51 protein-coding genes (2 of these 51 only partly in view) are annotated in these 57,258 nt (G+C 60.6%); 27 read left to right on the plus strand and 24 right to left on the minus strand.

All coding sequences use genetic code 11. The annotated features are described in order from the left end of the window. Positions 1-19: the end of a DUF1853 family protein gene (locus KKQ10_RS08530; protein WP_127651865.1), read on the plus strand. Its footprint begins 932 nt before the window's first position; the window shows 19 of its 951 coding nt (coding positions 933-951); its start codon lies off the left edge, out of view; its stop codon occupies positions 17-19. Positions 20-130: 111 nt separating this feature from the next. Here the strand turns inward: KKQ10_RS08530 and KKQ10_RS08535 are convergent, their stop codons facing one another. Continuing rightward, positions 131-1,414 carry an arsenic transporter gene (locus KKQ10_RS08535; protein WP_215500817.1) on the minus strand — a complete coding sequence of 428 codons (1,284 nt, stop codon included), beginning with the start codon at positions 1,412-1,414 and terminating at the stop codon, positions 131-133. A 162-nt stretch (positions 1,415-1,576) separates the two neighbouring features. After that, entirely contained in the window at positions 1,577-2,134 is a 558-nt protein-coding gene (locus KKQ10_RS08540) for an NADPH-dependent FMN reductase (RefSeq protein ID WP_127651863.1), read from the minus strand. 183 nt (positions 2,135-2,317) lie between these two features. On the opposite strand from KKQ10_RS08540, the gene KKQ10_RS08545 reads away from it, so the two are divergent. Both KKQ10_RS08545 and KKQ10_RS08550 read left to right on the plus strand, forming a co-directional pair. Continuing rightward, positions 2,318-2,554 carry a hypothetical protein gene (locus KKQ10_RS08545; RefSeq protein WP_127651862.1) on the plus strand — a complete coding sequence of 79 codons (237 nt, stop codon included), beginning with the start codon at positions 2,318-2,320 and terminating at the stop codon, positions 2,552-2,554. 85 nt (positions 2,555-2,639) lie between these two features. Continuing rightward, on the plus strand, positions 2,640-3,533 hold the full coding sequence (locus KKQ10_RS08550; RefSeq protein WP_127651861.1) for a LysR substrate-binding domain-containing protein: 894 nt from the start codon (positions 2,640-2,642) through the stop codon (positions 3,531-3,533). Here KKQ10_RS08550 and KKQ10_RS08555 read toward each other — a convergent pair. From KKQ10_RS08555 to KKQ10_RS08575, 5 genes are all read right to left on the minus strand, one after another. Next, positions 3,499-4,113 carry a GNAT family N-acetyltransferase gene (locus KKQ10_RS08555; protein ID WP_215500818.1) on the minus strand — a complete coding sequence of 205 codons (615 nt, stop codon included), beginning with the start codon at positions 4,111-4,113 and terminating at the stop codon, positions 3,499-3,501. The two genes, KKQ10_RS08550 and KKQ10_RS08555, sit on opposite strands and share 35 nt — an antisense overlap. A 14-nt stretch (positions 4,114-4,127) precedes the next feature. Further along, positions 4,128-6,383: an Orn/Lys/Arg family decarboxylase gene (locus KKQ10_RS08560; RefSeq protein ID WP_215500819.1), complete on the minus strand. Its 2,256-nt coding sequence runs from the start codon at positions 6,381-6,383 to the stop codon at positions 4,128-4,130. Between the two features lie 202 nt (positions 6,384-6,585). Beyond that, positions 6,586-7,344: a DNA polymerase III subunit epsilon gene (dnaQ, locus tag KKQ10_RS08565; RefSeq protein ID WP_215500820.1), complete on the minus strand. Its 759-nt coding sequence runs from the start codon at positions 7,342-7,344 to the stop codon at positions 6,586-6,588. Between the two features lie 220 nt (positions 7,345-7,564). After that, positions 7,565-8,026 carry a ribonuclease HI gene (rnhA, locus tag KKQ10_RS08570; protein WP_003224162.1) on the minus strand — a complete coding sequence of 154 codons (462 nt, stop codon included), beginning with the start codon at positions 8,024-8,026 and terminating at the stop codon, positions 7,565-7,567. 91 nt (positions 8,027-8,117) lie between these two features. After that, positions 8,118-8,876: a methyltransferase domain-containing protein gene (locus KKQ10_RS08575; RefSeq protein ID WP_127651857.1), complete on the minus strand. Its 759-nt coding sequence runs from the start codon at positions 8,874-8,876 to the stop codon at positions 8,118-8,120. Between the two features lie 66 nt (positions 8,877-8,942). On the opposite strand from KKQ10_RS08575, the gene gloB reads away from it, so the two are divergent. The 8 genes from gloB to fabI all read left to right on the plus strand — a co-directional run bounded on the left by gloB (position 8,943) and on the right by fabI (position 19,648). Further along, on the plus strand, positions 8,943-9,710 hold the full coding sequence (gene gloB / locus KKQ10_RS08580; protein ID WP_215500821.1) for a hydroxyacylglutathione hydrolase: 768 nt from the start codon (positions 8,943-8,945) through the stop codon (positions 9,708-9,710). A gap of 99 nt (positions 9,711-9,809) precedes the next feature. After that, positions 9,810-11,276: a LysM peptidoglycan-binding domain-containing protein gene (locus KKQ10_RS08585; RefSeq protein ID WP_127651855.1), complete on the plus strand. Its 1,467-nt coding sequence runs from the start codon at positions 9,810-9,812 to the stop codon at positions 11,274-11,276. Positions 11,277-11,452: 176 nt separating this feature from the next. Next, on the plus strand, positions 11,453-13,285 hold the full coding sequence (locus KKQ10_RS08590) for an extracellular solute-binding protein (protein ID WP_215500822.1): 1,833 nt from the start codon (positions 11,453-11,455) through the stop codon (positions 13,283-13,285). After that, on the plus strand, positions 13,282-15,123 hold the full coding sequence (locus KKQ10_RS08595; protein WP_215500823.1) for an extracellular solute-binding protein: 1,842 nt from the start codon (positions 13,282-13,284) through the stop codon (positions 15,121-15,123). Before KKQ10_RS08590 ends, KKQ10_RS08595 begins: the two co-directional genes overlap by 4 nt. Positions 15,124-15,127: 4 nt before the next feature. After that, the gene (locus tag KKQ10_RS08600; RefSeq protein ID WP_215500824.1) at positions 15,128-16,201 is read left to right on the plus strand and encodes a microcin C ABC transporter permease YejB; all 1,074 of its coding nucleotides are present in this window, start codon (positions 15,128-15,130) and stop codon (positions 16,199-16,201) included. 1 nt (position 16,202) lies between these two features. Continuing rightward, positions 16,203-17,222, plus strand: coding sequence for an ABC transporter permease (locus KKQ10_RS08605; protein WP_127651851.1), 1,020 nt, complete (start codon positions 16,203-16,205; stop codon positions 17,220-17,222). Position 17,223: 1 nt separating this feature from the next. Then, a complete protein-coding gene (locus KKQ10_RS08610; protein WP_127651850.1) occupies positions 17,224-18,834 on the plus strand; it encodes an ABC transporter ATP-binding protein in 1,611 nt (536 codons plus the stop codon). Positions 18,835-18,853: 19 nt separating this feature from the next. Continuing rightward, a complete protein-coding gene (gene fabI / locus KKQ10_RS08615; protein ID WP_003202751.1) occupies positions 18,854-19,648 on the plus strand; it encodes an enoyl-ACP reductase FabI in 795 nt (264 codons plus the stop codon). Positions 19,649-19,799: 151 nt separating this feature from the next. On the opposite strand, the gene KKQ10_RS08620 is transcribed toward fabI, so the two are convergent. After that, positions 19,800-20,654 carry a LysR family transcriptional regulator gene (locus tag KKQ10_RS08620; RefSeq protein ID WP_215500825.1) on the minus strand — a complete coding sequence of 285 codons (855 nt, stop codon included), beginning with the start codon at positions 20,652-20,654 and terminating at the stop codon, positions 19,800-19,802. A gap of 111 nt (positions 20,655-20,765) precedes the next feature. Here KKQ10_RS08620 and KKQ10_RS08625 point away from each other — a divergent pair, with 111 nt between their 5' ends. Then, complete coding sequence (locus KKQ10_RS08625; RefSeq protein WP_215500826.1) at positions 20,766-21,191, plus strand: VOC family protein; 426 nt, start codon at positions 20,766-20,768, stop codon at positions 21,189-21,191. Positions 21,192-21,302: 111 nt separating this feature from the next. On the opposite strand, the gene KKQ10_RS08630 is transcribed toward KKQ10_RS08625, so the two are convergent. Genes KKQ10_RS08630 through KKQ10_RS08640 form a run of 3 tightly spaced genes read right to left on the minus strand, consistent with a single transcriptional unit; the run spans position 21,303 to position 24,515 of the window. Further along, complete coding sequence (locus KKQ10_RS08630; RefSeq protein WP_215500827.1) at positions 21,303-21,881, minus strand: hypothetical protein; 579 nt, start codon at positions 21,879-21,881, stop codon at positions 21,303-21,305. Between the two features lies 1 nt (position 21,882). Further along, entirely contained in the window at positions 21,883-24,045 is a 2,163-nt protein-coding gene (locus tag KKQ10_RS08635; protein ID WP_215500828.1) for a xanthine dehydrogenase family protein molybdopterin-binding subunit, read from the minus strand. A gap of 14 nt (positions 24,046-24,059) precedes the next feature. After that, a complete protein-coding gene (locus tag KKQ10_RS08640; protein ID WP_083366193.1) occupies positions 24,060-24,515 on the minus strand; it encodes a (2Fe-2S)-binding protein in 456 nt (151 codons plus the stop codon). 250 nt (positions 24,516-24,765) lie between these two features. Here KKQ10_RS08640 and KKQ10_RS08645 point away from each other — a divergent pair, with 250 nt between their 5' ends. Next, a complete protein-coding gene (locus KKQ10_RS08645) occupies positions 24,766-25,596 on the plus strand; it encodes an alpha/beta fold hydrolase (RefSeq protein WP_215500829.1) in 831 nt (276 codons plus the stop codon). Between the two features lie 237 nt (positions 25,597-25,833). After that, complete coding sequence (locus KKQ10_RS08650) at positions 25,834-29,595, plus strand: immunoglobulin-like domain-containing protein (RefSeq protein WP_215500830.1); 3,762 nt, start codon at positions 25,834-25,836, stop codon at positions 29,593-29,595. A gap of 310 nt (positions 29,596-29,905) precedes the next feature. Here KKQ10_RS08650 and KKQ10_RS08655 read toward each other — a convergent pair whose 3' ends face one another. Next, complete coding sequence (locus KKQ10_RS08655) at positions 29,906-30,298, minus strand: GFA family protein (RefSeq protein ID WP_215500831.1); 393 nt, start codon at positions 30,296-30,298, stop codon at positions 29,906-29,908. Between the two features lie 405 nt (positions 30,299-30,703). On the opposite strand from KKQ10_RS08655, the gene KKQ10_RS08660 reads away from it, so the two are divergent. The 4 genes from KKQ10_RS08660 (at position 30,704) to KKQ10_RS08675 (ending at position 33,325) form a co-directional block, all read left to right on the plus strand. After that, positions 30,704-31,069, plus strand: coding sequence for a DUF6124 family protein (locus tag KKQ10_RS08660; RefSeq protein ID WP_215500832.1), 366 nt, complete (start codon positions 30,704-30,706; stop codon positions 31,067-31,069). 87 nt (positions 31,070-31,156) lie between these two features. Then, positions 31,157-31,825, plus strand: coding sequence for a class I SAM-dependent methyltransferase (locus KKQ10_RS08665; protein WP_215501094.1), 669 nt, complete (start codon positions 31,157-31,159; stop codon positions 31,823-31,825). A gap of 127 nt (positions 31,826-31,952) precedes the next feature. Further along, positions 31,953-32,456 (plus strand): VOC family protein, encoded by a 504-nt coding sequence (locus KKQ10_RS08670; RefSeq protein WP_215500833.1) that lies wholly within the window; start codon positions 31,953-31,955, stop codon positions 32,454-32,456. A gap of 35 nt (positions 32,457-32,491) precedes the next feature. Further along, positions 32,492-33,325, plus strand: coding sequence for a helix-turn-helix transcriptional regulator (locus KKQ10_RS08675; protein ID WP_215500834.1), 834 nt, complete (start codon positions 32,492-32,494; stop codon positions 33,323-33,325). A 28-nt stretch (positions 33,326-33,353) separates the two neighbouring features. Here the strand turns inward: KKQ10_RS08675 and KKQ10_RS08680 are convergent, their stop codons facing one another. Next, positions 33,354-33,941: a LysE family translocator gene (locus tag KKQ10_RS08680; RefSeq protein ID WP_127651840.1), complete on the minus strand. Its 588-nt coding sequence runs from the start codon at positions 33,939-33,941 to the stop codon at positions 33,354-33,356. Between the two features lie 309 nt (positions 33,942-34,250). On the opposite strand from KKQ10_RS08680, the gene KKQ10_RS08685 reads away from it, so the two are divergent. Beyond that, positions 34,251-37,859, plus strand: coding sequence for a hypothetical protein (locus KKQ10_RS08685; RefSeq protein ID WP_215500835.1), 3,609 nt, complete (start codon positions 34,251-34,253; stop codon positions 37,857-37,859). 58 nt (positions 37,860-37,917) lie between these two features. Here KKQ10_RS08685 and KKQ10_RS08690 read toward each other — a convergent pair whose 3' ends face one another. Together KKQ10_RS08690 and KKQ10_RS08695 are read right to left on the minus strand one after the other, a co-directional pair. Then, the gene (locus tag KKQ10_RS08690; RefSeq protein ID WP_215500836.1) at positions 37,918-40,164 is read right to left on the minus strand and encodes an ATP-binding protein; all 2,247 of its coding nucleotides are present in this window, start codon (positions 40,162-40,164) and stop codon (positions 37,918-37,920) included. Beyond that, entirely contained in the window at positions 40,161-40,775 is a 615-nt protein-coding gene (locus tag KKQ10_RS08695) for a biliverdin-producing heme oxygenase (protein WP_215500837.1), read from the minus strand. The genes KKQ10_RS08690 and KKQ10_RS08695 overlap by 4 nt, the downstream gene beginning before the upstream one ends. A 277-nt stretch (positions 40,776-41,052) precedes the next feature. Here KKQ10_RS08695 and KKQ10_RS08700 point away from each other — a divergent pair, with 277 nt between their 5' ends. Next, complete coding sequence (locus tag KKQ10_RS08700; protein WP_127651836.1) at positions 41,053-41,673, plus strand: LysE family translocator; 621 nt, start codon at positions 41,053-41,055, stop codon at positions 41,671-41,673. Here the strand turns inward: KKQ10_RS08700 and KKQ10_RS08705 are convergent. Then, entirely contained in the window at positions 41,670-42,083 is a 414-nt protein-coding gene (locus KKQ10_RS08705; RefSeq protein ID WP_127651835.1) for a VOC family protein, read from the minus strand. The two genes, KKQ10_RS08700 and KKQ10_RS08705, sit on opposite strands and share 4 nt — an antisense overlap. 179 nt (positions 42,084-42,262) lie before the next feature. Between KKQ10_RS08705 and KKQ10_RS08710 the strand changes: the two genes are divergently transcribed. The 4 genes from KKQ10_RS08710 to KKQ10_RS08725 all read left to right on the plus strand — a co-directional run bounded on the left by KKQ10_RS08710 (position 42,263) and on the right by KKQ10_RS08725 (position 45,414). After that, entirely contained in the window at positions 42,263-43,345 is a 1,083-nt protein-coding gene (locus KKQ10_RS08710; RefSeq protein ID WP_215500838.1) for a bifunctional transcriptional activator/DNA repair enzyme AdaA, read from the plus strand. A gap of 30 nt (positions 43,346-43,375) precedes the next feature. Continuing rightward, a complete protein-coding gene (locus tag KKQ10_RS08715; RefSeq protein WP_215500839.1) occupies positions 43,376-44,173 on the plus strand; it encodes an isocitrate lyase/PEP mutase family protein in 798 nt (265 codons plus the stop codon). 2 nt (positions 44,174-44,175) lie between these two features. Then, on the plus strand, positions 44,176-44,793 hold the full coding sequence (locus KKQ10_RS08720; RefSeq protein WP_127651832.1) for a DNA-3-methyladenine glycosylase family protein: 618 nt from the start codon (positions 44,176-44,178) through the stop codon (positions 44,791-44,793). 132 nt (positions 44,794-44,925) lie between these two features. Next, a complete protein-coding gene (locus KKQ10_RS08725; RefSeq protein ID WP_215500840.1) occupies positions 44,926-45,414 on the plus strand; it encodes a GFA family protein in 489 nt (162 codons plus the stop codon). A gap of 113 nt (positions 45,415-45,527) precedes the next feature. Here KKQ10_RS08725 and KKQ10_RS08730 read toward each other — a convergent pair whose 3' ends face one another. From KKQ10_RS08730 to KKQ10_RS08740, 3 genes are all read right to left on the minus strand, one after another. Further along, positions 45,528-46,814 carry an ATP-binding protein gene (locus tag KKQ10_RS08730; protein WP_215500841.1) on the minus strand — a complete coding sequence of 429 codons (1,287 nt, stop codon included), beginning with the start codon at positions 46,812-46,814 and terminating at the stop codon, positions 45,528-45,530. Next, positions 46,815-47,522: a response regulator gene (locus KKQ10_RS08735; RefSeq protein ID WP_127651829.1), complete on the minus strand. Its 708-nt coding sequence runs from the start codon at positions 47,520-47,522 to the stop codon at positions 46,815-46,817. 227 nt (positions 47,523-47,749) lie between these two features. Continuing rightward, a complete protein-coding gene (locus KKQ10_RS08740) occupies positions 47,750-48,358 on the minus strand; it encodes a MiaE family protein (RefSeq protein ID WP_215500842.1) in 609 nt (202 codons plus the stop codon). Between the two features lie 158 nt (positions 48,359-48,516). Between KKQ10_RS08740 and uspL the strand changes: the two genes are divergently transcribed. Continuing rightward, positions 48,517-49,380, plus strand: a complete 864-nt coding sequence (gene uspL, locus KKQ10_RS08745) for a universal stress protein UspL (RefSeq protein WP_215500843.1) — start codon at positions 48,517-48,519, stop codon at positions 49,378-49,380. Between the two features lie 87 nt (positions 49,381-49,467). On the opposite strand, the gene KKQ10_RS08750 is transcribed toward uspL, so the two are convergent. Next, entirely contained in the window at positions 49,468-49,938 is a 471-nt protein-coding gene (locus tag KKQ10_RS08750; protein WP_041067373.1) for a DUF1289 domain-containing protein, read from the minus strand. 467 nt (positions 49,939-50,405) lie between these two features. Between KKQ10_RS08750 and acnB the strand changes: the two genes are divergently transcribed. Then, positions 50,406-53,015, plus strand: coding sequence for a bifunctional aconitate hydratase 2/2-methylisocitrate dehydratase (acnB, locus tag KKQ10_RS08755; RefSeq protein WP_127651917.1), 2,610 nt, complete (start codon positions 50,406-50,408; stop codon positions 53,013-53,015). 160 nt (positions 53,016-53,175) lie between these two features. On the opposite strand, the gene KKQ10_RS08760 is transcribed toward acnB, so the two are convergent. From KKQ10_RS08760 to KKQ10_RS08775, 4 genes are all read right to left on the minus strand, one after another. Next, a complete protein-coding gene (locus tag KKQ10_RS08760; protein ID WP_215500844.1) occupies positions 53,176-54,822 on the minus strand; it encodes a SulP family inorganic anion transporter in 1,647 nt (548 codons plus the stop codon). A 155-nt stretch (positions 54,823-54,977) separates the two neighbouring features. Further along, positions 54,978-56,258: an HAAAP family serine/threonine permease gene (locus tag KKQ10_RS08765; protein ID WP_127651916.1), complete on the minus strand. Its 1,281-nt coding sequence runs from the start codon at positions 56,256-56,258 to the stop codon at positions 54,978-54,980. 254 nt (positions 56,259-56,512) lie between these two features. Beyond that, positions 56,513-56,683 carry a hypothetical protein gene (locus tag KKQ10_RS08770; protein WP_215500845.1) on the minus strand — a complete coding sequence of 57 codons (171 nt, stop codon included), beginning with the start codon at positions 56,681-56,683 and terminating at the stop codon, positions 56,513-56,515. Between the two features lie 52 nt (positions 56,684-56,735). Beyond that, positions 56,736-56,930 (minus strand): hypothetical protein, encoded by a 195-nt coding sequence (locus KKQ10_RS08775; protein WP_215500846.1) that lies wholly within the window; start codon positions 56,928-56,930, stop codon positions 56,736-56,738. Positions 56,931-57,156: 226 nt separating this feature from the next. Here KKQ10_RS08775 and KKQ10_RS08780 point away from each other — a divergent pair, with 226 nt between their 5' ends. Beyond that, positions 57,157-57,258, plus strand: the beginning of a protein-coding gene (locus KKQ10_RS08780; protein WP_215500847.1) for a tautomerase family protein. The gene runs 282 nt beyond the window's last position; 102 of the gene's 384 nt are visible here — the first part of the coding sequence; the start codon lies at positions 57,157-57,159; its stop codon lies off the right edge, out of view.

Raw genomic sequence — 57,258 nt, forward strand, 5'->3', positions numbered from 1 at the left:
TGTGCCGGGCCAGGCTTAAGGCTTAAGGCTTCTGGCGCCTGAACCGGCCCTATCGCGAGCAGGCTCACTCCTACAGAGAAACGCATTCCAATGTAGGAGTGAGCCTGCTCGCGATAGGGGTTAACACGGTCTAAATGGATAACCGCAGAGCCAATGCCGCCAAGGTAATCAACAGCACCGGCACCGTCAGCACAATCCCCACCTTGAAGTAATACCCCCAGCCAATCCGGATATCCTTGCGCGCCAGCACATGCAGCCAGAGCAAGGTCGCCAGACTGCCGATCGGGGTGATCTTCGGCCCCAGGTCGCTGCCGATCACGTTGGCGTAAATCATCGCTTCCTTGACCACCCCGCTGGCCTGACTGGCGTCGATCGACAGCAGCCCGATCAGCACCGTCGGCAGGTTGTTCATGATCGACGACAACAGCGCCGTCAGCACCCCGGTGCCCAGCGCCGCGCCCCACACGCCATACCCGGCGAACACATCCAGCCAACCGGCCAGATACCCGGTCAGCCCGGCATTGCGCAGGCCATAAACCACCAGGTACATGCCCAGCGAGAAAATCACGATCTGCCACGGCGCTTCTTTCAGCACCTTGCGCGTGGAAATCTTGTGGCCCCGAGCGGCAATCGCCAGCAGCAGCGCGGCACAGACCGCCGAGATCGCGCTGATCGGAATGCCCAGTTGTTCGAGGAAGAAGCAACCGATCAACAGAATCACCAGCACCGCCCAACCGGCGTAGAACGTGGCTTTGTCGTGGATCGCCGTGTGCGGGTTTTCCAGCTGTTCAGGGTCGTAGGACTCGGGAATGTCGCGACGGAAGAACCACATCAACACGCCGAGCGTCGCGGCCACGCTGACGAAGTTGACGGGCACCATCACCGCCGCATAGCGGTTGAAGCCGATATGGAAGAAGTCCGCCGAGACGATGTTGACCAGGTTCGACACCACCAGCGGCAGGCTCGCGGTGTCGGCAATGAAGCCGGCGCCCATGACGAACGCCAGGGTTGCCGCCGGCGAAAAGCGCAATGCCAGCAGCATCGAAATCACAATCGGCGTAAGGATCAACGCCGCGCCGTCATTGGCGAACAGCGCCGACACCAGCGCGCCGAGCAGCACCATGTAGGCAAACAGCTTGCGCCCACTGCCCCGCCCCCAACGCGCCACGTGCAGCGCGGCCCAAGCAAAGAAACCGGCTTCGTCGAGTAGCAGACTGATGATAATCAGTGCCACGAAAGTGCCGGTGGCATTCCAGATGATCTGCCACACCAGCGCAATGTCACTCAGGTGGACCACGCCGAAGATCAATGCCAGCACGGCGCCGAGCGTTGCACTCCAGCCGACTCCGAGGCCTTTGGGTTGCCAGATGACAAGGGTAATGGTCAGCAGGAAGATCAGTGACGCAGCGAGCATTCGCGACAGCCTTAATAAATGGAAAATAAGCCAAACCACAAAACTGTGGGAGCGAGCTTGCTCGCGAAAGCGGACTGTCAGTCACCAAAGGTGTGGCTGATGGCCCTTTCGCGAGCAAGCTCGCTCCCACAGGATCTCTGTTTTACCGCCGATCTGACCAGATTATTTTTTGTGTTGTTCGACAAATTTCCCATACGCATTGATGAAATTTTGCAGGAACGGCTTCACCGACTCGCTCAACTTGCCCGCCTCGTCAAACGCCGAACCCGCGCCCCCCAGATACGCTTCCGGCTGCTGCATGCACGGCACATCGAGAAACACGAACGACTGGCGCAGATGTTGGTTGGCGCCAAAACCGCCAATGGCCCCCGGCGACGCGCTGATCACCGCCCCCGGTTTGCCGCCCCAGACGCTTTTGCCATAAGGTCGGGACCCCACGTCAATCGCATTCTTCAGTGGCGCCGGCACCGAGCGGTTATATTCGGGGGTGACAAACAGCACCGCGTCGGAAGAGCCCACTTGTTGGCGGAAAGTGCTGTAGGCTGCCGGCGGTGAATCGCCGTCGATGTCTTCGTTATAAAGTGGCAGATCGCCAATTTCGACAATCTTCAGCTTGAGGTTCGCCGGTGCCAGCTCGGCCAGCGCCAGTGCGACTTTGCGGTTGATCGATGCTTTGCGCAGGCTGCCGACGACTACAGCGACGTTGTAGACATTGCTCATGGAAGACTCTCGACTGTCCGTGGGAAGAGCCAGTAGTTATAGATGATTCGATGACGGTTTCACCAGTGAGCGAGGGAAATTCCTCCGCGCTGATTATTTTTTTCCTGTAGGAAAACTTACAGGGCTTGATGACGGTCTACCAAGCCGCAAATCAAGCGTTTTATCTCCAGAGGTTCTAAGCAGATGGCAGCAGTACTCGTCGGTCAGTTCCATGCAAGAGATGCGGAAGGCCGCGTTTATTCCGTGCATGAGTTCCAGGAATCCACCCCGTCGGCAGACGGTCTCACCGGCATGGAGCCTGTCACCACCTACAAACTGGCGATTGGCGATCGCGTCAAAAAGCTTAGTGACAATGAGTTTTTGCTGGTTCAGTCGGACATCACCCTGATCCGTGAACCCGAGCCAATCGTCGCTCAATAACCGCGCGTTATGAGCAGAAGTCATATGCGCAGACTTGGGGTAGGATTCAGCCACTGACCCCACCTGCTGAACATGGACTTCACGCATGCGTTTACGTCATATCGAAGTGATTCAGGCGCTCTTGCAGACCGGTCACCTGGGCACCGCCGCCGAATGGCTGCAGTTGCCGGTGACCGAGGTCGAAGAGCGATTGCGCGAAGCCGAGAGTCAGTTGGGGTTCATGTTGTTCGCCAGCGTGCGCGGCCGGCTGCAATCGACGCCTGAAGCGCGGGCGCTGCAAGTCGAGATCGCTCACGTCTATGAAGCGCTGGAGCCGGTGCAACGTCTGGCCAGCAGCCTCAAGCAATACCTCGCCCCGCCCCTGCGCATCATCGGCACCCCGCCGCTGGTGCAACACCTGTTGCCACAAAGCATCGCGCTGCTGCGTCGGCGTTTGCCGGATGCCCCTTGTCGTCTGCTCAGCGCCGCCACGTGCGACATCGTGCGCAGCCTGCTGCTGCGCGAAAGCGATCTGGGCCTGAGCCTGCACGACCCCGAACACCCCGACATCCACGCCCAGCCGCTGGCCCACGGCAAGCTGCAATTGCTCGCGCCCCACGGCTGGCTGCAACCGAAGCAGAAGTATATTTCCCTGCAGGACCTGGCCGGCCAGGCGATGGTCGGCCTCGAAGGTCAGGATCCGCTGAGCCCGGCATTGGAAAACAAGCTCCAGGCACTGCGCCCGGCACCCAGCATCCAGACCCGGGTGCAAACCCACCAGATGATGCGCAGCATGGTCGAGGCCGGTGAAGGCCTGGCCATCGTCGACCCGTTCACCGCCCTTGGCGCACGGGCCGGCGGACTGGATGTCTGCCCGTTGTCACCGGCGGTGCCGATCAGCCTGTATGCACTGACCTATCGACACAGCGCCACGCCGGCGGCGATTCACACCCTGCTGTCGATCGTCACGGAACAAGCCGAGGCGATGCTGGCGAGCTGAGGGGGTTTTCCAGCGGGTTATCGAACAGTCGATACCAGAACAGCGCGATTTCGGCGGTGTTCGGGTCAATGCCGCGATAACGCAGATGGTCGACACCGCCAATCTCGTAACCGCAGCGTTCATACAGACGACAGGCGCCGAGGTTGTTGTTCTGGGTTTCGAGCATGATCCCCGGCAGCTTCTTCTTGCGACTCCAGAATTGCGCCACATCCAGCAACGCCTTGGCCACGCCATGTCGGCGCGCAGGCGCATGCACCGCCAGTTCATCGATGTGCGCGAAGCCGTTCCAGTTGGTGCTGATCACCAGATGACCCACCGCTTCGTCGTCCAGATAAGCCATGAAAATCGCGCTGTCGGCGGCGTCGCGATAGCTGCTGAACTCCTCGGGGTCGATGCCATAGCATTTGCGATACGGCACAATCGGCGTCACCACCCATTGCGCCACCGGCTGGCCGACCACCGCTGCGCCATACGCAGCCACCTCGAAACTGAAGTCACTGCCCCATATGTAAGCCGCAAAACCATCGTCGGCGACGCGCACCGACAGCCCTGGGTATTTCGGATTCATGACCGGTTGCATACTCGGAAAAGTCCTCATTCCTTGACGCAATCGACGGTGTACTGCCGTCCATTGCCTTCATCTTCATGTTGCAGTCCATGCACATCAGCGACAAAACCGGGGAAGCTGCTATCGAACGTGCGGGCAAATTTCAGGTAATCGATGATCGAGCGCGTCGACTCGGTAAAGCGTTCGCCGGGCATGATCAATGGAATGCCCGGCGGATACGGCACCAGCATCACCGCCGCAATCCGCCCCTCCAGCTCATCGATCGGCACCGCCTCGACCTCGCCGCGCACCAGATGATCGTAGGCATGGGCCGGTTTCATGGCGATTTCCGGCAGCACCGTGTACATGCGCTTGAGATGTTTGGCGGTGGCATTGCTGCGGTAACAGGCGTGCAGTTGATCGCACAAATCCCGCAGACCCATGCCGCGATAGCGCGCGGTATCTTGCTGCGCGACACAGGGCAGGCAACTCGCCAGACTGACGTTGGCGTCGTAACTGCGCTTGAATTCGAGTAACTCGGTGAGCAGCGTGCTCCACTTGCCCTTGGTGATGCCCATCGAGAACAGCACCAGAAATGAATACAGCCCGGTTTTCTCCACCACCAGCCCGCGTTCCCAGAGAAACTTGCTGACCACCGCCGCCGGGATGCCCTTCTCGCTCAGCGCGCCACCGGCATTCAAGCCGGGCATGACCAGGGTCACCTTGATCGGATCGAGCAGCACGTAGTCGTCGCTGACCTCGCCGAAGCCGTGCCAGTCGGCGTCCGGCTGCAACAGCCAGTCTTCGGTCTGTACGCGGTCGATGCCTTCGACGCCGGGTGGCTGCCAGATCGAAAACCACCAGTCATCCGCAGCGATGTGCTGGCGCAGATTGGCCAGCGCACGACGGAAACTCAGGGCTTCGTCGAAGGTTTCCTGCAACAGCGATCGTCCGGCCGGGCCTTCCATCATCGCCGAGGCCACGTCCAGCGAGGCGATGATGCTGTATTGCGGCGAGGTCGAGATGTGCATCATGAACGCTTCATTGAAACGGTCACGGTCCAGTTGCCGCGCGCCGCCGTCCTGCACGTGAATCATCGAGGCCTGGCTGAACGCGGCGAGCAGCTTGTGCGTGGAATGGGTGGTGAACACCAGCGGGCTGTCTGCCGTGCGCGAAGTGGCCATGCCATAGCGCCCGGCGAAGAACTCGTGAAACGCCGCGTAGGCATACCACGCTTCATCGAAATGCAGCACTTCGACGCTGTTGCCCAGGCTTTGCTTGATCAGCTCGGCGTTGTAACACAAGCCGTCGTAAGTCGAGTTGGTGACCACCGCCAGTTTGACTTTCGGCGCGCGCCCCTTGGTCAGCGGGCTGGCGTCGATCTTGGCCTGGATCGATTCGCGGCTGAATTCGCTCAGCGGAATCGGGCCGATGATCCCCAGTTCATTACGCTCCGGGCACAGGTACAGCGGGATCGCCCCGGTCATGATGATCGCGTGCAACACCGATTTGTGGCAGTTGCGGTCCACCAGCACCAGGTCATCACGAGCAACCATCGAGTGCCAGACGATCTTGTTGGCGGTCGAGGTGCCATTGATCACGAAGAAGGTGTGATCGGCGCCGAAATTGCGCGCCGCGCGCTCTTCGGCTTCGGCCAACGGGCCGGTGTGATCGAGCAGCGAACCGAGCTCCGGCACCGATACCGACAAATCCGAACGCAGGGTGTTTTCGCCAAAGAACTGATGAAACGCCTGCCCCACCGGGCTCTTGTGATACGCCACGCCACCGCCATGACCGGGGGTGTGCCAGGAATAGTTGGAATCGGCGGTGTGCTGCACCAGCGCCTTGAAAAACGGTGGCAGCAGACCATCCAGATACTTGCGCGCCGCTCGCGCCACTTGCCGCGCCAGGAACGGCACGGTGTCTTCGAACAGATAAAGAATGCCGCGCAGTTGATTAAGCTCGGCCATGGCATCGGCCGGGGCGTTTTCCAGGGTGACCTGTTCGCCCAGGGCAAAGATCGGCAGATCCGGCGCCCGCACCCGGGCCAGACCGATCAGTTCGGCCATGTTCTGCAGCAAGTGCGAGTGGGTGCTGGCGTCTTCGGCAGCGATCAGCATGCACGCCAGACCATGATGGGTCGACGCCACCAACCGCCCTTCGGCGTAGTCGATGGCCGACACGATATTGAAACCTTCCTGCTCCAACTCCCGGGCGATGCCCCGGATCCGGTCACCGGCGACCGTGTCGGCCTTGATGTCGCGGTGGACGATCAACACCGGGAACTTCAAATCTTTGTACATGAGGCTCAGTGTCCTGAGGCGGCGGATCAATGTCTGCCAATGCACTCAGGGTAGAGGGTTGCAGCGAAAGTGGCGAGGGTGGCCAGTTGGCTTCATGCCACCAAAAACAAAAGATCGTCCGAACGCGGCCCGAACCTGCGGCAGCTCCTACAGAAGAATGCGATCCCTGTAGGAGCTGCCGCAGGCTGCGATCTTTTGATCTTCAGGCCTGAGCGTCAGCTTCCGCGATCTGCGTCCACAACGCAGGACCCCCGGCGGATTTGGCGATGATCTCCAGCCGCACCAGGTGCGCCGCCAGTTCCTCTTCCGTCGCCCGAATGATCCGCGCAGGCTGACGATCGGCCGGCAGACGGCGGATTTCGGTGGCGGAGTTGTCCGCGCCGTCTCCCGTGCCATTACCGTCGGAGGCATTGCCGGCCAGCGACAGGCTGGTCTGGCCACCGGTCATGGTCAGGTAGACGTCGGCGAGAATTTCCGAGTCGAGCAAGGCGCCGTGCAGTTCACGGCCGGAGTTGTCGACGCCATAACGTTTGCACAAGGCGTCGAGGCTGTTGCGCTGCCCCGGGTGACGTTCCCGGGCCATCATCAGGGTGTCGAGGATGCTGCAGTGCTGCGTGATGTCAGCGCGATCGTACTGCCCCATCAGGGCGAATTCGTTGTTGATGAAGCCAACGTCGAACGCGGCGTTATGGATGATCAGCTGCGCGCCGTTGATAAACTCGAAAAACTCGTCGGCCACCTCGGCAAAACGCGGCTTGCCGACGAGGAATTCGTTGGTGATGCCGTGAACGCCGATCGCGCCTTCGTCACTTTCGCGATCCGGTTGCAGGTAGACGTGAAAGTGCCGGCCCGTCAGGCGCCGACCGATCAGTTCGACACAGCCGATTTCAATGATCCGGTGACCATCGGTCACCGGCATGCCGGTGGTTTCGGTATCGAGTACAACGGATCTGGTGGCCATCAGTGTTCAATTCTCAACGGGGTCAATCGTGCAAAAGCGGCGATGTTAACACGCTCACTTCCAACCCTGTAGGAGCGGCCGCAGGCTGCGATCTTTTGAGCTTGCTTTTAAAAAGGCAAAGTCAAAAGATCGCTGCCTTCGGCAGCTCCTACAGCGGGAGCATTCCAATTGTAGGAGTGAGCCTGCTCGCGATTGGGCGCACCACGGTGTACCGGCAAAATCAGCTCTGTTTGTAGCCGCGCACTTCATCCACGCCACGGTTAGCCAACTGGTCAGCCCGCTCGTTGCCGTGATGGCCAATGTGCCCGCGCACCCACTTCCAGGTGACCTTGTGCCGGTTGACCTGCTCGTCCAGCTCTTTCCACAGGTCCGCGTTTTTCACTGGCTCTTTCGCTGCGGTTTTCCAGCCGCGCTTTTTCCAGTTGGCCATCCACTCGTTGATGCCCTTCATCACGTATTGCGAGTCGGTGACCAGCAGTACTTCGCACGGGCGCTTCAAGGCTTCGAGGCCGCGGATCGCACCGAGCAGTTCCATGCGGTTGTTGGTGGTGTTGGCTTCGCCGCCCCACAGCTCCTTTTCGACGCCCTTGCACACCAGCAAGGCGCCCCAGCCGCCCGGGCCGGGGTTGCCCTTGCAGGCGCCGTCGGTGAACAGTTCTACGCTATCGACGCTTTCGCTCATGCCACTCTATCCAGAAAAATGCCTGGCCCCGTCAATCGCGGATCGACGATGGCCGCGGCCGGAGCAGGTCCGGCCACTATAAAAAGAAGGTTTACGGTTCGATTCGACGACGGTTGACCTTGGCCATCGGCAGAGGAATCAGCTTGCCCATCGGCTCGCGGCGCTGCTGGCGCACCGGACGCAGGCCGACCACGATCTTGCGCGCGACCAATAAATAGAAGCCACCACCCGACAATTGCCAGTCACCGGCCTTGCGTTCCCAGCCGGCCAGTCGGGCCTGCCACTTGGGCGACGCGAGCGGCGGACGATAGCACCCGAAGCGGCGTTTCTCCAGCGCAAAGCCCAGCAGGTTGAGCCAGTCGGCCACCCGCGACGGCGAGATGCAGCGCGCCTGGCGCAAGGCATCGTGGGCAAAGACGTGACGCAGGCCCCAGGTGCTCCAGGGGTTGATACCGATGATCAGCAGATGCCCGCCGGGGCGCACGCTGCTCGCCGCTTCACGCAGCAAACCGTGGGGCGACAGGCAGAAATCCAGACCATGCTGCAACACCACCACGTCGGCGGCGTGCTCGCTCAGCGGCCAGGCCTGCTCCTCGCAGACGATCTCGACCCCCGGCAACGGCGCACCGAGGCGTACATTACGCTGCACCTGCGGCGCCGACGGCGGGGTCTGGGCCGATGGCCCGTAATGCACCAGATAGCCACCGAAAAAGCGGCCCAACTCGTCTTCGAGCACGCGCCGTTCTTCATCCAGCAGAAATTGCCCGAGCGGGCCGGCCAGCCATTCACGGGCCGCGCCGATCAACGCCAGCCAGTCGGGATCGGCCTGAGCGAATGCTTTATCGGTCATGTCATTCTCCAACGCCGCTAGAAGCTCTAAGATGCGCCAATGTTTTCCGCTTGGCGAATTCCTCCGATGATACAGATCAGTGCCCTGCCCGCGTTCACCGACAACTACATCTGGTTGTTACAGGATCACCGCAGCCATCGCTGCGCCGTGGTCGACCCGGGCGATGCGGCGCCCGTGCAAGCGTGGCTCGACGCCCATCCGGACTGGGTGCTGAGTGACATTCTGATCACCCATCACCACCACGATCATGTCGGCGGCGTCGAACGCCTCAAAGCCGCGACCGGCGCCAAGGTCTACGGCCCGGCCAACGAGAACATTCCGGGGCGCGACGTGGCGCTCAAAGACAACGACACGGTCAGCGTCCTCGGTTGGGATTTCGCTGTCTATGCGGTGCCCGGTCACACCCTGGGCCACATCGCCTATTACCACCACGGCCTGCTGTTTTGTGGTGACACGCTGTTCGCCGCCGGGTGCGGACGTCTGTTCGAAGGCACCCCGGAGCAGATGCACCACTCGCTCAGCCGACTCGCCGCCCTGCCCGAGGATACGCTGGTGTATTGCACCCATGAATACACCCTGAGCAACCTGAAGTTTGCCGCCGCCGTCGAGCCGTCCAACCCGGACATCGCCGCCCGTCTGAAAGAGGTCAGCGAAAAACGCGAGAAAGGCGTGATGACCCTGCCCTCGACCCTGGCCCTGGAAAAGCTCACAAATCCGTTTTTACGCACCTCTGAAACATTAGTTACACAAAAAGTGGACGAACGGGCAGGCGCTCAAAACCGGGCGCCGAGTGAGGTTTTTGCGGCTCTGCGGGCCTGGAAAGATACGTTCTAAGTGACTCACCCCTTGGTACAAAAATTCTGAATGGTTGACCGCAGGGGGTGCGCTTTCTAGAATCCCCCGACATTTTTGCCCGGAACTTACTTCCAGCCAATGTCGTCATCCATACGTAAGTCCGTCAATTCAGACACATTGACCCGCCTGGCCCAAGCCATCGCGGTGGCTGTGTCCGCCACGTTGGCGGGCTGCTCCAGCCATGCTCCGCAGTCTGAAGCGAGCCATACGCCGAACATTGCTGCGCGAGCCAAGCAGAAGCCGATCTGGCTGAGCGAAAAGCCGAGCCCGCAGGTGCCTCAGGACATCTGGGAGCGCATGCGCGGTGGTTTCCAGCTGCAGGACGGTCTGGGCGTGAACCCGCGCATCGAACAACAGCGCCTGTGGTTTGCCAGCAACCCGTCCTTTCTCGAGAACGCCGGCGAACGCGGCAGTCTCTACATTCATTACATCGTCGAGCGTCTTGAAGAGCGCAACATGCCGCTGGAGCTGGCCCTGCTGCCAGTGATCGAGAGCGCCTACAACCCGATGGCCTATTCCCGGTCCGACGCGTCGGGCCTGTGGCAGTTCATCCCGTCCACCGGCCGCTACTACAACCTGCGCCAGACCCGCTTTTATGATGGCCGTCGCGACATCACCGCTTCGACCACCGCCGCGATGGATTACCTGACCCGTCTGCACGACATGTTCAACGGGGACTGGCTGCTGGCCCTGGCGGCCTACAACGCCGGTGAAGGCACCGTCAGCCGCGCCATCGAGCGCAACGAAAAGCTCGGCCTGCCGACCGACTACTGGAACCTGTCGTCGTTGCCGGCGGAAACCCAGGCGTACGTGCCAAAACTGCTAGCGTTGTCACAAGTGGTGCTGGCCCCGGAAGCCTACGGGGTTAACCTCAACCCGATCGCCAACGAACCGTATTTCCAGGTCGTCGAAATCAACCAGCGCATGGACCTGTCCAAGGTCGCGGCGGTGGCCAACATCGACGAAGACGAGTTGTTCCAGCTCAACCCGGCGTTCAAGCAGCGCACCACCGTCGACGGCCCGCAGCATCTGCTGGTGCCGACGTCCAAGGCACAACTGCTGACCGCCAGCCTGCAGACCATGCGGCCTGAAGAGCTGATCAGCCCGCGTTCGCTGAAGCCAGTGTTCGACGGCGCCGACCCGACCGAAGTGGCGCAGCTCAAGCGCGCCTACCGCGTCAAGCGTGGTGACAACCTCGGCTCCATCGCCAAGGCCAACAAGGTCGAAGTGAAGGATCTGCAGCGCTGGAACAAGCTGACCGGCAAAAACCTCAAGGTCGGCCAGACCCTGGTCATGCAGGACACCACCAAGCGCAGCCCGGCACGCAAGTCCGGCCGGGTCAACACGGTGATCGCCGCCAACAGCAAGAGCAAAGGCAAAGCCGACAGCCAGCAGCAGACCCAGTACAAGGTCAAGCGTGGCGACACTCTGTACGTGGTGGCCAAGCGTTTCAACGTCGAGATGCAGCATCTCAAGCGCTGGAATCCGGGTGCCGGCAAGGCCCTCAAGCCTGGGCAGATGCTCACGGTTTATTCGCCGCACTGATTTGAAATCAAAAGATCGCAGCCTCCGGCAGCGCCTACATTGATCCCTGTAGGAGCTGCCGGAGGCTGCGATCTTTTTTGCGCATTAACAGCGCATTAACCCGCTATCTTTTTCCTGTCCAGACAAGCTGTTACTGTACGGCCCACAAAGCCCAAGCCGCCTGGATCGGATCTGACTTGAAGCGTCCCCTCCTCCTGCTCCTGATCAGCCTGGCCTTGAGCTCACCCGCAAGCGCGACGATTACCGAAAGTCACGGTTATGCGCAGTTCGGCACGCTCAAGTACCCGGCCAGATTTACCCACTTCGACTGGGTCAACCCGCAAGCGCCCAAGGGCGGTACGTTGCGGGTGATGGCGTTCGGCACCTTCGATACGGTCAATCCGTACACGTTCAAGGGCACCAGCCCGGTCACTACAGCGAATTTCCTGCAGTACGGCATCAACGAGCTGAACGAGCCGCTGATGGTCGGCACCGGTCAGTATTCGCCGTCCGGTGATGAACCGGCATCGAGCTATGGCCTGATCGCACAATCGGTGGAGTACAGCGAAGATCGCAGCTGGGTGGTGTTCAATCTGCACCCGGAGGCGCGGTTTCACGATGGCACGCCGATCACTGCCTACGACGTGGCGTTCTCCTATCGGTTGCTGCTCAAGGAAGGCCATCCGCTGTACCGCACCGCCCTGCAGGAAGTCTCGCGGGTCGACATCCTCAACCCGCAGCGCATTCGCTTCGTGATGAAGCGCTCGGGCAATCCGCTGCTGATCCTGCGTCTGGGCGAGTTGCCGGTGCTGCCGCAGCATTACTGGAAAGGTCGCGACTTCAAGGCCACCACCTTCGACCCCCCGCTGGGCAGCGGGCCGTACCGCATCACCTCGGTGACGCCGGGGCGGCAACTGATCTTCGAGCGGGTCAAGGATTACTGGGGCAAGGACCTGCCGGTCAATCGCGGCAAGTACAACTTCGATCGCATGGAAGTCGAGTTCTACCGCGACAGCGACGTCGCCTTCGAAGCGTTCAAGGCGGGTGAATTCGACATTTACATCGAACATCAGGCGAAGAACTGGGCCAACGGCTACAACTTCCCGGCCGTACGCCGTGGCGAGGTGATCAAGGCGCAGATCCCGCACCAGATCCCGACACAGAGCCAGGGCCTGTTCATGAACACCCGGCGCGCGACCTTCAGCGACGTCAAGGTCCGCGAAGCGCTGGGCCTGATGTTCGACTTCGAATGGACCAATCGCGCGCTGTTCAGCGATGCCTACAAACGCACGACCAGTTACTACCCCAACAGTGAATTCACCACCTCCGGCCTGCCGGTCGGGCATGAATGGCTGATGCTCAAGCCGTACAAGGAGCAACTGCCGGCCAAGCTGTTCACCGAGCCGTTCACCCTGCCGAAAACCGACGGGCGCGGCATTCCCCGGGAAACCATGCGCAAGGCATTGGCATTGCTCGCCGAAGCCGGCTGGAAGCTCAACGGCCAGCGCCTGCAAAACGCTGACGGCCAACCGCTGCGGTTTGAGCTGCTATTGGTCAATCCGAACCTGGAGCGCCTTTACCAGCCGTACATCGAGAACCTCAACAGCATCGGCATCGACGCGCGCCTGCGCACCGTGGATCGGGCGCAGTACAAACAGCGCCTTGATCAATTTGATTTTGACATGATCTCGATGACGCTCAACCAGACCCTCAGCCCAGGGCTTGAGCAGTGGCAGTACTTCCACTCCAGCCAGGTGAACGTCAAGGGCAGCAAGAACTACGCCGGCATCGCCAACCCGGTGGTCGATCACTTGCTCGAACAATTGCTCGCCGCGCAAACCCGCGATGAACAGGTCGCCGCCGGCAAGGCGCTCGACCGCGTGCTGCTGTGGCAGCACTACAGCATTCCCAACTGGTACCTCAATTATCACCGACTGGCCTACCGCAACCGGCTGGCCTTCGTCACCACGCCGCCCTACACCCTGGGCCTGAGCGCGTGGTGGCTGAAATCTTCGGAGAAAGATCAATGACACCGATCCGCGCCCTGCTCGTGCAGGCCAGCGGTCTGCTGTTCGCCGGGCTGGCCTGCGCCGCCCCGCAACACGCCGTGACCCTGTATAACGAGCCGCCGAAATACCCGGCCGATTTCAAGCAGTTCGACTATGTGAACCCCGACGCGCCCAAGGGCGGAATCTTCCGCCAGGCCGGGTTCGGCGGTTTCGACAGCCTCAACCCGTTCATCAGCAAAGGCGTGCCGGCCGATGACGTCGGGCAGATCTACGACACCCTGACCAAGCACAGCCTCGACGAGCCGTTCACCGAATATGGCCTGATCGCCAGCAAGATCGAAAAGGCTCCGGACAACAGTTGGGTACGTTTCTACCTGCGCCCGGAAGCGCGTTTTCATGATGGCCACCCGGTGCGCGCCGAAGACGTGGTGTTCAGCTTCCAGACCCTGACCAAGGACGGCTCGCCGCTGTTTCGCGGTTACTACAGCGACGTCGACGAAGTCATCGCCGAAGACCCGCTCAAGGTGCTGTTCAAATTCAAGCACACCAACAATCGCGAGTTGCCGCTGATCCTCGGCCAGTTGCCGGTGTTGCCGAAACACTGGTGGGCCAATCGCGATTTCACCAAGGGCAACCTGGAAATTCCCTTGGGCAGCGGCCCGTACAAGGTCGCCGAAGTGAAGGCCGGGCGCTCGGTGCGCTATGAGCGGGTCAAGGACTACTGGGGCAAAGACCTGCCGGTCAATCGCGGCTTCTACAACTTCGACGTGATGACCACCGATTACTACCGCGACAACACCGTCGCCCTTGAAGCCCTGAAGGCCGGCCAGTTCGATTACTGGCTGGAAATGACCGCGAAAAACTGGGCCAACGCCTACAACATTCCGGCGGTCACCGAAGGCCGGCTGATCAAGGAACAGATCACCAACGGCAACCCGACCGGCATGCAGGGTTTCGTCTACAACCTGCGCCGCCCGGTGTTCCAGGACGTGCGGGTGCGTCAGGCGCTGAGCCTGCTGCTCGACTTCGAATGGACCAACAAGCAACTGTTCAACGGCGCCTACATCCGCACCCGCAGTTACTTCGAAAACTCGGAAATGGCCGCCACCGGCCTGCCGGACGCCGAGCAACGGGCGATCCTCGAGCCGTTTCGCAGCCAGCTCCCGGCGCAGGTGTTCAGCGAAGCTTTCGAGAACCCGAAGACCGACGCCAGCGGCATGATCCGCGCCCAGCAACGCGAGGCCTATCAGTTGCTGCAAGAGGCCGGCTGGAAGATCGTCGATGACAAAATGGTCGACGCCAACGGCAAACCGATGGTCATCGAGTTCCTGCTGGCGCAGACCGAATTCGAACGCGTGCTGTTGCCGTTCAAGCGTAACCTCGCCGACCTGGGTATCGACCTGGTGATCCGCCGCGTCGACGTTTCGCAGTACATCAACCGCGTGCGTTCGCGAGACTTCGACATGATCGTCGGCAGCTTCCCGCAATCCAACTCGCCGGGTAACGAGCAACGCGAATTCTGGATGAGCGCCGCCGCCGACAAACCGAGCAGCCGCAACACCATGGGCCTGAAGGATCCGATCGTCGATCACTTGGTGGAAAGCCTGATCAACGCCGATTCGCGCAACAGCCTGGTGGCCCACGCCCGGGCGCTGGATCGGGTGCTGCAATGGGGTTACTACGTGATCCCCAACTGGCACATCAAGACCTGGCGCGTGGCCTACTGGAACCACATCGGCCACCCGAAAGTCTCCCCCAAATACGACATCGGGATTAACACCTGGTGGGTCAAGCCCGACGCGAAACCCGCCATAGAAGTCGAAACCAAACTGCAAGCCGACCCTGTGGGCACGGAGTAATCAGATGCTGGCGTATATTTTTCGGCGACTGCTGCTGATCATCCCGACCCTGTTCGGCATCCTGCTGATCAATTTCGTGATCATCCAGGCCGCGCCCGGCGGCCCGGTGGAACAGATGATCGCCAAGCTCGAAGGCTTCGAGGGCGCCACCAGCCGCATCGCGGGTGGCGGTGCCGAGGTCTCGGTGGCTGGCTCGTCGTATCGCGGCGCGCAAGGCCTGGACCCGGCGCTGATCAAGGAAATCGAGCACATGTACGGGTTCGACAAATCGGCCCCGGAACGCCTGTGGATCATGGTCAAGAACTACGCGAAGCTGGATTTCGGCGACAGCTTCTTCCGCGACGCCAAGGTCATCGACCTGATCAAGGAAAAGATGCCGGTGTCGATCTCCCTCGGGCTGTGGAGCACGCTGATCATGTACCTGGTGTCGATCCCGCTGGGGATCGCCAAGGCAACGCGACACGGCAGCCATTTCGACGTCTGGACCAGTTCGGCGATCATCATTGGCTACGCGATTCCGGCGTTCCTCTTTGCGATTCTGCTGATCGTGGTGTTTGCCGGCGGCAGTTATCTGGACTGGTTCCCGTTGCGCGGCCTGACCTCGAACAACTTCGATCAGCTGAGCCTGGGCGGCAAAGTCCTCGACTACTTCTGGCACCTGGCGCTGCCGGTGACGGCGCTGGTGATCGGCAACTTCGCGACCATGACCCTGCTGACCAAAAACAGCTTCCTCGACGAGATCAACAAGCAATACGTGGTCACCGCCAAGGCCAAGGGCCTGACGCGCAATCGCGTGCTCTACGGCCACGTGTTCCGCAACGCCATGCTGCTGGTGATTGCCGGTTTCCCGTCGGCGTTCATCGGCATCTTCTTCACAGGCTCGTTGCTGGTGGAAGTGATCTTCTCCCTCGACGGCCTCGGCCTGATGAGTTTCGAAGCGGCGATCAACCGCGATTACCCGGTGGTGTTCGGCACCCTGTTCATCTTCACCCTGCTGGGGCTGGTGGTGAAACTCATCGGCGACCTCACCTACACCTTGGTCGATCCGCGCATCGACTTCGCCAGCCGGGAGCATTGAGATGAACCTGTCCCCTCTCAACCGCCGCCGGTTCGAACTGTTCAAAGCCAACAAGCGTGGCTGGTGGTCGCTGTGGCTGTTCCTGATCCTGTTCGGGCTGAGCCTGGGCGCCGAGCTGATCGCCAACGACAAGCCGCTGGTGGTGCATTACGACAACCATTGGTACTTCCCGGCGATCAAGCGCTACCCGGAGACCACCTTCGGCGGCGAGTTCCCGCTGGAAGCCAACTACAAGAGCCCGTACATCCGCGAACTGCTCAAGGCCAAGGACGCGTGGGTGTTGTGGGCGCCGATCCCCTACAACTACCAGAGCATCAACTACGACCTGAAAGTCCCGGCCCCGGCCCCGCCCTCGGCGGACAACCTGCTGGGCACCGACGATCAGGGTCGCGATGTGCTGGCGCGGGTGATCTACGGCTTCCGCATTTCCGTACTGTTCGCGCTGACGCTGACCGTGCTCAGCTCGATCATCGGTGTGATTGCCGGCGCCCTGCAGGGCTTCTATGGCGGCTGGGTCGATCTCGCCGGGCAGCGCTTTCTGGAGATCTGGTCGGGGTTGCCGGTGCTGTACCTGCTGATCATTCTCGCCAGTTTCGTCCAGCCGAATTTCTGGTGGTTGCTGGGGATCATGCTGCTGTTCTCGTGGATGAGCCTGGTGGACGTGGTGCGCGCCGAGTTCCTGCGCGGGCGTAACCTCGAATACGTGCGCGCGGCACGGGCGCTGGGCATGCAGAACGGCGCGATCATGTTCCGCCACATCCTGCCCAACGCCATGGTCTCGACCATGACCTTCATGCCGTTCATTCTTACCGGCGCCATCGGCACCCTCACCGCGCTGGATTTCCTCGGCTTCGGCTTGCCGGCCGGCAGTCCGTCGCTGGGTGAACTGGTGGCCCAGGGCAAATCCAACCTGCAAGCGCCGTGGCTGGGCATGAGCGCGTTTGCCGTGCTGGCATTGATGTTGAGCCTGCTGGTGTTTATCGGCGAGTCCGCTCGCGATGCCTTCGACCCGAGGAAGTGAAATGAATCAGGACAATCTGATCGAAGTGCGCGACCTGGCCGTCGAATTCGGCCTCAACGAGCGGCGGCTCCGGGTGGTCGAGGGCGTGAGCTTCGACATCAAACGCGGCGAAACCCTGGCGCTGGTCGGCGAGTCCGGCTCGGGCAAGTCGGTGACCGCGCACTCGATCCTGCGTCTGCTGCCCTACCCGCTGGCCCGGCATCCGGCCGGCAGCATCAACTATGCCGGGCAGAACCTGCTGGGTCTGAGCGAAAAAACCATCCGGCACATTCGCGGCAACCGCATCGCGATGATCTTTCAGGAGCCGATGACCTCGCTCAATCCGCTGCACTCGATCGAGAAGCAGATCAACGAAATCCTCGGCATCCACAAGGGCCTGAGCGGCAAAGTCGCGACCCGGCGGACCCTGGAGCTGCTGGAGATGGTCGGCATCCCCGAGCCGCACAAGCGCCTCAAGGCCCTGCCCCACGAATTGTCCGGCGGCCAGCGCCAGCGCGTGATGATCGCCATGGCCCTGGCCAACGAACCGGAACTGCTGATCGCCGACGAGCCGACCACTGCACTGGACGTGACCGTTCAGCTGAAAATCCTCGATTTGCTCAAGGAACTTCAGGCTCGATTGGGCATGTCGCTGCTACTGATCAGTCACGATTTGAACCTGGTGCGAAGAATTGCGCATCGCGTATGTGTCATGCAGCGCGGTTGCATCGTCGAACAGGCATCGTGTGAAGAGCTGTTCCGTTCGCCGCAGCATCCGTACACTCGGGAGTTGCTCGGCGCGGAGCCCAGTGGAGGCCCGGCGACCAATAAAATCGGGGCGCCGCTGCTCGAAGTCGAGAACCTGAAAGTCTGGTTCCCGATCAAGAAAGGCCTGCTCAAACGCACGGTGGATTACGTCAAGGCAGTGGACGGCATCAATTTCAGCCTGCCTCAGGGTCAGACCCTGGGGATCGTGGGGGAAAGCGGTTCCGGCAAATCCACGCTGGGTCTGGCGATTTTGCGGCTGATCGGCAGCAAAGGCGCCATTCGCTTTGAAGGCAAGCAGCTAGACTGCCTGACGCAGAACGAGGTTCGCCCGTTACGTCGGGAGATGCAGGTGGTGTTTCAGGACCCGTTCGGCAGCCTGAGCCCGCGCATGTGCGTCAGCGACATCGTTGGCGAAGGCCTGCGGATTCACAGGATGGGCACCGCCGCCGAGCAGGAAGCGGCGATTATTGCGGCATTGAAGGAGGTAGGTCTGGATCCGGAAACCCGGCACCGCTACCCCCACGAATTTTCCGGTGGGCAACGGCAACGTATCGCCATTGCCCGGGCCTTGGTGCTCAAACCGGCGCTGATCCTGCTGGACGAGCCGACGTCGGCGCTTGACCGGACGGTGCAGCGGCAAGTGGTGGAGCTGTTGCGTTCACTGCAAGCCAAGTACAACCTGACGTATTTGTTCATCAGCCATGACCTGGCTGTCGTCAAAGCGCTGAGCCACCAGTTGATGGTGGTCAAGCATGGCCAAGTGGTCGAACAGGGAGCGGCGCAAGAGATCTTTGCCGCCCCCAAACATCCGTATACACAGCAGTTGCTGGAAGCCGCTTTTTTGGCACCAGCCACTGCGCAATAACCTGAAAGAGGAGCAACACATGGGTTTTCTCGCCGGTAAGCGCGTACTGATCGTCGGTGTCGCCAGCAAGCTGTCCATCGCATCCGGCATCGCTGCCGCCATGCATCGCGAGGGCGCTGAGCTTGCCTTCACTTATCAGAACGACAAACTCAAGGGTCGCGTTGAAGAGTTCGCACAGGGCTGGGGTTCGAGCCCTGAGCTGTGCTTCCCGTGCGACGTGGCCAGCGATGAAGAAATCGCCAAGGTCTTCGAAGAACTGAGCAAGAAGTGGGACGGCCTGGACTGCATCGTGCACTCCGTCGGCTTCGCCCCGGGCGACCAACTGGACGGCGACTTCACCGAAGCCACCACCCGTGAAGGTTTCCGCATCGCTCACGACATCAGCGCCTACAGCTTCGTGGCCCTGGCCAAGGCTGGCCGCGAAATGATGAAAGGCCGCAACGGCAGCCTGCTGACCCTGTCGTACCTGGGCGCCGAGCGCACCATGCCGAACTACAACGTAATGGGCATGGCCAAGGCTTCGCTGGAAGCTGGCGTGCGTTACCTGGCCGGTTCCCTGGGCCCGGACGGCACCCGCGTCAACTGCGTATCGGCTGGCCCGATCCGCACCCTGGCCGCCTCGGGCATCAAGAACTTCCGCAAGATGCTGGCCGCCAACGAAGCGCAAACCCCGTTGCGCCGCAACGTCACCATCGAAGAAGTCGGCAACGCCGGCGCCTTCCTGTGCTCCGACCTGGCGTCGGGCATCAGCGGTGAAATCATGTACGTGGACGGCGGCTTCAACACCACCGCCATGGGCAACATCGAAGAGTAATCTTCGGTTAGCCAATAAAAAACCCGCCTCTTATGGCGGGTTTTTTATTGGGTTCAACATCAAAAGATCGCAGCCTTCGGCAGCTCCTACATGATTAAGTCCGCATGCACCTCCCCTGTAGGAGCTGCCGAAGGCTGCGATCCTTTGATCTTCAGAGCAAACAATCGGCAAACAGCTTTTGAATCGGCTGACTGCGCTGGCTGTACCGCTGCAACAAGACCATCTCGCGGTAAAACGTCAGCTCACCCAACTCAATCACCCTGACCCGCAGCGGATGCTCCAGCCACAACCCGGCCTTGGGCAACAACGAAACACCCAGCCCCGACTCGACCATCTTCACGATCGCCTCCAGCTCATCCAGCTCCAGTGCCACGTTGACCTCGATCCGCTGTTCGCGCAGAAACCGCGTCACCAGCCGACCGCCAAATGAATTGCGGTCATAGCGCACCTGCGGCTGTTCGGCGAGCAGGCGCAATGGATCGTCGCCCTCGACCTGCAGCGGCACGATCAGCACGAACGGCTCGCGACGAATCACCTGCGCCGACAGTTCCTTGGGCAGCTCGAACGGCGGCTTGATCATGATCGCCAGATCCACCTCACCGGCATCGACCTGACTCAGCAGGTTCAGCGACACCCCCGGCACCAGTTTCGGCTCCAGCCCCGGTGCCTGTTGACGCAAGCGCAACAGCGCCTGTGGCAGCAGCCCGGTTTGCGCGGTGGCTACCGCACCGATTTTCAGCTCGCCACGAAACTCACTGACGTTCTCGCTCACCGCCATGCGGCTGAAGATCGCGAGCATTTCCTGGGCCATTGGCAAGGCGCGCTGCCCTGCCGGATTGAGCGTTGCCTGGCGGCCGGTGCGGTCGAACAGACGAATGCCCAGGGCCTGTTCGAGATTGCGGATCTGCGCGCTGACCGCCGACTGCGTCAGGCCGATGTGCAACCCCGCGGCGGCAAACGTGCCGTGGCGTGCGACGGCGAGAAAGGTCTTGAGTTCACGCAGCATGCGGCACCTCGATTGATCGAAATAATTTGAGCTCGGCGCAAAAACTATCGTCTTTCAATCACATTTCACAGCACTAAACTCAATCCACTTTCCCTGATCGAGCATTGCGCCATGCCGTTAAGCCCTTTCCATCTGGCCATCCCCGTCTATGACCTGGCCGCCGCACGCCACTTTTACCGCGAAGTCTTCGGGCTGGAGGAAGGTCGCGCCAGCGCGCACTGGGTCGACTTCAACTTCTTCGGCCACCAACTGGTGATTCATCTGGCACCGAAAAATGCCTCTCAGGAAGCCGCGCACACCAATGCCGTGGACGGGCATGACGTGCCGGTGCCGCATTTCGGTGTGGTGCTGGGGATGGCGCAATGGCAGGCACTGGCCGAACGCCTGACATCGCTGGGCACGCAGTTCGTGATCGAGCCGGGGATTCGCTTTCAGGGATTGGTGGGCGAACAGGCGACGATGTTTCTGTTTGACCCGTGCGGCAATGCGCTGGAGTTCAAGGCGTTCAAGGACATTGGGCAGTTGTTTGCCAAGTAGATTGTCCTGGCTCCATATCCTTCCCTGTAAGAGTGAGGCTGCTCGCGATAGCGGTGGTTCATAGACATCAATGCTGACTGACATGAAGCCATCGCGAGCAGGCTCACACCGTCAACTCCCGGCCACCGGGCACGGCCCACCGGCATCCGCCCAGAGCTTGAACTGGCTCACAAAGATGTCGTGCGGCACCGGCACCGGCGTGCGCCCTGCCCCGGGATTCCAGCCCCACAGCACCAGTTTGTCGTCGCTGACGTGCTTGATCAGCGCGGCGAAATCACGGTCACCGTTGCTGGAGCGCTCCTTGATCATTGCGCACAACTTGTCGGGCGGCAGGCCGATCCAGGCCATCTTGTGCGCCGCTGGCGGCAGGCTCCAGTGCGGCGCCCCCGGTGGCGCGTGCGGGCCGTAACTGGCCGGCGGGTTGCTCTCGGCGTGGCAGGTGGCGCAGGGCAAACCGGCGGCGCCCTTGCCGTCCATGCCGCGCACCACGTTCATCGCGTGCGGGGTTCCGGCGTCGAACTGCAGCGGCGAATCACCGGGAATGTGACAGTTCTGGCAACGCGGGCTCTGGAACACTTTCTGCACCGTGCCGAACGCCTTGAGCGCTTCCTGATCATCGGCGAACAGATCCGAGGCGTAGCCACCCAGCCCCAGCAAAATCACCGTGCCCAACAGCAGATGTCGTTTCATCTCACACCCCCGACAGTTGCAGTGGCAGTTCACGCAGGCGTTGCCCGGTCAGTGCATACACCGCATTGGCCACCGCCGGCGCGGTGGGCGGGACGCCGGCCTCGCCGATGCCCCCGGGTTTGTCGCTGCTGGGCACGATGTGCACTTCCACCCGCGGCATCTCGTTGAGCCGCAGCACCTGATAATCGTGATAGTTGGATTGCACGACCATGCCGTTCTTCACGGTCAGTTTGCTGTGCAGCGCCATGCCCAGGCCAAAGGTGATGCACGATTCCATCTGCGCCGCGATGCTCTGCGGGTTGACCGCAATCCCGCAGTCCACCGCACACACCACGCGGTGCACGCGGATCGCCAGATTGTCCTGCGAGACTTCCGCCACCTGCGCCACATAACTGCCGAACGATTCGTGCACCGCCACGCCCAAGGCATGCCCGTCCGGCAGCGGCGCGGTCCAGTCAGCCTTCTCCACCGCCAGATTCAGCACGCCCAGATGCCGTGGATGCTCCTTGAGCAGCGTGCGTCGGTACTCCACCGGGTCCTTGCCCGCCGCCGTGGCCATTTCATCGATCAGCGACTCCATGACGAACGCGGTGTGGCTATGCCCCACCGAACGCAGCCACAACACATTGATTCCGGTCTGCGGTGAATGCAGCGCCACCTGCTGATGAGCCAGGCCCTTGAGATACGGGCTGTCGGCCACGCCTTCGACCGAAGTCGCGTCGATGCCGTTCTTGACCATGGTCTGTTCGAGCAGGGTGCCGGCCATGATCGACTGGCCGACCAGCACATGCTGCCAGCTCAGCGGCATGCCCTGCCCGTCCAGGCCAATACGCGCCTGATGCAGGAACATCGAGCGGTAATAACCGCCACGAATATCATCCTCACGGGACCACACAGTTTTCACCGGCGCGCCGGCGGCTTTCGCCACTTGCACCGCTTCGGCAACGAAGTCCGAGGTCGGATTGGCCCGACGCCCGAAACCACCGCCGAGAAACTCGGTGTGAATTTCCACCTGCTCGGGTTTGAGCCCGGTGATCTTGCCGGCGATCATCTGGTCGAGGGTCTGGAATTGCGTGCCGGTCCAGATCTCGCACTTCTCTGCGCTGATCTTCACCGTGCAGTTGAGGGGTTCCATCGGCGCGTGGGCCAGATACGGCACGCTGTACTCGACGTCGATTTTCTTCGCTGCCTTGTCGAAGTTGGCCTTGGGGTCCCCGGCCTGAGCGGCCGACGTGCCCGGCGTTGCCGCCAGTTTGCGGAAACTGTCGAGCAGGCCCTGGCTGCTCAGGTCCGCGTGCGGCCCCATGTCCCAATCGACTTTCAACGCATCGCGACCCAGTTTCGCCGCCCAATAATGCTCGGCGATCACCGCCACTCCGGTTGGCACCTGCACCACTTTGTGCACGCCGGGCACCGCCAGCGCCTCGGCGCCTTCGAAGGATTTGACTGTAGCGCCGAACACCGGCGCCCGCGCAACCATCGCGGTCATCAAGCCCTCGAACTGTACGTCCATGCCGAACCTGGCGCGGCCGGTGATTTTTTCCGGGGTGTCGAGACGCTTGGTCGGCTTGCCGATGACTTTCCAGTCCTTGGCCTCCTTGAAGGTGATCGACTTCGGATCCGGTACCGGCAGTTGCCCGGCGGCGTCCGCCAGCTCACCGTAAGTCGCGCGTTTATCGCCGGCAATCACCACGCCCGACTCGGTGCGAATCGTCGACGCAGCGACGTTGAAGCGCTTGGCTGCCGCTTCCACCAGCATCTGCCGCGCCGTGGCCCCCGCGAGCCGATAACGGTCGAACTCCATCCAGGTCGAGGTCGAGCCGCCAGTAATCTGCATCCCGCCAAACGCCGGCATGCCGTAATTGGCTGCCGAGGCCGGCGAGTGTTCGACGCGGATTGTCGACCAGTCGGCGTCCAGCTCCTCGGCAATCAGCATGGTCAGGCCAGTCCAGATGCCCTGGCCCATTTCCGAATGCCCGAGCAACACCGTCACGCTGTTGTCCGCGGCTATCCGTAAAAACGCATTCGGCGCAAAGACCTTGCCTTCATTCTCCGCCGCCCGCGCAAACCGATGGGCACCGGGCACGACAAACGCCACCACCAGGCCGCCACCGAGCACGGCGCTGCCCTTGAGAAAACCGCGACGCGATACAGGACTGTTCATCGTCTATCTCCCAATCAGCCGATTTCGGACGCACGCTTCACAGCCGCACGGATTCGGGGATAAGTGCCGCAGCGACAGATATTGCCGGAGAGCGCCTGATCGATATCGCTGTCGGTGGGCTTGGGGATTTTCGCCAGCAGCGCAGCGGCGGACATGATCTGCCCCGACTGGCAGTAACCGCACTGCACCACATCGAGTTCGGCCCAGGCCTGCTGCACCGGGTGCGAACCGTCGGTGGACAGGCCTTCGATGGTGAGGATTTTCTGGCCGTTGGCCACGGCGGTGGCAGGCGTGATGCAGGCGCGCAGTGGCGCGCCGTCAACGTGCACCGTGCAGGCGCCGCACTGGGCCATGCCACAGCCGAATTTGGTACCGGTCAGGTGCGCCACATCACGCAGGACCCAGAGCAACGGCATGTCTGCCGGCACGTCGAGTTCCTGATCCTTGCCATTGATATTCAAGGTCAGCATCGGGGATTTTCCTCAGACTCACGGTGTTCTGAAGGGGCGTCGCTACGGCCGGCAAAGCCTGTGCGCGCCTCGGCTTATCCCTTTCAGCAAAGCCTAATTTGCGCCGCAAGCCAGACGTGGCGACCACCGGTCATGCCTCAACGCAAAAATGTCGACTTTAATCCTCTGGCTGATAACGGCGCTCACCCGAGCCATCACGACCGGCCTGCGACGAGCGCAGTCACCCTAATATTGGTCAGGAGTCGCGAACATGGGATTTGTCACCACCAACGACGGCGTCGAGATTTTCTACAAGGACTGGGGCCCGAAAAACGCGCCGGTGATCCACTTTCACCACGGCTGGCCGCTGAGCTCGGATGACTGGGATGCGCAGATGCTGTTCTTTCTCGGGCAAAGCTTTCGGGTGGTCGCCCATGATCGCCGGGGCCACGGCCGGTCGAGTCAGGTCTGGGACGGGCACGACATGGATCACTACGCCGACGATGTGCTGGCAGTGGTCAAACATCTGGGTTTGAAGAATGTCGTGCATGTCGGCCACTCCACCGGTGGCGGTGAGGTCATCCATTACATCGCCCGCCACGGTCAGGACAACGTCGCCAAAGGCGTGCTGATCAGCGCCGTGCCGCCGTTGATGGTCAAGACCGAGAGCAATCCTCAAGGTTTGCCGAAATCGGTGTTCGATGACTTGCAGGCGCAACTGGCCGCCAACCGCGCACAGTTCTATCGCGATCTACCCAGCGGTCCTTTCTATGGCTACAACCGGTCGGGGGCCAAACCTTCGGAAGGGATCATCGGCAACTGGTGGCGCCAGGGCATGATCGGCGGAGCCAAGGCGCATTACGACGGGATCGTCGCCTTCTCGCAGACCGACTTCACCGAAGACCTGAAGAACGTCACCGTACCGGTGCTGGTGATGCATGGCGAGGATGATCAGATTGTGCCGTACGCGAACTCGGGGCCTCTGTCGGCGAAACTGCTGCCAAATGGCACACTGAAGTCGTACCCGGGGTTCCCGCACGGAATGCCAACGACAGAGGCGGCGACGATCAATGCGGATTTGTTGGCTTTCATTCGCGGTTGAGATCACTGAAGTCAACCACCTCCCCCTGTGGGAGCGAGCCCGCTGACGAATGCACTCTGGCAATCGATATTGAGCGACCTCACTCACCGCCTTCGCCGCACCGCTCGCTCTTACGCAGACACTCTGCCGTTCATCGGAAACACCCCTTCACCTGTCAGATCTGACAGTAGCCAGTGCATCTGCTTCTAGCCTTCAATCACTCCGTCGTTCCTCAGCTTCTGGACCGGAGTGCCCGCCATGCTCACCCAACCCCACCGAGACCCCAGCCCCAAGGCCTTGCTGCCACTGGAAATCCCCGACCGCACCCAACCGATCCTCGATTCCGGGGAGTGGGGGATCAACTTTGCCGCCGCGCGGGGTCTGACGCCGGACCTGGGCTTGAAGGTCTACTTGGTGCCATGGGCAAACATGGGGCAAGGCGATGAGGTCTTCCTGCTGCTCAACGGAAACCAAGTTGATCAACGCACCATCGATATCAATGATGTCGGCCAGCGCATCACCTTGTATGTGGCACCCGGCCGACTGCTGACCGGCTCTTATGAGCTGCAATACCGCGTCAAGCGACTCAATCAGGCCCCGGAACTCTCTAACCCGCCAGTCAAAATCTACGTCAAACTGGAACTCCCCGCCGGCACGGATGAAAACGGCAGCGTGCCGGGGCATTCCGAGCTGCACCTGTACATCGATCCGCCGATCATTCAGGACGGCGTGGACAAGGACATTGCCGAGGCCGGCATCGACACCATCGTCATAGCCAAGCCGGGCACCCCCAGTAAACCGCTGTACCCCAATATCGCCGTGGGGGACCATTGCAAATTGAGCTGGGGCGGCTGGTTTGTATTTTCCGAGCCCGTCACCCAGCAACATATCGATGACCCGGAAGGACACCCCCTCAACATTCATGTCGACAAGGACACCATCCTCAACGCAGGCGATACCGGCCCCGAGGGGTTGGCCGTGGTCTTTGAAGTGCATGACATCGTCGACAACCGCTCCGCAGACTGGAGTGCCGAGATACTCATCCGGGTCGACACCGGTAACACACGGCTGGGGGCTGCCATCGTCAAGGAGGCCATTAACAATGTGCTGAACCTGGACACCCTGGGCGATGACTCGGTGACCCTGCAGATTTACGCCACGGAGGTCGATTTCAAACTCGGCGACGTGCCCGTCGCTATCATCAGAGGCACCACGCTGGAGGGCGACCCGGTCGCCATCGAAGTACGTGGCGAGAAACTGACCAACCTGCCGAGCGTCCTCGAACTGAAACTGCCCAACGCCGCCGCGCGGCTGCTGGCCAAGACCCAGGCGGTGTTCAGCTACCGTGTGGAACGCAGCGGTTCGCCAGACCTGCAGGCCAAAGGACGCTTCGTCCATATCATTGGCGAAGCCAAGCGCCTGCTGGCGCCGATTGCCACCGACGCCGAACAGGGCACGCTCGATCCCGAGCTGGCCTTCACCGCGATCATGATTCCGTTTGACGAGGTGATGAAAGAAGGCATGGCCATCGTCCTGCGCTGGGTCGGCACCAAGCTGGACTTGACCACCTACGACCCCGAACTCGCCTGGCACTTCCTCAATGCCAGCGATATCGCTGCCAAAGAGCCGATCCCCATCATCGTCGAAGGCAACCACCTCAACGCCATCAAGGGCGGGACGCTGGATCTGTTTTACGTGCTGCTGGCCGAGGTCGGCGACAGCATTCTGCGACGTGAATCCATCCACCACGCCCTCCTGCGGGTGGGGGAGCCACTGCTGGAACTGGTGGCGCCCATTGTCCTCGGCGAGCAGGACGGCACGCTGGAACCCGAGGATCTGCCCAACGGCATCAGCCGCCTCACGGCCCCCCGGGCCAGCAACCCGACCAAGCGCGGCGATACAGTGTTCTACTTCTGGGTAGGCTCGGTGACGGGCACAACCTCGGACTCGATTGAAATCACCTCGTTCAATGCCGACAAGGATATTGTGTTTCCCCTGAACGAGGCGTTTGTCAAAGCGCACATCGAGCCCAATCGGAACGGGACGATCACGTCGTGGTACGAAATCCTCAGAGCGGCAACGGAGACCACGCCGGAGCGGATCAGTTATTCGAATCCGTTGGTGTTTAGCGTGGGGGCGGCACTGGAGCTGGTGGCACCGACCATCCTGCAGGCCGAGGCCGACGGCACCACCCTGCAGCCGATCAAAGCCGTGGATGCGTTGACCACTGTCATTCCATCGGAAGGGGTGCGGCCGAATGACCTGCTGAGCGTGACCTGGATCGGTGCAGCGGGCACGGCGGCGGGCGGCTCGCACACCACTGATCCGAAGCCGGTGAGTGAAAGCGGTTTGAGCATTGAGCTTTTGGTTTCGGTGCTGGCGTTCAACCTGGGCAAAACGGTGACGGTGACTTTCACCTTGACCCGGGATGGCAAGCCCATCATTTCGCCGCCATTGACCCTTAACGTCGGCACCTTGCCAGACTCGGCACTGAATTCACCGAAGTTTGACGACGCCGACGTCAACCACGTGCTGGATGTCGCGGCCCTGGACGGCAAAGACGCCAATATTCGTGCGCTGATTTGGGCACTGATCGCGGTGGGCCAGCAGGTGTGGATGACCCTGGAGGGCCATAAAGCCGATGGTATGGCACATAACCTGCCGCTTTGGACAGGGGGCAGCCACTCCGTCAACACCACCTGGTTCAGCCAGGGCTTTTGGTTGCGCAGTGTCGCCAACAGCTACCTCTCGGCGCTGGGCGATGGCAGCAGCTTGAGGATCAAATTCTGGGTGGCGCTGGATCGGAGTAACCAGCTGGCCAATGCGGTGGCGTTTGCGGATCAGGTTTACACCATTCGGGCCCTTGAAGTCGTGAGGCCGACCATCACCCTGGCCGAAGACTCCAAGGGGGTTGAGATTCCTGAAGCAGGTTTCACCGTCGACACCACCGTGACACTCACGGGGGCGGCCAGTAAAGGCCAGAAAGTCCAGATCCTGGACGGCGACACGTCCAAAGGGGAAGCCACTGCCGACCCAACGAGCGGCATTTGGAAGCACTCCATGAGCGGCCTGACCGAGGCGACCCATAGCTTCACCGCCAAAGCGCTGTATGGCAGCGGGCAAGTTTCAACGCCAGCACGCACCTTGACCGTCACGGCCGAGGTAGTTCCCGTCATTACCCGGGCCGAGGACTCAAAGGGGGACGAGATTCCTCAGGATGGCGACACCTACGACACAACGGTCACACTTAAGGGGACAGCCAGTAAGGGTCAGAACGTCCGAATTCTGGACGGCGATACGATCAAAGGGGAGGTCACCGCCAATCGAACGAGCGGCATTTGGACCGTTACCATCACCGGTCTGAGCGTGGGTGCCCACAGCTTCACCGCCGAGGCTCTGTATGGTTCGAATCCGGTTTCGGCCGCACATACATTGACTGTGACTGAGCTGGTTATCGTCGATCCGTCTCCTCTGGCCATAACTGGACTTAACCTGTTCACTAAATCTCCCTACTTCAGATTAAGCGGAAAAGACGCGCTAGATACATACGCTGATCGACCTGCCGAGGGTGGCATAGCTCCGTTCACATACTCATCATCCGATGACACTATAGCCTCGGTCGATTCCACCGGCAGGGTTAGAAGCACCGGTAACGGGTCGGTGCGCATAAGCGTAACAGACCATCTGGGGCGTACTAGCGGGTACAGGGTCACATGTTCGGGAGTAGCGGAACTCATCCACGACACGACCCCAATTATGGACACCCACGTGGAAAGCTACATCAAACCTCGCGGCACACTTCTACCAATAGAGCCCCTTCCGGCCATGGAAAAATTCAGGTTCTCATCCGTTGCGGGTGAGGATTATTCAATTTACATCGGGCATTATTCCCCCGAAGGCCCGGGAACCTTTATCCATAGTTACAGCAAAACCGACCTCCCGCAATATTGGATCAGCACCAGGCGGGTTTTAGATGATCGCATGGTCCATGTGGGTTATATAAAAAAAATTGATCAATAAACGATGCTTAATAGTGCATTCGAAAAAAGTAATTTCTCTGTCTCGTGTTAAAGGAGAGGAACTTACTTTCGAGTAAAAGAGATTATGGGGAGCGGTTTTATTTGTGTAGATATGCACACTATTCAAGTATGGAACAAGCTTGCTCGCGATAACGTCGGTCAGTCACATCGACGTTACATGTCAAACCATAATCGCGAGCAGGCAGTCAATATTGGGCCAACTGAACCACCGCTTTCGCGAGCAAGCTCGCTCCCACATTTGTTTGCGGCGTACAAGCGAATATCAATCCCACAAAGGGTTGTGGCTGCCATTACTCTTCTGTTCGGCCAGTGCTCTCACGGTCACGTTCGTAGTGGTGAGCCAACGGCAGCGTCGGCAGCCAAGTCTCGCGGCGGATAGTCCAGAGTTCATAAGTGGGTTTGAACTGGTTCGGCTCATCCAGCGAACCCACGTTGATTTCGACCTCGTCGCCCGACCGCGTGAAGACCGGAGAACCGCAGCGCGGACAGAAAAACCGGCCGTTATAGTCGCCGGTTTTGCCGGTAACCTTCAGCGCATGCTCGGGGAATATCGCCGAGGTGTGGAACAGCGCGCCGTGGTGTTTGCGGCAATCGAGGCAGTGGCAGAGGCCGACGCGGTAAGGCTGGCCTGAAGCCTCGAAACGCACGTCGCCGCACAGGCAGCCGCCGGTGAATGGATCCATGTCGTACCTCCTCTGTCTGCTCATGCCTTCAGTGTCTAAACGCAATGCCGCACACCCGTTTAAATTACACGAATCGTTACGTCATAAAGGCTACAACGCCTTGCGTCGTTACCTACGCGTACACCAGAATCCGCCGGCTTACACGGCTATGGGGCGGGCTATATCGTTTGCCGGTCACTGAAAAACAGTGATCGGGTTTGGTAGCCCGTTTCATGACAGTCGTATGGTGCCACCTTATAAAGTCTCCTTTGGGGGACTCAGCTTTTATGGTGGCCATGCGTGGGGCTCCTTTGTGAGCGCCGGGTTTTCCTGTCTTGACCGGTCTACCAACCCACAAATGGCCGCCACCCCTCGTTTGGTAGCGAGAGTGATGGCTCTTCATTCTTTCAAGACAGAGTCTCATCTATGTTCAAAATCACACCCAACCCACCCGCCACCGCCTCAGTGCCCCACGACCCAAGCCTCGACCCACAAAAAGTCAAAGAAGCGACTGATCGCGCCCTCGACTTCTACCTCAACCCCGAAACATCGAAGGCTTGCACCTTCTCGCCCAAAACCCGCCCCATCTACTTCGTAGACCCGACGCTGGATGACGAAACCCTGCTCGTCGAAGCCTGTGAATCGCTGTCGTCGGCCCATGCCATGGCCGGCAATATCGCCAACTCGGTGGGCGGCCCGGAGCGCAAACCGCTGCTGGCGTTGCAACAGTTGATCATGTTGAACGAACTGCTGGTCAATCGCTTGCTGGACAAGCTGCGCGTGCCGCAGTAGCTGCCAGGCCGATCAGTGAGGGGGCTGCCCCTCACTGCTTTGCGGGGTCCATACTGCATGCACCAACCCATCGTTTCGGACGCCGACATGCCCTCCCCCGAATCCACCCTTCTGCAGAGCTGGCACACCAACGCTGATGCCTGGATCGAGGTGATCCGCAGCGGCGCCATCGAAAGCCGCCGGCAGGTCACCGATCAGGCGATCCTGCTGGCCATCATGGGCCATCAGCCGGAGCGCGTGCTCGACCTGGGTTGCGGCGAAGGCTGGTTGTTGCGGGCACTGGCCGATCGCGGTATAGAGGCGACGGGCGTGGATGGCGATGCGACGCTGGTCGAGGCGGCACGCGCGGCCGGTTCAGCCAACGTGCACGTCGCCAGTTACGAGGCGCTGGTTGACGCCCAGGTCGATATCGGCCGAGATTACGATCTGATCTGCGCGAATTTCTCGCTGTTGCATCAGGACATCATTCCGCTGCTTGCGGCGATGCATGCATTGCTCGTCCCCGGCGGCACATTGATCATCCAGACCCTGCACCCGTGGGCGGCTGCGGCGGGTGATTATCAGGACGGCTGGCGTGAGGAATCCTTCGCCGGGTTCAAGGGCCACTGGCAGCCGATGCCGTGGTACTTGCGCACGCTGTCGAGTTGGCTGAATGCCTTGGACATGGCGGGGTTCAGGCTGGCCGGCCTGCAGGAACCGCAGCATCCGCAGAGCCCAACACCGCAGTCGCTGATAATGGTGGCTGAGCGGCGCTAACCCGGGCAGATCGCTCCCACGTTGTTTGGCCTCAATTGCTCCAATTGTCGATCTACGGCACCGCCACTCGACCAAGGACTGACTACGCTGTTACTCCTGCGTGTCTAACCTGCCGAGGATGACTGCCATGCAACGCTTTCAGAAAATCACGCCGTGCCTGTGGTTCGACGATCAGGCCGAAGCGGCGGCGAAGTTTTACTGCTCGATCTTCGATCATTCGAAAATCACCGGACTGACCCACTACAGCAAGGTCGGCCAGGAATTTCACGGCAAGCCGGAAGGCGCCGTGATGACCGTCAGTTTCGAGCTCGACGGCCAGTGCTTCACCGGCCTCAATGGCGGGCCGATGTTCAAGTTCAGTGAGGCGATCTCGTTTCAGGTCAACTGCCAGAACCAGGAAGAAGTCGACCACTTCTGGGGCAACCTGTCAGCCGGCGGTCCGATCGAGGCGCAGCAATGCGGCTGGCTCAAGGACAGGTTCGGGGTGTCGTGGCAGATCGTACCGGTGGCGTTCATGCACATGATGCAGGACGCCGACACCAGCAAGTCGCAACGGGCGATGCAGGCCATGTTCAAGATGAAAAAACTCGACATCGCCGAACTGGAGCGGGCCTTTGCCGGCCAGAGCTAATACACTCGGGGTCTGGCCTGCCGGGAACAATAACGATGAAACACGCTGCCGCCAAAAACCCTGATAAAGCTCCGCGCTTCTGGCGCGACGACGCCTTGCCGTTTATCGAGGCGCGGGCCATCGCCGATGGCCGTGAGGTCTGCTACGCCCGGCATTCCCATGCGCATTTCTCGATTGGCGCAATCACCGCCGGGCGCAGCATCTACGTGCATGAACACGCGCAGTTCGAAGTCGCGGCCGGCACCGTGGTGCTGATGAATCCCGGCGACGTGCATGCCTGCAATCCGATCGATGACCAGCCGTGGTCATACCTGATGCTGTATGTGGAAACGCCGTGGCTGACGGATTTGCAGCATCAGTTGGGGTTCAGTGCCGAGCTCGAATTTCGACGCTTTTCCTGCACTCACCTGAATGACCCGCGGCTGTTCCGGGACCTGCAAGCGCTGTACGACACGCTGGTCGACGAGCAGCAGGACGCACTGCGTAAACAGAGCGCGGCGGTCGAGTTTTTCAGCGATCTGCAGGGGCGCCTGAACCCGGCGGCGCAGCCAGTGCGCGAGCCGAACTTCAAGCTCGAACGCGCCGCCGACTTCATCCGCGAGCACTGCACCGATCTGCTGAGCCTGGACGACATTTGCACCGCGGCACAGTTGTCGCCGTCGTACCTGATCCGCGCGTTCAAGCAGCATTACGGCATGACCCCGCATGCCTTCGTGGTCAACCAGCGCATCCAGTTCGCCCGCGAGCGTTTGCGCAGCGGGCAGTTGATCGCCGACGTGGCGCTGGAAGCCGGGTTTGCCGATCAGGCGCATTTTCAGCGGGCGTTCAAACAGCACCTGGCGGCGACACCCGGTCAATATCGCGGCTGACAGGCCCGGTGGGCAAAAGCCACCACCCTCAAGGCAACAACAAATACCCCGCACTCACCGCCAGCAACCCGGCCATCACCCGATTGAACAAACGCATCCCCGCCGGATTAGCCAGATAGCCGCGCAAAAACGTCCCGGCATACACCCAGCAGCCGACCGACAAATAACAGATCACCAGATACACCGCCGCGAACTGCCAGACCAGCCGCGCCTCGCCATCGGCGACAAATGCGCCCATCCCCGCCACGCAAGCCAGCCAGGCTTTCGGGTTGAGCCATTGCATGACCGCGCCGTACAGCATCGACGGCGCGCGCCCTGAATCCTTGGCATCGAGTTGACCGTTGTCAGTGGCCAGTTTGAAAGCCATGAACAACAGAAACGCCACCCCCGCCCATTGCACCCCCCGCGTCAACGCCGGCCAACGCTGCAACACCTCATGCAAACCCAGCCCCATCAGTACCAACAGCAGAACAAACCCCAAAGTCGCCCCAGCCACATGCCGCTGGCTCGCACGGAAACCGAACTGCGCCCCCGCGCTCAACGCCACGATATTCACCGGCCCCGGCGTTATCGAGGCGACCAGCGCAAACGCGGCCATGGAAAGCATCAGACTCATCGCACACCTGCTTCAAATTGAAAGGAACATGACCCACGTTAACGCCAGCCTGCTCACCGGGTATTGAAGAAAACTACCCTGTAAGAATTTCACTCCTCGGCAAGCGTGCGGGAAGTACGCCACTTATATCAATTAACAAAAAATGAACATCGACAATCCGCACGTAACCAGCACACTTGGCGAACTTGAACACAGTTTGAAACCATGCATCAACCTTGCACTATTTTTCACTTGATATAGTCCCCCAGCCATAACGAACACCATCAACTTAGTTCAATCCATCACTTTTCACGGATGAATGCCGCCCGCATGAATAATTCAATTAACCTGTTCAAGCCTTTGCCCGCATCCGCATCGACCCAGGAACGCCTGGCCATTGCCGACACGTTGTCCTCGCTCTACGAATTGCCAGACTCGCCATCGTCGACCAATGCCGACCGTGCAGAGGACCACGTGGACATCAGTAAAATTCTGGTTAACCTGATTGAAGACAGCGAGTTCGATCACGCTCACCGCTCCTGCAGGACCGTATTTCGTCAACTGGTTCGGCAGCCCGGGTTCATGGCACTTTCCGGGCCGTACGGGCCTGGTGAGGACGTGTTTTTCCTGATCAGCGAAGACGGGGAACTGCTTCAAGCAGAAGTCGCAGCCCCTTCGGCAGCGGACGTTGAGTTCATCAATGTCATCGATACTGTGACACGCGCAATCCCTGATTCAGCCGACACATTAAAACAACTCGCAACCGCGGCAAGATTCACGGGTGGCATTATTTCTTCCAGCCACTACATTCCATTAAAAAACTGGCTGGCATTCCATCAACTGGACATCCCCAACAACATTCAAGGCATTTCCAGCCTCGTCAACTTTCTTAAACTTCAACTTCCAACTCCGCCCCCTTATGGCAACTACTGGGGCTTATCGCAAGATACCGCAGAACCACAACTGGCGATCAGCACCGATCAACATGGCGCTATCCGTCAGTGCATTGCTCAAGTGATCAACAACAACGGCCCGAAGCCGCAAACCCTGCTCGATTATCTGGCTGACGCCATGCTTGGCAGCACGTTCTCCAAGGCTTTTGTGCAGGAAGACCTCGACCCGAGCTGGGCGTTGATTGTCGACACGCCACAAGCCAAGGCTTTCGCTCAGGCGTGTATGAGCGCCTTGAACCCGCAAGCTCCGGCAACCCAAACACCCCTGACGCACCATCAGCGCAGCGCCTTGCTGGTTGCCGCGATCTTGCTCGACTTCGGACTGGCCGAGGACAGCGCACGCCGCTTCTACCATTCGTTTCACTTGTACGCGCCCCGCTACGTGCAGGCCACCCGCAACGAGATCATCGAAAAGCTCACCGATATCGTCGTCAACTCGTACGGTGTTCAGCCGACCTGCGCACCACTGGCGTTGCAACTGATTTTCGCCGGCCTGGCCCCTGAGTTCCTCGTCGTTACGCCGCCGAACCTGCAATTGGGTTCTTGCGGCTGGATCATGCTGCGCAAATCGGTCCTGCTCGCCGAAAGCGTTGCGCCGGGGCTGTCGCGCCGGATGACTTATGAAAGCCTGAAGACACTGGGGGCCACCGCGCCGGTCAGCCCTGCTCAGCAAGCGCTGCATGACTTGATCATGACCCGCTGCATTCTGGTCTGGAGCGCTATCAACGGGCTTGAGCCGGACGCAAGCGAAGACCTGCCCACGCAATGGCTCGTTGAGCAGGCGCTGGGCCGCTACCACACCTTTCAGGGGCAAATGAGCGAAGCCTTGAAGAACATCGCTACGCCTCCGGTCAGTCGCAGAGCGTTGGCCAGGGCTACGATCGAGGGCGCCGGGTTAGACCCCGAGTCCGTCATTCGCAACACGAGCAACCAGGACGAGTCCCTGCTGGATTTGTATCTGGCGCGCAGATTCAGTGCCTACAACAGTGACTGGACCGAGAGGCTCCAACAACTGGAACCTGCCAATACGCTGTACGCCCGAGAAATTGACCGCCAATACCTCCTTCACCAGAAAGGCCTCGGCACGTTAACGCGCCTGGCGCTGATGCAAAGCCAGGTGGCAGATCGCGTCGCCATCGAGCAAGGGCATCTGGCGCTGTATCGCCTGATCCGGGTTCGTCCGATCAGTTCTGCGGGGCTGATTCGCAGCGAAACTGACGTTCACGCGCCCTACGGGGTGATCCTGCTGAGCAAGATCAACGAGGACATCTGTGCCTACGAACTGTTTCCGCTGCAGGGGGCGTGCCGGGAGAACCAGACCCTGACCCGTCAGTTCAACGCGCGGCCCCTGTGGCTCGAGTCCGATGCACAATTCGCTTCGCAAATCGTCCTGTACGGGGCATCCATGGACCCGGCCTATTTCAACGGCAAGGCGCTGGACAGCCGTCCAGATCCGCAAACGCATGATTTCGTGCTGGAGCGTTTTGCTCAATTCGACAGAGCGGATTTCATCAATTACCAGCGCAGTCCAATGCAGAGTTTTGAAAGCCAACGCTTCCAGGCGATCGCTGAACAATTGGTCGAACATAATCCACCGCTGCCCTACAACGCGTTCTATGCCATGGGTTATGACCAGACCACAATTGAAGCCAGCAACGAGCGATGGGAGCAGGCATTCGAGACGATTCTGAACATCATCATTCCGTTCAAGGAGTGCATCGAAGGCCTGGCATCCGGCAAAGAGGACCGCCGCAGCAGCGCGCTGTTCAGCTGCGTGATGGATGCGACCCTGGTGCTGTTTGCCTTTGTCGGCGCCGCGGGCACGTTCGCCAAGGCACTGAGCAGCAGTGCCAGATTGCTGAACCTGAGCAAGGTTGGCGGGCGTTTTGTACTGTCACTGTTCAACCCGCTGGACGGTGTCCCGCAACTGCTTCAGAGCGGTGCAAAACTGCTCGGCAAAGGCGCTTTCAAGCTGGGGCATTATGGTCTGTCGATCACTCAACTGGGGGCCGGACAATTGCGTCGGCTGACGAACAGCACCAGTGGTTCCTATGACCTGGTCAAGGCGTTGAACAAGACCGGTGCGGCCGCGGAAATTCGCATGAGTCTGCCGACGGTGGCCCATGCCCGGGCACTGTTCAAGGATGACACGCTGGAAACGGTCGAGCAGGTTGTCGCGCGATTGAGTGAAAAAAATATTTCCTTGGCCAAGGATGCGTCAGTGTTCGAACTTGAGCACCTGTTCAATAACAGCATCAGAGAGGCCGCCATTCCATTGCGTTCGGTTCAGGACCTTGAGTCATCGATTGGTTCCACAGCCGTGAACGATCTACTGACAGCGTTCATTGAAAGCAAACCTGGCCGTTTCAATGGCACGTACTTCACCATTGGGGCACACGACTATGCGCAAACATTGGGTATCGTGGCCGAGATCGAGGCGAAAAAAATCACCTACCTGAAAAACCATCAACAAAGTGTGCTGGCCAAAGATCTCGGAAAAGCCCCCTACAGCGATGTCATGCCCGAATCCTCGTTCAACCCTGAAGGTTTGATCGACAACTCCCAGCGCGCCGCTGCGTGGATGCTGCAAGGTTCTACATCCGCAGGTAATGACTTTGAAAACATCGTGGCGGTCTTGCGCGAATACACGAACAACAAAAAGTCACTACTCGACCCACTCCTCATCCAGGAAATTCACGCACGACTGGTACCCGACCTGGCCGGTTCCATCCGACAGGCCGGCGCTCCCACCAAATATGGCAGCAGCACCACCGGTTTCGCGTTGCTCGAGCAGCACTTGAAAACCCTGGACGCCACGCATCAGCACGTTGACAAACACCTGCTTGCCGCCATTGCGGGGTTCCAGGGCTTCGGTGATGGAAACGGTCGCACCGCCAGCGCCGTTTACGCGATCAGTCAGCTGCGAAACCAGCAATTCACGCCGATGCCAAAACAGGTATTTCTGTTATTGAGCGATCTGGGTTAACCATTCTCGCAATAAGGCCACGCAACCCGCGCCTTGAATCACAGGGCGCGGGTTTCTTTCACTCCCCCACCACCCTCAACGGCACCGTAAACCGAAACTCCGTGCCCTCACCCGGCTCACTGCTGGCCTCGATCCGCCCGCCATGGGCTTCGACGATGCCCTGAGTGATGTACAACCCCAGCCCGGTGCCTGTCGGGTTGCCCTCTTTCACCGTCCAATAGCGGTCAAACACATGCGGCAGGTGTTCCTTGGGAATGCCTTCGCCGGTGTCGCGCACGGTAAACACGATGTCTTTGCCGTCAGACTTCGCCACCACGCCCACCGAGCCCTTGCGCGGAGTGAACTTGATGGCGTTGCCGATCAGGTTCGACAGCACCTGGAACAGCCGCTCCGGGTCGGCATGGATTTTCAGGTCAGCGTGGGCCTCGAACGAGATGTTGATGTCCTTGTCCAGCGCCAGCGGGCCGAGCAGAGACTGGGTCTCTTCGAACATGTGCGCGACATTCAGCGCCTGCGGTGTGATGGTGTAGCGTCCGGCGTCGATCTTCGAGGTGTCGAGCAGATCTTCCAGCAGCGTGTTCATGCGCCCCGCCGCCTGTTGCATGGTGTCGATCGCCGTGGAGATGCGCCGTGAGGTGTGCGGACCGTCGGAGCTGAAGGTTTTCTGCATCATGCCGCACAACATCGAAATCACCGTCATCGGGTTGCGCAGGTCATGCGAGACCACCGCCACCAGCTCATCGCGGGCGCGCACCGCCTCCTGCTCGCGGCGTACCTGACGGGCCAGGTCGTTTTCCAGTGCCGAGCGGCGCAGATCATTGGCCGCAAATAGATCGCCGTGGCTCCACTTGGTGGAAATCCCCGCCATCTCGACTTTCCAGATTTCGAACGAAGTGCGCGGGCGCAAGCGCAGGCCGGCGTCGGAGTTTTCCAGGGCCAGCGGCTTCTTCGGATCGCCGCTCCAGTTGATGTTTTCCTTTACCTCGGGACGAAACCACAGCACACCGTTGTCCACCGGCTTGGGCAGGCTCATGGCGAGCACACCGCTGGCCACTGGTTGAAACTGCGCGGCCGGCGGGTAAACGCTCGCCAGGTGATGGCTGGCGAACACCGGCTCGCCGCCGTCCTGCAACCACTTGTGCAGGGCACGGATGTCGTCCGGCTCCGGGCAGTTGCCGTAACGGTGCAATTGCTTGTCTTCGATGATCGCGATGCCCCCGGCCCCGGTCAGGGCCATCAGCATTTGCGGCTGTTGCGCCAGGCCGTCGAAGACGTTTTGCGGCGAGTCAATCATCGCTTGATTGAGCAGCGCCAGCGCCTCGATCTTTTCTTCGCGCTGGCGGCTGATTTCCAGTGCCTCCATCGCGCTGATCTGCAGCGACAGTACCTGGCCGATGGTCTGGCAGGCGCTGCGCAGTTCATGCGGCACGTGCAGCGGCTGACGATTGCCGCAACTGATCAAGCCCCACAGCTTGTCGCCCTTGAGCAGGGAAATGCTCATCGACGACAGCACCCCCATGTTCTTCATGTACTGGCAGTGAATCGGCGAGACGCTGCGCAGCGTGGCGAAACTCAAGTCCAGCGCGGTCTGGGTGTCCGGGCGCAGCTTGGGCACCAGTGGCACTGGCTGGTAATCGGCATTGGGGATGATCCGCAGCCAGTTGGTGCGGTAGAGCTCGCGCGCCTGCTCGGGAATGTCCGAGGCCGGAAAGAACAGACCGTTGAACACTTCCATCGACGGATCCGACGCCTCGGCAATCACCTGGCCGTGCCCCTCCTCCTCGAATCGGTAGATGAGCACCCGGTCGTAACCGGTCATCGCCTGGATTTCCTTGACGCTGATGTCGTACAGCGCCTGCAGCGTGGTGGCCGCTTGCAGACGCTGGAGCATGCGCCCCAGATGGGTCTGGTTGCCGGCCACATTACGCGGCTGGAAGTTCTCGACGTGGATCTCCAGCTCCAGAATCAACACGCCTTGATGGCGATGCAACAGGCCTTCGAAGGCAATGCCGTTGAGGTGAAAATGCAGCGGTCCCGCGTCGGAGAATGCCGGTTGCTGCAAGGCTTCGCGCACCGCCTCGGCGTGAGCGTCGCCGATCAGGCTGTGCAACGGCTGGCCGATCAGCCCCTGCGCCGGGCGGGCCAGCAGAGTCTCGACATTGGCACTGACCTGAATGATCTCCAGCGCAGGCTCGCTCAGGGTCAGCAACAGGCCGTGGGGCTGGATCGCCCCGGGAAAGCGGATCGGTTCGTCGGCACAGTTGGCCAGCAATTCTTCAAAGGCTTCTTGGTCTTGCGCAGTCATGCCAGTACCTCCCGGCTTTCGAGCCAGTGCTCGAAACAACTGAATGTGGTTTGGGCCGCCGCAACTACGGCGGCGCGCTCGGCGACGTCCATCGGGCGAGCGCCCAGGTATTCAATGAAATCGCGCCAGCGGCGGCCGGTGGCGGCGCCGTAGACGTCGAGGAAGGCTGCGCCGTTATCGGCATCCAGGCTCAAGCGCGTGGCGATTTCACGGCGCAGGATCTGCCCGCCCAGCGTCGCGCCTTCGAGCACGTACAACACGCCCAGGCACGCGGCGCTGGACTCGATGACCGGTAATTGGCGACAGATCGGCAAGTGTTCCAGCCCCTCGGGCGATTCGCCCAGCGCGTGCAGATCACGCTGCAGGGTTGGCGTCTTGAGCCGTGGGGCAATATCGAAATCGGCGGGAATGCAGGCGCTGGCGAGCAGTGCGGATTCCAGTGGCCGGTAAAACCCGTAATAGGCTTGCATCAGCCGCCGGAAGGCGTTGGCATCGAGTTGTTCGGAGAAAAAGGGAAGGCGTTTTTCCAGTGCGATGTGCAGTTCGGCAGTGCCGGCTCGCAGATCTTGCAGCACCGGTGGCACATAGACTTCACGGGCCTTTGCTTGCATGTAGATCGCTCTAGGTGGGGCCGCTTCGGGGCCGGCGGGGTGTTTGCAACGTCGCCGCATAGTACACGGCGAGCGCTTTTTCTGACTGGGCGCACAGGTTTATTTCTGAAGAAACCATCGCCTTCTGACTTTTCAGAGTTCCGCCGAATCGGAAAAGTTCGATGCGCTTAAAGGAGGGCTGTCGATGCTGTACCGCGACAGCACCGCGTGACTGTACGGGTCGCGCCGCCCGCGGGCTGTGATAAAAATGCGTCTCCACCGTTTCTGGAGCGCCGCCATGGACCTCGCCACGCTTACGCTGTTTCTCCCGGCCTGTTTCGCCCTGAACATGGCCCCCGGTCCGAACAACCTGCTCTCGGTGAGCAATGCCACCCGTTATGGCTATCGCCGTGCCTGTGCGGCCGGTATCGGGCGGATTCTGGCGTTCGCCGGGATGATCGCGCTCGCTGGCGCGGGGCTGTCGGTGGTGCTGCAAACCTCGGAATGGCTGTTCCACGCGATCAAGATCATCGGCGCGGCGTACCTGTTGTACCTGGCGTGGCAACTGTGGCGGGCCAATCCCGACGCCGGGCAGCAGGCAACGGCGGCTTCGGTTGGCTTTTTCCGCCTGGCGCGCCAGGAATTCCTGGTGGCGGCGGGCAATCCGAAAGCGATCCTGCTGTTCACCGCGTTCCTGCCGCAATTCGTCGACCCGAGCCAACCGGTAGCGGCGCAATTCGCCGTGCTCGGCGCGCTGTTTCTGCTGCTGGAATGGATCGCCATCGGCGCCTACGCCTGGATGGGCCTGCACATGCGCCGCTGGTTCGCCGAGCCGCGCGGCAAACGCATCTTCAACCGTTGCTGCGCGGGGCTGCTGTCGGCGGCGGCTTCGGTGCTGTTGATGACCAAGCGCGCTTAAGCCTCGGACGGCCCTTTGAGTTCGACCTGATTGCCGTCCGGGTCGAAGCAGTACAGCGACTGACCGTAGCCCTCGGCACCGAAGCGGCGGGCGGCTTTTTCGACACTCAAGCCGCAGGATTGCAGGTGGCTGATCAGCGCCGCTTCGTCAAAGGGCTCGATGCGCAGGCAGAAGTGATCGACGTTGCGCCGCTCGGCACCCGCCGCCCCACCGCCCTTCTTGCCCAGCTCGCCCTGCAAGTCGACAAGGTCGATCATCGAGCTGCCGGCGCGCAGGTGCACCAGCCCCAGTTTCTCGTTGTGCCTGACCACTTCGGCGCCGAAGACCCGGTCGTAGAAGTCGATGCTGCGTTGCAGGTCCGCGACGCGCAGGACGATGTGGTCGATATGCTGAATGATGAACGGTGGCATGACCTCAATCCCTCAACTGTAGGAGCTGCCGCAGGCTGCGATCCTTTGCCTTTGATTTTAAGAAACAAGATCAAAAAATCGCAGCCTTCGGCAGCTCCTACACGGTAGTTCAGGGCATTTGGAAATTCACTGTCGATTTTTCGGTGGAGCCATCGAAATCCTGGATTTAAGCTCTGGCCATGAACATACAAACCGCACTCCTGCCGCCCCACGCCGAGATGGTTCGCGCCATGCTCGAACGCGACACCGCCTACGAGGGGGTGTTCTTCACGGCCGTGAAAACCACCGGGATCTTCTGCCGCCCCAGCTGCACGGCGCGCAAGCCGAAACCGGAAAACGTCGAATTCTTCGCCCATGCCGATGAGTGCCTGTCGGCGGGTTATCGCGCCTGCCTGCGCTGCAAACCGCTGGACGCTGCGGCCATTGCCCCCGATTGGGTGCAGCGCCTGCTCGCAGCTGTCGACGCTGACCCGGAAATGCGCTGGAGCGACGCCCAGTTGCTGGCCGAGGGCATCGAACCGCTGAAGCTGCGGCGTTGGTTCAAGCAGCATTTCGGCATGACTTTCCACGCCTGGCTGCGCACCCGCCGGCTCGGCATGGCGCTGGGCGGAATCCGCCAAGGCATCTCGATCGATCATGCGGCGTTCGATTCCGGCTATGAATCGCTCAGCGGCTTTCGCGATGCGTTCCAGAAGTCGTTCCACATCACCCCGGGCCGCGCGACCAACAGTGAACCGCTGCTGTTCACCCGCCTGACCACGCCGCTGGGACCGATGATCGCCATGGCCGAACGTCGCGGCCTGGTACTGCTGGAGTTTCTCGATCGCCCGGCGCTGACCCGCGAGGTCGAAGAGCTGCAAACCCGTCACGGCTACGTGGTCGCACCGGGGCACAACGCGCACCTGCAGCAGATCGACAGTGAACTGGCGGCGTACTTTGCCGGCAAGCTCACGGTATTCGGCGTCCCGCTGCACCTGCCCGGTAGCGCGTTCGACTGCCAGGTGTGGGCCGAACTGCGGCAGATCCCCTACGGCCACACCACCACTTATGGCGCCCTCGCTGCACGCCTGGGCAAACCCGGCGCCAGTCGTGCGGTGGGCCTGGCCAACGGGCACAATCGGCTGTCGATCGTGGTGCCGTGTCATCGGGTGATCGGTGCGGATGGCTCGCTGACCGGCTATGGTGGTGGACAGCCGCGCAAGGCGTTTCTGCTGAGGCTGGAAAACGCCGCCGTGCAGCTCACGCAACCATTGGCTTTCTGACCACGGTATCCATTACAAGAAGGGATTTCGATGAGCACGCTCGACACTCAGTTCCACCAGTTGCACCAGGATGGCCTGCTGATCCTGACCAACGTCGCCGACGCCACCGGGGCGCGACTGGTCGAGCACGCGGGCGGCAAAGCCGTCGCTACCAGCAGCGCGGCGGTGGCCTGGGCGCACGGTTATCCGGACGGCAACACCCTGCCCCTCGAACGCTTGATTGCCACGGTGGAATCCATCGCCCGGGTGATCAAGGTGCCGCTGAGCGTGGACATCGAAGCCGGTTATTCCGATGACCTGGGGCGAGTGGCCGAGGTCATCGACGCGGTGCTGGCCGCTGGTGCCGCCGGGATCAATATCGAGGACGGCAGCGGCGCCCCGGAACTGTTGGCGCGCAAGATCGAAGTGGCGCGACAAGTCGCGCAAAAACGTGATGTGAAACTGTTCATCAACGCCCGCACCGACGTTTACCTCAGGGGGCTGGTGCCGGCGGAAGACCGCGTCGCCGAAACCCTGCGGCGCTCGGCGCTGTACCAGGCGGCCGGGGCTGATGGTTTGTTTGCAGCCGGCGTCACGGCGGCCTATGAAATCGAGGCGATCTGCAAAGGCACGGCGTTGCCGGTCAACGTCCTGGGGTTCGCTTGCCTGCCCTCGCCCGAGGAACTGCAAGCCCTGGGCGTACGGCGCTTGAGCGCCGGGTCCGGCATCGCCGAGTTCCTCTATGGCGCAATGGGTGCGCTGGTGAAAAGCTTCCTCGCCAGCGGCAAACTCGATACCCATGAGCTCAAGGCGTTGAGCTACGGCGAAGTCAACGGCCTGCTGAAATAAGCATGGCCAAGCCTTATCAAGCGGCCAGCGAACATCTGGCCGCACTCGACGAGGACTGGCAACGGCACATCAGCGCCGTCGGCCCCTGCCTGCATCAACCGCACCCGGCGCGCGATCCTTACGAGTCGCTGGTGCGGGCGATTGCCTATCAGCAACTGCACGCCAAGGCCGGGGACGCGATTGTCGGGCGCCTGGTCGCGTTGTTTCCGGGGCAGACGTTTCCGCGGCCTGAACAGATTCTGGCGAGTGACTTCGATCAGTTGCGCGGCTGCGGGTTTTCGGCGGGCAAGATTGCGACGATTCAGGGCATCGCCCAGGCGACTCTGGACGGCGTGGTGCCGGACTACCCCAGCGCGCTGGCGATGGACGATGAAGCGTTGATCGAACGCCTCGTCAGCCTGCGCGGAGTTGGCCGTTGGACCGTGGAGATGCTGCTGATTTATAGCCTGGAGCGCATGGATATTTTGCCGGCAGACGACTTTGGCGTGCGTGAGGGCTATCGGCGATTGAAGGGGCTGGAAGTACAGCCGACGCGCAAGCAGATGATCGAGATCGGCCAGGCGTGGTGCCCTTATCGGACGGTGGCGGCGTGGTATTTGTGGCGCGTGGCCAAGGTCTAGACCGCGTTATCGTTCTTCGCGAGCAAGCTCGCTCCCACGGGGAATGCATTCTCCTGCTCGCGAAGGCGTCAGCAGGATCGCCACAACTCTTCTAGGCTCAACCGGACCACTTCAGCCCACCGGAGGCCCCTCATGCACCTCGAAGGCTCCTGCCACTGCGGCGCCGTCACTTTCAGCCTGACCAGCGCCCACCCTTACCCTTATCAACGCTGCTACTGCTCGATCTGCCGCAAGACTCAGGGCGGTGGCGGCTATGCGATCAACCTCGGCGGCGACTCGGCCAGCCTCAAGGTGCAGGGGCGCAAACATATCTCGATCTACCACGCGAAGATGAAGGACGATGGCGAAAAACGCGCACACCGCAGCACCGCCGAACGGCATTTCTGCTCCCAGTGCGGCAGCGGTTTGTGGCTGTTCAGTCCGCAATGGCCGGAGTTGATCCACCCGTTCGCCTCAGCCATCGACACCCCGCTGCCGGTGCCGCCAGAGCACACGCATCTGATGCTGGGCTCCAAGGCGCCGTGGGTCGAGGTGGATGCCAAGCCCGGGGACCAGCAGTTTGAGGTATATCCCGAGGAGTCGATTGCACAGTGGCATGAGCGGTTGGGGTTGGTCAGATGAGCAGGGTTTTGCGCAAGGTTTGAGGGCCTCTTCGCGAGCAAGCTCGCTCTCACATTTGAAATGCATTCCTCTGTGGGAGCTTGCTCGCGAGGGGCCGGCCCGGACAAAACAGATCAATCCAGATGCGCCCAGGTCATCCGAAACGACGCCCCACCCCACACCGACTCCCCGACCTCGACCTGCCCGCCATGCGACTGCGACACTCGCCGCACCAGCGCCAGCCCGAGGCCGAAACCACCGGTGCGGCGATCCCGACTGGCATCCAGCCGCGAGAACGGCTCGAAGATTTTCTCCCGGCCCTCCACCGGCACACCCGGGCCGTCATCGTTGACCCGCACCTCGTAATAATCGCCGCTGCGCACCAGCGTCACTTCGACACGCTGTTCGGCATAACGAATGGCGTTGCGCAGCAGATTGATCACCGCCCGCGCCATGAAACGCGGCTCGATGCGCACGGTGTCGATCCGGCAGTCACCGATCAGCAACTGCACCCCTGCCGCTTCTGCCTCCAGCGCCACGCTGCCGACCACGCTGTCGAGCCAGTTGGCGGCCTGAATGTTTTCGCGCTTGATCACCGTCGCACCGCGTTCGAGGCTGGCGTAGGTCAGCAGCTCGGAGACCATTTCCTCCAGTTCGCCAAGGTCGGCGTACATGTCGGCGATCAGTTCGCGGTTCTGGCTGGGGTCCGGCTGTTGCTTGAGCTGATCGAGTTCGAACGACAACCGCGCAATCGGCGTGCGCAACTCGTGGGACACGGCGTTGGTCAGCTCGCGCTGATTGGCGATCAGGCTCTCGATGCGCGCCGCCATCAGGTTGAAGTGTTCCGCCAGATCGCGGATGTTCGAGCGCTTGGATAATTGAATACGCACCGAGAGATCGTTATCGCCGAAACGCTCGGCAGCCAGGCGCAGTTTTTCCAGATCGCGCCAGTGCGGGCGCACCCAGAAGAACAGGACGATGCCGATCAGCACCGCAAGCATCGCGTAAGCCACCGCAATGTAGAACGGCATCAGGCTCGGTTCCGGCGGCAGCTTGATACTGAGCAGCTGCGAGCCACCGTCAATGTCGCTGATGAATTCAGTGTAGTTATCGCGAATCACCAACAGGTTCTGCGCCAGTTCGGCCTTTTCCTCAGGGCTGAGGGCCAGTTGATCCGCCTCCACCAGCTTCAGCGACAAGCCGTAGTGCGGGCGCAACGCTTCCAGTTGCTGCTCGCGCGCCGCACCTTGCTGATCGCGCATGTGCTCGACCAGTGACCACGCCTGCCCGCGCACCGCCTCACGGTTGTAGTCCTGCATCTGATTGTCGAGCAACGCGTTGAAGGTGTGCTCGACGGTTTGCAGGGCCAGTACCAGGCCCACCGTCATCACCAGAAACAGCCCGAGGAATAACCGCAGCATCTACAGCTCCCACGCGAACGGATTGAACAGATACCCCTTGCCCCACACGGTCTTGATGCACACCGGCTCACGGGGGTTGTCCTTGAGTTTGTTGCGCAACTTGCTGATGTACACGTCGACGCTGCGATTGAGCCCGTCGAAGGCGATGCCGCGCATGCGGTTGAGGATGTCATCACGCGACAGGGTCTTGCCGGCGGCGCTGGCCAGCAGCCACAGCAGCTCGAACTCCATGGTGGTCATTTCGATGATTTCGCCGGCCAGGCGCACTTCGCGACAACTGCGATCGATGCTCAGCCGCCCGAACTCCAGCGAACTGACCACGCTGACATCCGGCATCTGCCGACGCTGCAACGCGCGCAGCCGCGCCAGCAGCACCGGCGGCTTGATCGGTTTGATCACGTAGTCATCGGCGCCGGATTCCAGACCGAGAATGTGGTCGAGGTCGTCTTCCTTGGCGGTGAGGATCACTATCGGCGTGTCCGACACGCTGCGGATTTCCCGGCACACGTGCAGCCCGCTCTGCCCCGGCAGCATCAGGTCGAGCACCACCACTTTGGGCTGAAACTCGAGAAACGCGGCCATCGCCAGATCACCGCGATGCACCGCGCGCACCTCGTAGCCATGCTGCTCGAGAAAATGCGCAATCAGCGTGGCCAGACGCTCATCGTCTTCGACCAGCAGGACTTTGCCAAAACCCAGGTTATCCATAACGACCGTCTGCCAACCCATGTGTGAAGTGGTCGACAGTATGGCGGCAATCGCCGGTGAGGCGTTGTCCCGGGCAGCAAAAACCGGCCGCGGGGGCCGGTTTTTGTAGATGTTTCATACTCTTAAGAGTTTTTAACAGTTTTCTATGTAGGCGCTGCCGAAGGCTGCGATCTTTTGATCTTGCTTTAAAACATCAACAGATCGCAGCCTTCGGCAGCGCCTACAGGTTATGCGGTCGCGGGCACACCACTGTGGAAGCGGAACTCTTCGTCCGGCGACTCGATCAGTTCCCGCTCGGCGGCACGGACCTTTTCGATCACCTGGGCGATGTCCTTCGCGTCGCCGTACTGATAAGCCAGCTTCAGATACCCCTGGAAATGCCGCGCCTCGCTTTTCAGCAGGCCGAAATAGAACTTGCCGAGTTCTTCGTCCAGATGCGGCACCAGCGCTTCGAACCGCTCGCAACTGCGCGCTTCGATGAACGCGCCGACCACCAGCGTGTCGACCAGTTTCACCGGTTCGTGACTGCGTACCACTTTGCGCAGGCCCGAGGCGTAGCGCCCGGCGTGCAGCTGGCGCAGCTCGATCTTGCGGCGTTTCATGATGCGCATGACTTGTTCGTGGTGCACCAGTTCTTCCCGGGCCAGACGCGACATCATGTTGATCAGGTCGACGTGGGAATGGTACTTGGCAATCAGGCTCAGCGCGGTGCTGGCGGCCTTGAACTCGCAGTTCTTGTGGTCGATCAGCAGGGTTTCCTGATCGGCCAGTGCAGCCTGGACCCAGGCGTCGGGCGTGCGGCAGCCAAGGAATTCGTGGATTTCGGGCAGGATCATGGGGCTCACGGTAAAGGTATTGGCGCGAAGGGCGCCGATTATACCGGCCTGCCCGCAGACCACCAGCGGCTGGCGTTGATATGCATCAAGTCGCGGTCCGACGAGCAGCAACTATAGTTGTGCAACGCCGTGCCTTTTCTTTGCTGGAGACTCCGCTCATGCAAGCCATTCGCAGCATTCTGGTGGTCCTCGAACCCGAACATTCGGAAAGCCTGGCGCTCAAGCGCGCCAAGTTGATCGCTGGCGTGACCCAGGCCCATCTGCACCTGCTGGTGTGCGACCGCAAGCACGACCACGCCGGCATGCTCGGCGTGCTCAAAGCCGCGCTGCTGGCTGACGGCTACAGCGTGACCACCGAACAAGCGTGGAATGAAAGCCTGCACGAGACCATCATCGATGTGCAGCAGGCCGAAGGCTGCGGGCTGGTCATCAAGCAGCACTACCCTGACAGCCCATTGAAGAAAGCTCTGCTAACCCCGGCCGACTGGAAACTGCTGCGCCACTGCCCGACCCCGGTGTTGCTGGTGAAAACCTCCACACCGTGGAAAGACCGGGTGATTCTCGCGGCAGTCGACGTGGGCAACGCCGATGGCGAGCACCGACACTTGCACACCACGATCATCGATCACGGCTTCGACATCGCCAGCCTGGCCAAGGGGCATCTGCATGTGATCAGTGCGCATCCTTCGCCAATGCTGTCGGCAGCGGACCCGACCTTACAGCTCAGCGAAACCATCGAAGCACGTTATCGCGAGCAATGCCGGGCGTTTCAGGCGGAATTTGATGTCGATGAGGCGCACCTGCACATCGAGGAAGGCCCGGCGGATGTGCTGATCCCGTTCATGGCGCACAAGCTGCAGGCCGCAGTGACCGTGATCGGCACCGTGGCACGCACCGGGCTGTCAGGCGCGCTGATCGGCAATACCGCCGAGGTGGTGCTGGATGCACTGGAAAGCGATGTGCTGGTGCTCAAGCCGCAGGAAGTTGAGGATCATCTGGTGGAGCTGGCGGTGAAGCACTAAAAGCAAAAGATCGCAGCCTGCGGCAGCTCCTACAGGGGGAATGCGTTCTACCTGTAGGAGCTGCCGCAGGCTGCGATCTTTTGATCTTCAGGCGCCGAAGGCGTCCTTGAGGAAGCCGGGCGCGATGTAGCGCTGATAATGCGCTTCCGACAGCAGGAAGAATTCCCGATCAATGGCATCGCGCAGTTCCGGCAGGTTCCAGTCGCGGAACTCCGGCAACAACACCATTCCGTAGGCTTCCAGATTAATGATCACCCGCGCCCCGCGCGCAATCAGCTGATACGCCCAGCAATATTCCGACTGATGCGGCACAAAGCGGATCTTGCGCTGTTCCAGCTGCTGGCGCAGACGCGCCGAATCGAAGATCTCGACCTTGCTCGCCATCACTTGTGACAGCAATTGTTCCAGACGCAACCACACCGCACGTTTTTCTTCCTCGCCGTAACCATTCCAGTGGATCACTTCGTGGTGGAAACGCTTGCAGCCACGGCACACCAGATCTCCGTAAACAGTGGAGCAGAGGCCGACGCAGGGGGTCTTGATGGTCTGATTGGGCATAAATTGGCAAAACACTGAAACGCGGAACAGGCCCGCATGTTAGCCCTTTGTCAGGCATTGATCACCCCTCAAACGTCAGGGGCAAGCGCTGGATCGCGGTTTGATGCGCCCGCGTACAACGCCACCAAAGTCCAATAGAGTCCGACTTACCTTTAAATTTTTTTTGCCGTAGAATCAGCCAGCCTTTTAAGGCGCCAATGTCCGTTAGAAGCTGTTTTCAAAGCGTCACGAGCACAGTCGTTCCTTCAGAGCGGTGTTGGCGAAGGGTTTTTCCAGCGGGGAAAAGCCCAACGCCAACCCTCATCAGCTCCCCGTTCTGCAGGCGTAAAACTTTGAAAGCAGCTTCTGTAAGGAATTGCCGGTAATTCTGGCCGAACGACCCACAACGTCGTGAGGTGCATGAGTACGGCCATTTCGGGATGAGCGTCCCGGACACCCATTTGGGACCACTGATGAGGGTAATAACTGTGCTTGAAGCCTACCGCAAACATATCGAAGAGCGTGCAGCCCTGGGTATCGTTCCCCAGCCGCTTAACGCCGAACAAACTGCAGGCCTGGTCGAGCTGCTGAAGAATCCTCCGGCTGGCGAAGAAGCTTTCCTCGTTGACCTGATCACCAATCGCGTACCACCAGGAGTGGACGAAGCCGCTTACGTCAAAGCCGGTTTCCTCTCCGCACTGGCCAAAGGCGAAGTCACCTCCCCTCTGCTGGACAAGAAACGCGCTGTAGAACTGCTCGGCACCATGCAGGGCGGCTACAACATCGTGACCCTGGTTGAACTGCTGGACAACGCCGAGCTGGCGCCAGTGGCTGCCGAAGAACTCAAGCACACCCTGCTGATGTTCGATGCCTTCCACGACGTGGCTGAAAAAGCCAAGAACGGCAACGTTCACGCCAAGGCCGTGCTGCAATCCTGGGCTGACGGCGAGTGGTTCAAGAAGCGCCCGGTTCTGGCCGACAAGATCAGCCTGCGCGTGTTCAAGGTCACCGGCGAAACCAACACCGACGACCTGTCGCCTGCGCCAGACGCCTGGTCGCGTCCTGACATCCCGCTGCACGCCCTGGCCATGCTGAAAATGGCTCGTGACGGCATTGTTCCGGACGAGCAAGGCAAGACCGGCCCGATGAAGCAGATCGAAGAAATGCGCGGTCAAGGCTTCCCGATCGCCTACGTCGGTGACGTGGTCGGTACCGGTTCCTCGCGTAAATCGGCGACCAACTCGGTGCTGTGGTTCTTCGGCGACGACATCCCTTACGTGCCGAACAAGCGCGCTGGCGGTTTCTGCTTCGGCAGCAAAATCGCTCCGATCTTCTACAACACCATGGAAGATGCCGGCGCACTGCCAATCGAGTTCGACGTCTCGAACATGAACATGGGCGACGTGATCGACCTGTACCCGCACGCTGGCAAAGTCTGCAAGCACGGTACCGACGAAGTCATCACCACCTTCGAAATGAAGACCCCTGTGCTGCTGGACGAAGTCCGTGCCGGCGGTCGTATCCCGCTGATCATCGGCCGTGGCCTGACCGAGAAGGCTCGCGCCGAACTGGGTCTGCCTGCGTTCGACCTGTTCAAGAAGCCTGAAGCACCGGCTGAAAGCACCAAGGGCTTCACCCTGGCGCAGAAAATGGTTGGTAAGGCGTGCGGTCTGGCAGAAGGCAAAGGCGTGCGTCCTGGCACCTACTGCGAACCGAAGATGACCACCGTAGGTTCTCAGGACACCACCGGTCCGATGACCCGTGACGAACTGAAAGACCTGGCGTGCCTGGGCTTCTCCGCTGACCTGGTGATGCAGTCCTTCTGCCACACCGCGGCATATCCGAAGCCGATCGACGTGACCACCCACCACACCCTGCCTGACTTCATCATGACCCGTGGCGGCGTTTCCCTGCGTCCGGGCGACGGCATCATCCACTCGTGGCTGAACCGCATGCTGCTGCCAGACACCGTAGGTACCGGTGGTGACTCGCACACCCGTTTCCCGATGGGCATCTCGTTCCCGGCCGGTTCCGGTCTGGTCGCGTTTGCCGCAGCCACCGGCGTCATGCCGCTGGACATGCCGGAATCGATCCTGGTGCGCTTCAAAGGCAAAATGAAACCTGGCATCACCCTGCGTGACCTGGTTCATGCCATTCCTTACTTCGCCATCCAGAACGGTCTGCTGACCGTCGAGAAGAAAGGCAAGAAAAACGCCTTCTCCGGCCGCATCCTGGAAATCGAAGGTCTGGAAGGTCTGACCCTGGAACAGGCGTTCGAACTGTCCGACGCCTCGGCCGAACGTTCGGCTGCCGGTTGCACCATCAAGCTGTCGAAAGAGTCGATCACCGAGTACCTGCAGTCCAACATCACCCTGCTGCGCTGGATGATCGGCGAAGGCTACGGCGATGCACGTACCCTGGAACGTCGTGCTCAAGCGATGGAAGCCTGGATCGCCAATCCTGAGCTGATGGAAGCCGATGCCGACGCCGAATACGCCGAAGTCATCGAAATCGATCTGGCCGACATCAGCGAGCCTGTACTGTGCGCGCCGAACGACCCGGACGACGCCCGTCTGCTGTCCAGCGTGGCTGGCGAGAAAATCGACGAAGTGTTCATCGGTTCGTGCATGACCAACATCGGTCACTTCCGCGCTGCCGGTAAACTGCTGGATCAGGTCAAGGGTCAGCTGCCAACCCGTCTGTGGCTGTCGCCGCCGACCAAGATGGACGCTCACCAACTGACCGAAGAAGGCTACTACGGCATCTACGGCAAGGCCGGCGCACGCATGGAAATGCCAGGCTGCTCGCTGTGCATGGGTAACCAGGCACGCGTTGAGCCGAACAGCACCGTGGTCTCGACCTCCACCCGTAACTTCCCGAACCGTCTGGGCGACGGCGCGAACGTCTACCTGGCTTCGGCCGAGCTGGCGTCCGTCGCTTCGATCCTGGGTCGCCTGCCGACCGTCGAGGAGTACATGGAATATGCTGGCAAGATCGACAGCATGGCGGCCGATGTTTACCGCTACCTGTCCTTCGACCAGATCGCCGAGTTCCGTGAGGCTGCTGCGAACGCCAAGATCCCGGTCGTTCAAGCCTAACGCTGCAACGCAATGAAAAACGCCGCCCATCGTGAGATGAGCGGCGTTTTTTTATACCCGGAATTTCACTTACGCCTCCTGTAGGAGCTGCCGAAGGCTGCGATCTCTTGATCTTTAAAATCAAAAGATCGCAGCCTTCGGCAGCTCCTGCACAGAGGGGTTATGTGTTGAGCTTGAGGGCCTGCTGCACCGCGCCATCGACGCTCAGTCCGCTGAGGATCACCCCGTTAGCCGTCACCTCCGGCAATGCCTCCAGGGCAGTCAGCGCCTCATGCTTGAGCCGCGCCAGAATCAGGCGTTTACCCTCCTGATGCACCCGCAGGAAGAACTCCTGCATCGCCTCGATGCTGGTGCCGTCCAGGTCCGGGGTTTCCTCAAGACTGAGAATCACCGTGTGCACGGGTGCGTTCGAGTGACGAATCAAGTGCAGTGCAGCACCGAGAATCCGCTCCACATTGGCGAAGAACAACGCCTCACTGGGCCGCACAATCAGCACTCCGGGTTCAGTTGACGCCGTCGGATGACGCTGCAGATCGACAAAATCGTGCCCACCGTCAATCCGCCCAAGCACCTGAATATCCGCCGCCGACATTTGTTTGAGCATCAGCAACACGCTGATGGCCACCGACACCAGCAGCCCGTCGAGAATGCCCAGCACCAGCACCGCCCCCACCGCGCACAACACCAGCACCCGGTCCCGGCGCCAGATGAAATAGCGGCCCAGCGGCTGCAGACTCAAACCACGGCCCAGCGCATGCATGACGATGGCCGCCAGAATCGGCTCCGGTGTCAGCGCAATCCACGGCAACACTGTCAGCACGATCACCAGCACCACCAGCGCCGCGACCCCGCCGGCCCAGCGTGACGTCGCCCCGGCGGCCTCGTTCGCCGACGTCGCCGAATACCCGGCCCCCGCCGGCATGCCATGAAACAGCCCGGACAACAGATTCGACGCGCCCAGCGCCAGCAGATCACGGTTGGAGGTCACACGGTCGCCGTGCTTGAGCGCGAACGAGCTGATCGAACCGTACGACTCGGCGTACAGAATCATCACCAGCGCAAACCCCACCTCCCCCAGCCGCAACCAGTCGGTGAACGGCAGCACCGGCAGGTTCGGCAGCTCAAGGCTCAGGTCAATCAAGCCGATCAGCTTCACGCCATGTGCTGGCAGGTTCAGCCATTGCCCGGCGACGATGCCGATCACCACCACCAGCAAGCCACCGGGCACCCGTGGAAAGCGCGAGAACAGGCTCAACAACAGCAGCGCCACCGCGGTGACAGCGGCCGCCGGCCAGTTCCATTGCGGCAGTTGTTCGAGCAATTGCGGGGCGAAGCGCACCAGATTGGCGTCGGCCAGATGCACACCGACCACATTGGCGACCTGCTTGAGAATGATGGTCAACGCCAGACCAAAGGCGAATCCGCGCAGCACCGGTTTGGCGATAAACGAGGTGACGCTGCCAAAACGAAAGATCCCGGCCAGCAAGAACAACCCACCGGTGACCAGCACCAGCCCGACCGCCAGCGTCGCACGCAATTGCGGGTCACCATTGGCCATGGTCGCCGTGGCTGCCGCCAGTACCGCCGCCGAGGATGACGTGGCCGAAACAATGGCAAAGCGGCTGGTGCCAAACAGCCCATAGCAAAGCAACCCGGCAAACAGGGCAATCACCCCGGCCTGGGGCGCCAGCGCAGCGATGGTCGAATAGGCGACCGCTTCAGGCAACAACAGACCGGCAATCGACAGGCCGGCGAGGATGTCCCGCCAGCGATTGGGTTGTTCTACAGGTTGGGGCGCGCTCGACAATCCACTGTCTCCAGACGAAAAAAAGCCGCTGCGCATGAGAGATGTGCAGCGGCCTACTGTAGCTGAAAAGCGAAAGATCGCAGCCTTCGGCAGCTCCTACAGGGTTTGTGTATACCTGTAGGAGCTGCCGCAGGCTACGATCTCTTGAGCTTGCCTTAAGCAGTCAGCGAATAAATCAGCGCCGAAATCGCCACCAGACCTACTGCCGTAACGAACACGTTCGACGCCTGACCGCGATAGCGCGCCATCGCCGGCACTTTACGAATCGCGTACATCGGCATCAGGAACAGAATCGCCGCGATCACCGGGCCGCCAATGGTCTCGATCATGCCCAGGATGCTCGGGTTGAGGGTCGCGACGATCCAGCACACCACCAGCATGAACGCCGCCACGATGCGATCCAGCGCCTTGGCACCCGGACGCTGGCCGCTCTTGACGATCAGGCCCTTGAGGCCTTCGCTGGCACCGATGTAGTGGCCGAGGAACGACTTGGAGATCGCCACAAAGGCAATCAACGGTGCCGCAAACGCGATGGTCGGGTTGCTGAAGTGGTTGGCCAGGTACGACAGGATCGACAGGTTCTGCGCCTTGGCTTCAGCCAGTTGTTCCGGCGACAGGGTCAGCACGCAACTGAAGACGAAGAACAGCACCATCACCACCATCAACAGGTGGGCACGGCAGAGGATTTGCGAGCTGCGCTGCTGCGCATTGGCCCCGTAGCGACGCTTCTGATCCACCGCGAAGGCCGAGATGATCGGCGAGTGGTTGAAGGAGAACACCATCACCGGGATCGCCAGCCACAGCGTGTGCAGCAGCGCCGACGGCGCCGGCACTTGCGAGACGGTGGTGAGGATGCCGCCGTTCCAGTGCGGAATCAGGTACACCGCGAGGAACAGCAGCGCGACGATAAACGGATAGACCATCAGGCTCATCGCCTTGACGATCGCCTGTTCGCCGCAACGCACCACGGCCAGCAGGCCGAGGATCAGCACGAACGACAGCAGCACGCGCGGTGGCGGTGTGATGTGCAGTTGGTGTTCGAGGAAGCTGGCGACGGTGTTGGTCAGGCCGACGCTGTAGATCAGCAGGATCGGGAAGATGGCGAAGAAGTACAGCAAGGTGATCAGCGCACCGGCCTTGATGCCGAAATGCTGCTCGACCACCTCGGTGATGTCGGCGCCTTCGCGACCGGAGAGCACGAAGCGGGTCAAGCCGCGATGGGCGAAGAACGTCATCGGGAAGGCCAGCAGCGCGAGGACCACCAGCGGCCAGAAGCCACCCAGACCCGCGTTGATCGGCAAAAACAGGGTGCCGGCGCCAATGGCGGTCCCGAACAGTCCCAACATCCACGTGGTGTCATGGCGATTCCAGCTCGACAGTTCAGCTGGTGCTGCCGCTTCATAGCGTTCGTCGACGCTATTGGCCTGATCATTCATCCGGTCGGATCTCCGCATTCCGGTCACTTGCCACTCGGTCAGGACGCGTCGGAAAAAACCGACAGACATGCTCCGGCCGAAACAGGGGCGCGATTCTCCGCGATAAATGAGCAGAAGCAAAGACTTAGCTGAGGAATGGTTGTACGGAGCAGATGACCGGGTTGTCGTTTTTGGGAAATTGGCTGTCGGCACAAGGTACGTGAGATGTCGTTTTCTGACACGTTTCACTGCAAGGTGTGATCGGGAAGACTTGATCAGATCGATCGAGCCAGGATGAATCCGAGCGACATGCAAAAAAGGCCGAACGCCAGCATTCCCCAGATTGGGTACATATCGCCCTTGTTTTTAATACGCATTCTTTCCTCCCACTCATCGTGCTCACGTTCCAGTTCTTCCATTCTGGCTTTGAGGTCATAAGTGTTCATGTTCGTTTTTCCTTTTTAGCTAATGGGTCTGACGGTGGTGAAACACGAACGCTCAAAACTTGAAAAAAACACTTGCTACAGCAGTGATTGCAGTCACCAGAGCACCTAATACGGCGAGCGGATATAAATACGTTTCCCTGCTTAGCTTTTTTTCTTCCGCCAGAAGTTTTTTTCTTTCGGCGATGAGTTTGCGTGTTTCATTTCGGAGTCTTTCGAGCTCCATATTTTCCCGATCATTCTGAAGCATTCGCCTTCCTTGGCTGTTGGCAGTGACTGCGCGGGCTGCTTTGTGCCCACATGATTTCGCGTTCATCACCATGCCGATAGCAGACGCATCTGCCAAATTCGTAGGCAAAATCCGCGAGTTTCGTAGGTAGCCTCATACAAAAACAGCGGCGGGGTCATCACCCCAAACTTTCAATTTGGCCGATATGTTCTAGCGTAAGAAGTCCCCTGCCCCACGGAGCCGTCCAATGCCCCTCGTGCGCGTCGACATCAAGAAACACAGCGATCCCACGTTCGCCAAACGCATCGGCGAGCAGATCTACGCTGCCATGCGCAGCACGATCAACGTG

Origin of the sequence: Pseudomonas sp. MG-9 (assembly GCF_018729515.1) — a bacterium.
GTDB classification, from domain to species: domain Bacteria; phylum Pseudomonadota; class Gammaproteobacteria; order Pseudomonadales; family Pseudomonadaceae; genus Aquipseudomonas; species Aquipseudomonas serboccidentalis.

What these genes read in the sequence shown, in the direction of transcription:
- KKQ10_RS08535 (WP_215500817.1), bottom strand. Translation starts at nt 1,414, where the DNA reads ATGCTCGCTGCGTCACTGATCTTCCTGCTGACCATTACCCTTGTCATC.
- KKQ10_RS08540 (WP_127651863.1), bottom strand. Translation starts at nt 2,134, where the DNA reads ATGAGCAATGTCTACAACGTCGCTGTAGTCGTCGGCAGCCTGCGCAAA.
- KKQ10_RS08545 (WP_127651862.1), top strand. Translation starts at nt 2,318, where the DNA reads ATGGCAGCAGTACTCGTCGGTCAGTTCCATGCAAGAGATGCGGAAGGC.
- KKQ10_RS08550 (WP_127651861.1), top strand. Translation starts at nt 2,640, where the DNA reads ATGCGTTTACGTCATATCGAAGTGATTCAGGCGCTCTTGCAGACCGGT.
- KKQ10_RS08555 (WP_215500818.1), bottom strand. Translation starts at nt 4,113, where the DNA reads ATGCAACCGGTCATGAATCCGAAATACCCAGGGCTGTCGGTGCGCGTC.
- KKQ10_RS08560 (WP_215500819.1), bottom strand. Translation starts at nt 6,383, where the DNA reads ATGTACAAAGATTTGAAGTTCCCGGTGTTGATCGTCCACCGCGACATC.
- dnaQ (WP_215500820.1), bottom strand. Translation starts at nt 7,344, where the DNA reads ATGGCCACCAGATCCGTTGTACTCGATACCGAAACCACCGGCATGCCG.
- rnhA (WP_003224162.1), bottom strand. Translation starts at nt 8,026, where the DNA reads ATGAGCGAAAGCGTCGATAGCGTAGAACTGTTCACCGACGGCGCCTGC.
- KKQ10_RS08575 (WP_127651857.1), bottom strand. Translation starts at nt 8,876, where the DNA reads ATGACCGATAAAGCATTCGCTCAGGCCGATCCCGACTGGCTGGCGTTG.
- gloB (WP_215500821.1), top strand. Translation starts at nt 8,943, where the DNA reads ATGATACAGATCAGTGCCCTGCCCGCGTTCACCGACAACTACATCTGG.
- KKQ10_RS08585 (WP_127651855.1), top strand. Translation starts at nt 9,810, where the DNA reads ATGTCGTCATCCATACGTAAGTCCGTCAATTCAGACACATTGACCCGC.
- KKQ10_RS08595 (WP_215500823.1), top strand. Translation starts at nt 13,282, where the DNA reads ATGACACCGATCCGCGCCCTGCTCGTGCAGGCCAGCGGTCTGCTGTTC.
- KKQ10_RS08600 (WP_215500824.1), top strand. Translation starts at nt 15,128, where the DNA reads ATGCTGGCGTATATTTTTCGGCGACTGCTGCTGATCATCCCGACCCTG.
- KKQ10_RS08605 (WP_127651851.1), top strand. Translation starts at nt 16,203, where the DNA reads ATGAACCTGTCCCCTCTCAACCGCCGCCGGTTCGAACTGTTCAAAGCC.
- KKQ10_RS08610 (WP_127651850.1), top strand. Translation starts at nt 17,224, where the DNA reads ATGAATCAGGACAATCTGATCGAAGTGCGCGACCTGGCCGTCGAATTC.
- fabI (WP_003202751.1), top strand. Translation starts at nt 18,854, where the DNA reads ATGGGTTTTCTCGCCGGTAAGCGCGTACTGATCGTCGGTGTCGCCAGC.
- KKQ10_RS08620 (WP_215500825.1), bottom strand. Translation starts at nt 20,654, where the DNA reads ATGCTGCGTGAACTCAAGACCTTTCTCGCCGTCGCACGCCACGGCACG.
- KKQ10_RS08625 (WP_215500826.1), top strand. Translation starts at nt 20,766, where the DNA reads ATGCCGTTAAGCCCTTTCCATCTGGCCATCCCCGTCTATGACCTGGCC.
- KKQ10_RS08630 (WP_215500827.1), bottom strand. Translation starts at nt 21,881, where the DNA reads ATGAAACGACATCTGCTGTTGGGCACGGTGATTTTGCTGGGGCTGGGT.
- KKQ10_RS08635 (WP_215500828.1), bottom strand. Translation starts at nt 24,045, where the DNA reads ATGAACAGTCCTGTATCGCGTCGCGGTTTTCTCAAGGGCAGCGCCGTG.
- KKQ10_RS08640 (WP_083366193.1), bottom strand. Translation starts at nt 24,515, where the DNA reads ATGCTGACCTTGAATATCAATGGCAAGGATCAGGAACTCGACGTGCCG.
- KKQ10_RS08645 (WP_215500829.1), top strand. Translation starts at nt 24,766, where the DNA reads ATGGGATTTGTCACCACCAACGACGGCGTCGAGATTTTCTACAAGGAC.
- KKQ10_RS08650 (WP_215500830.1), top strand. Translation starts at nt 25,834, where the DNA reads ATGCTCACCCAACCCCACCGAGACCCCAGCCCCAAGGCCTTGCTGCCA.
- KKQ10_RS08655 (WP_215500831.1), bottom strand. Translation starts at nt 30,298, where the DNA reads ATGGATCCATTCACCGGCGGCTGCCTGTGCGGCGACGTGCGTTTCGAG.
- KKQ10_RS08660 (WP_215500832.1), top strand. Translation starts at nt 30,704, where the DNA reads ATGTTCAAAATCACACCCAACCCACCCGCCACCGCCTCAGTGCCCCAC.
- KKQ10_RS08665 (WP_215501094.1), top strand. Translation starts at nt 31,157, where the DNA reads ATGCCCTCCCCCGAATCCACCCTTCTGCAGAGCTGGCACACCAACGCT.
- KKQ10_RS08670 (WP_215500833.1), top strand. Translation starts at nt 31,953, where the DNA reads ATGCAACGCTTTCAGAAAATCACGCCGTGCCTGTGGTTCGACGATCAG.
- KKQ10_RS08675 (WP_215500834.1), top strand. Translation starts at nt 32,492, where the DNA reads ATGAAACACGCTGCCGCCAAAAACCCTGATAAAGCTCCGCGCTTCTGG.
- KKQ10_RS08680 (WP_127651840.1), bottom strand. Translation starts at nt 33,941, where the DNA reads ATGAGTCTGATGCTTTCCATGGCCGCGTTTGCGCTGGTCGCCTCGATA.
- KKQ10_RS08685 (WP_215500835.1), top strand. Translation starts at nt 34,251, where the DNA reads ATGAATAATTCAATTAACCTGTTCAAGCCTTTGCCCGCATCCGCATCG.
- KKQ10_RS08690 (WP_215500836.1), bottom strand. Translation starts at nt 40,164, where the DNA reads ATGACTGCGCAAGACCAAGAAGCCTTTGAAGAATTGCTGGCCAACTGT.
- KKQ10_RS08695 (WP_215500837.1), bottom strand. Translation starts at nt 40,775, where the DNA reads ATGCAAGCAAAGGCCCGTGAAGTCTATGTGCCACCGGTGCTGCAAGAT.
- KKQ10_RS08700 (WP_127651836.1), top strand. Translation starts at nt 41,053, where the DNA reads ATGGACCTCGCCACGCTTACGCTGTTTCTCCCGGCCTGTTTCGCCCTG.
- KKQ10_RS08705 (WP_127651835.1), bottom strand. Translation starts at nt 42,083, where the DNA reads ATGCCACCGTTCATCATTCAGCATATCGACCACATCGTCCTGCGCGTC.
- KKQ10_RS08710 (WP_215500838.1), top strand. Translation starts at nt 42,263, where the DNA reads ATGAACATACAAACCGCACTCCTGCCGCCCCACGCCGAGATGGTTCGC.
- KKQ10_RS08715 (WP_215500839.1), top strand. Translation starts at nt 43,376, where the DNA reads ATGAGCACGCTCGACACTCAGTTCCACCAGTTGCACCAGGATGGCCTG.
- KKQ10_RS08720 (WP_127651832.1), top strand. Translation starts at nt 44,176, where the DNA reads ATGGCCAAGCCTTATCAAGCGGCCAGCGAACATCTGGCCGCACTCGAC.
- KKQ10_RS08725 (WP_215500840.1), top strand. Translation starts at nt 44,926, where the DNA reads ATGCACCTCGAAGGCTCCTGCCACTGCGGCGCCGTCACTTTCAGCCTG.
- KKQ10_RS08730 (WP_215500841.1), bottom strand. Translation starts at nt 46,814, where the DNA reads ATGCTGCGGTTATTCCTCGGGCTGTTTCTGGTGATGACGGTGGGCCTG.
- KKQ10_RS08735 (WP_127651829.1), bottom strand. Translation starts at nt 47,522, where the DNA reads ATGGATAACCTGGGTTTTGGCAAAGTCCTGCTGGTCGAAGACGATGAG.
- KKQ10_RS08740 (WP_215500842.1), bottom strand. Translation starts at nt 48,358, where the DNA reads ATGATCCTGCCCGAAATCCACGAATTCCTTGGCTGCCGCACGCCCGAC.
- uspL (WP_215500843.1), top strand. Translation starts at nt 48,517, where the DNA reads ATGCAAGCCATTCGCAGCATTCTGGTGGTCCTCGAACCCGAACATTCG.
- KKQ10_RS08750 (WP_041067373.1), bottom strand. Translation starts at nt 49,938, where the DNA reads ATGCCCAATCAGACCATCAAGACCCCCTGCGTCGGCCTCTGCTCCACT.
- KKQ10_RS08765 (WP_127651916.1), bottom strand. Translation starts at nt 56,258, where the DNA reads ATGAATGATCAGGCCAATAGCGTCGACGAACGCTATGAAGCGGCAGCA.
- KKQ10_RS08770 (WP_215500845.1), bottom strand. Translation starts at nt 56,683, where the DNA reads ATGAACACTTATGACCTCAAAGCCAGAATGGAAGAACTGGAACGTGAG.
- KKQ10_RS08775 (WP_215500846.1), bottom strand. Translation starts at nt 56,930, where the DNA reads ATGCTTCAGAATGATCGGGAAAATATGGAGCTCGAAAGACTCCGAAAT.